At 65.4% G+C, this 44,438-nt stretch carries 38 protein-coding genes; 15 read left to right on the top strand and 23 right to left on the bottom strand.

Features of this window, described 5'->3' with window-relative positions; all coding sequences use genetic code 11:
- On the bottom strand, positions 1–1,305 hold a 1,305-nt coding region (locus NN5_RS14595), incomplete at its 3' end, for a flotillin family protein (protein ID WP_067734828.1).
- Positions 1,306–1,948: 643 nt separating this feature from the next.
- On the opposite strand from NN5_RS14595, the gene NN5_RS14590 reads away from it, so the two are divergent.
- A complete protein-coding gene (locus tag NN5_RS14590) occupies positions 1,949–2,188 on the top strand; it encodes a type II toxin-antitoxin system ParD family antitoxin (RefSeq protein ID WP_067734827.1) in 240 nt (79 codons plus the stop codon).
- On the top strand, positions 2,185–2,514 hold the full coding sequence (locus NN5_RS14585; protein WP_067734826.1) for a type II toxin-antitoxin system RelE/ParE family toxin: 330 nt from the start codon (positions 2,185–2,187) through the stop codon (positions 2,512–2,514). The genes NN5_RS14590 and NN5_RS14585 overlap by 4 nt, the downstream gene beginning before the upstream one ends.
- 332 nt (positions 2,515–2,846) lie before the next feature.
- On the opposite strand, the gene NN5_RS14575 is transcribed toward NN5_RS14585, so the two are convergent.
- From NN5_RS14575 to NN5_RS14565, 3 genes are all read right to left on the bottom strand, one after another.
- Positions 2,847–3,485, bottom strand: a complete 639-nt coding sequence (locus tag NN5_RS14575) for a YqiJ family protein (protein WP_067734824.1) — start codon at positions 3,483–3,485, stop codon at positions 2,847–2,849.
- Positions 3,478–4,188: a hypothetical protein gene (locus NN5_RS14570; protein ID WP_067734823.1), complete on the bottom strand. Its 711-nt coding sequence runs from the start codon at positions 4,186–4,188 to the stop codon at positions 3,478–3,480. The genes NN5_RS14575 and NN5_RS14570 overlap by 8 nt, the downstream gene beginning before the upstream one ends.
- A 179-nt stretch (positions 4,189–4,367) precedes the next feature.
- Positions 4,368–5,579, bottom strand: a complete 1,212-nt coding sequence (locus tag NN5_RS14565) for a toxic anion resistance protein (protein WP_067734822.1) — start codon at positions 5,577–5,579, stop codon at positions 4,368–4,370.
- A 273-nt stretch (positions 5,580–5,852) separates the two neighbouring features.
- On the opposite strand from NN5_RS14565, the gene NN5_RS14560 reads away from it, so the two are divergent.
- A complete protein-coding gene (locus NN5_RS14560) occupies positions 5,853–6,317 on the top strand; it encodes a cupin domain-containing protein (protein ID WP_245656504.1) in 465 nt (154 codons plus the stop codon).
- On the opposite strand, the gene fdhD is transcribed toward NN5_RS14560, so the two are convergent.
- Positions 6,318–7,040 carry a formate dehydrogenase accessory sulfurtransferase FdhD gene (fdhD, locus tag NN5_RS14555; RefSeq protein ID WP_217998659.1) on the bottom strand — a complete coding sequence of 241 codons (723 nt, stop codon included), beginning with the start codon at positions 7,038–7,040 and terminating at the stop codon, positions 6,318–6,320.
- A 551-nt stretch (positions 7,041–7,591) separates the two neighbouring features.
- On the opposite strand from fdhD, the gene accD reads away from it, so the two are divergent.
- From accD to NN5_RS14510, 9 genes are all read left to right on the top strand, one after another.
- The gene (accD, locus tag NN5_RS14550) at positions 7,592–8,440 is read left to right on the top strand and encodes an acetyl-CoA carboxylase, carboxyltransferase subunit beta (protein ID WP_067734820.1); all 849 of its coding nucleotides are present in this window, start codon (positions 7,592–7,594) and stop codon (positions 8,438–8,440) included.
- A complete protein-coding gene (gene accB / locus NN5_RS14545; RefSeq protein ID WP_067734819.1) occupies positions 8,437–8,904 on the top strand; it encodes an acetyl-CoA carboxylase biotin carboxyl carrier protein in 468 nt (155 codons plus the stop codon). Before accD ends, accB begins: the two co-directional genes overlap by 4 nt.
- A gap of 14 nt (positions 8,905–8,918) precedes the next feature.
- Positions 8,919–10,274 carry an acetyl-CoA carboxylase biotin carboxylase subunit gene (gene accC / locus NN5_RS14540; protein ID WP_067734818.1) on the top strand — a complete coding sequence of 452 codons (1,356 nt, stop codon included), beginning with the start codon at positions 8,919–8,921 and terminating at the stop codon, positions 10,272–10,274.
- Positions 10,275–10,425: 151 nt separating this feature from the next.
- On the top strand, positions 10,426–11,373 hold the full coding sequence (locus NN5_RS14535) for an acetyl-CoA carboxylase carboxyltransferase subunit alpha (RefSeq protein WP_067734817.1): 948 nt from the start codon (positions 10,426–10,428) through the stop codon (positions 11,371–11,373).
- Positions 11,374–11,723: 350 nt separating this feature from the next.
- Positions 11,724–14,366 carry a DUF1592 domain-containing protein gene (locus NN5_RS14530; RefSeq protein WP_084384950.1) on the top strand — a complete coding sequence of 881 codons (2,643 nt, stop codon included), beginning with the start codon at positions 11,724–11,726 and terminating at the stop codon, positions 14,364–14,366.
- Complete coding sequence (locus NN5_RS14525; RefSeq protein WP_067734816.1) at positions 14,363–15,703, top strand: DUF1552 domain-containing protein; 1,341 nt, start codon at positions 14,363–14,365, stop codon at positions 15,701–15,703. The genes NN5_RS14530 and NN5_RS14525 overlap by 4 nt, the downstream gene beginning before the upstream one ends.
- The gene (locus tag NN5_RS14520) at positions 15,696–17,021 is read left to right on the top strand and encodes an ankyrin repeat domain-containing protein (protein ID WP_245656502.1); all 1,326 of its coding nucleotides are present in this window, start codon (positions 15,696–15,698) and stop codon (positions 17,019–17,021) included. Before NN5_RS14525 ends, NN5_RS14520 begins: the two co-directional genes overlap by 8 nt.
- A 46-nt stretch (positions 17,022–17,067) precedes the next feature.
- Complete coding sequence (locus tag NN5_RS14515) at positions 17,068–17,541, top strand: c-type cytochrome (protein WP_067734815.1); 474 nt, start codon at positions 17,068–17,070, stop codon at positions 17,539–17,541.
- 14 nt (positions 17,542–17,555) lie between these two features.
- Positions 17,556–18,233, top strand: a complete 678-nt coding sequence (locus tag NN5_RS14510) for a cytochrome b/b6 domain-containing protein (protein WP_067734814.1) — start codon at positions 17,556–17,558, stop codon at positions 18,231–18,233.
- Between the two features lie 139 nt (positions 18,234–18,372).
- On the opposite strand, the gene NN5_RS14505 is transcribed toward NN5_RS14510, so the two are convergent.
- The 5 genes from NN5_RS14505 to NN5_RS14485 form a co-directional block, all read right to left on the bottom strand.
- Complete coding sequence (locus tag NN5_RS14505; RefSeq protein ID WP_067734813.1) at positions 18,373–19,740, bottom strand: uracil-xanthine permease family protein; 1,368 nt, start codon at positions 19,738–19,740, stop codon at positions 18,373–18,375.
- 181 nt (positions 19,741–19,921) lie between these two features.
- A complete protein-coding gene (locus tag NN5_RS14500) occupies positions 19,922–21,283 on the bottom strand; it encodes an 8-oxoguanine deaminase (protein WP_067734812.1) in 1,362 nt (453 codons plus the stop codon).
- Between the two features lie 168 nt (positions 21,284–21,451).
- Positions 21,452–22,561 carry a purine nucleoside permease gene (locus tag NN5_RS14495; protein ID WP_084384949.1) on the bottom strand — a complete coding sequence of 370 codons (1,110 nt, stop codon included), beginning with the start codon at positions 22,559–22,561 and terminating at the stop codon, positions 21,452–21,454.
- Positions 22,562–22,638: 77 nt separating this feature from the next.
- On the bottom strand, positions 22,639–25,134 hold the full coding sequence (locus tag NN5_RS14490) for a TonB-dependent siderophore receptor (protein WP_067734811.1): 2,496 nt from the start codon (positions 25,132–25,134) through the stop codon (positions 22,639–22,641).
- Positions 25,135–25,286: 152 nt separating this feature from the next.
- Positions 25,287–26,855 carry an adenosine deaminase family protein gene (locus NN5_RS14485; protein WP_067734810.1) on the bottom strand — a complete coding sequence of 523 codons (1,569 nt, stop codon included), beginning with the start codon at positions 26,853–26,855 and terminating at the stop codon, positions 25,287–25,289.
- 246 nt (positions 26,856–27,101) lie between these two features.
- Between NN5_RS14485 and NN5_RS14480 the strand changes: the two genes are divergently transcribed.
- The 3 genes from NN5_RS14480 (at position 27,102) to NN5_RS14470 (ending at position 29,433) form a co-directional block, all read left to right on the top strand.
- Positions 27,102–28,043, top strand: coding sequence for a LysR family transcriptional regulator (locus tag NN5_RS14480; protein WP_067734809.1), 942 nt, complete (start codon positions 27,102–27,104; stop codon positions 28,041–28,043).
- 85 nt (positions 28,044–28,128) lie between these two features.
- A complete protein-coding gene (locus NN5_RS14475; protein ID WP_067734808.1) occupies positions 28,129–28,662 on the top strand; it encodes a phosphoribosyltransferase in 534 nt (177 codons plus the stop codon).
- A gap of 192 nt (positions 28,663–28,854) precedes the next feature.
- A complete protein-coding gene (locus tag NN5_RS14470) occupies positions 28,855–29,433 on the top strand; it encodes an LOG family protein (RefSeq protein ID WP_067734807.1) in 579 nt (192 codons plus the stop codon).
- Between the two features lie 117 nt (positions 29,434–29,550).
- On the opposite strand, the gene NN5_RS14465 is transcribed toward NN5_RS14470, so the two are convergent.
- From NN5_RS14465 to NN5_RS14400, 13 genes are all read right to left on the bottom strand, one after another.
- On the bottom strand, positions 29,551–30,735 hold the full coding sequence (locus NN5_RS14465; protein ID WP_084384948.1) for a nucleoside hydrolase: 1,185 nt from the start codon (positions 30,733–30,735) through the stop codon (positions 29,551–29,553).
- Positions 30,735–31,751, bottom strand: a complete 1,017-nt coding sequence (locus NN5_RS14460; protein WP_067734831.1) for an adenosine deaminase — start codon at positions 31,749–31,751, stop codon at positions 30,735–30,737. Before NN5_RS14460 ends, NN5_RS14465 begins: the two co-directional genes overlap by 1 nt.
- 129 nt (positions 31,752–31,880) lie before the next feature.
- On the bottom strand, positions 31,881–33,161 hold the full coding sequence (gene guaD / locus NN5_RS14455; protein WP_067734806.1) for a guanine deaminase: 1,281 nt from the start codon (positions 33,159–33,161) through the stop codon (positions 31,881–31,883).
- Between the two features lie 151 nt (positions 33,162–33,312).
- Positions 33,313–34,230, bottom strand: coding sequence for a xanthine dehydrogenase accessory protein XdhC (xdhC, locus tag NN5_RS14450; protein ID WP_067734805.1), 918 nt, complete (start codon positions 34,228–34,230; stop codon positions 33,313–33,315).
- Complete coding sequence (gene xdhB / locus NN5_RS14445; RefSeq protein ID WP_067734804.1) at positions 34,227–36,536, bottom strand: xanthine dehydrogenase molybdopterin binding subunit; 2,310 nt, start codon at positions 36,534–36,536, stop codon at positions 34,227–34,229. The genes xdhC and xdhB overlap by 4 nt, the downstream gene beginning before the upstream one ends.
- The gene (gene xdhA / locus NN5_RS14440; RefSeq protein WP_067734803.1) at positions 36,529–38,067 is read right to left on the bottom strand and encodes a xanthine dehydrogenase small subunit; all 1,539 of its coding nucleotides are present in this window, start codon (positions 38,065–38,067) and stop codon (positions 36,529–36,531) included. Before xdhA ends, xdhB begins: the two co-directional genes overlap by 8 nt.
- Positions 38,067–38,399 (bottom strand): hydroxyisourate hydrolase, encoded by a 333-nt coding sequence (gene uraH, locus NN5_RS14435; protein WP_067734830.1) that lies wholly within the window; start codon positions 38,397–38,399, stop codon positions 38,067–38,069. Before uraH ends, xdhA begins: the two co-directional genes overlap by 1 nt.
- Entirely contained in the window at positions 38,396–39,829 is a 1,434-nt protein-coding gene (locus NN5_RS14430) for an FAD/NAD(P)-binding protein (RefSeq protein WP_067734802.1), read from the bottom strand. The genes uraH and NN5_RS14430 overlap by 4 nt, the downstream gene beginning before the upstream one ends.
- Positions 39,826–40,266: a 2-oxo-4-hydroxy-4-carboxy-5-ureidoimidazoline decarboxylase gene (gene uraD, locus NN5_RS14425; protein WP_067734801.1), complete on the bottom strand. Its 441-nt coding sequence runs from the start codon at positions 40,264–40,266 to the stop codon at positions 39,826–39,828. Before uraD ends, NN5_RS14430 begins: the two co-directional genes overlap by 4 nt.
- Positions 40,266–40,658 (bottom strand): oxalurate catabolism protein HpxZ, encoded by a 393-nt coding sequence (gene hpxZ / locus NN5_RS14420; RefSeq protein ID WP_067734800.1) that lies wholly within the window; start codon positions 40,656–40,658, stop codon positions 40,266–40,268. The genes uraD and hpxZ overlap by 1 nt, the downstream gene beginning before the upstream one ends.
- A 147-nt stretch (positions 40,659–40,805) precedes the next feature.
- Positions 40,806–41,702, bottom strand: a complete 897-nt coding sequence (puuE, locus tag NN5_RS14415; protein ID WP_067734829.1) for an allantoinase PuuE — start codon at positions 41,700–41,702, stop codon at positions 40,806–40,808.
- 337 nt (positions 41,703–42,039) lie between these two features.
- Positions 42,040–43,281, bottom strand: a complete 1,242-nt coding sequence (locus NN5_RS14405; RefSeq protein ID WP_067734798.1) for a pyridoxal-phosphate-dependent aminotransferase family protein — start codon at positions 43,279–43,281, stop codon at positions 42,040–42,042.
- A partial coding sequence (locus tag NN5_RS14400) for an allantoate amidohydrolase (RefSeq protein WP_067734797.1) occupies positions 43,271–44,438 on the bottom strand: 1,168 nt, incomplete at its 5' end. The genes NN5_RS14400 and NN5_RS14405, both read right to left, overlap by 11 nt.

The following is a 44,438-nucleotide window of genomic DNA, read 5'->3' as shown; positions in this document are numbered from 1 at the left end:
GATGGCCCGCTGGCCGGCAGCCTCGACCTCGAAGCGGACGCGCGCGGCTTCCGCACGCAGCTTCTCGGCCTCGGCCTCGCCTTCCGCCGCCAGCCTTGCAGCTTCGGCGCGGTTGGCAGCGGCTTCCTTTTCGGCCTCGGCTTCCACCTTGACCGAGATCGCCTGACGTTCGGCCTCCTTGGCCGCCTCGATCAGCTCGATCCTCTTGGCACGCTCGGCGACTTCGGTCTCGCGGCTGGTCGTGACCTGCTCCTCGGCGGCAACCGCCTTGGCGCGGGCTTCGTCAGCCTGGGACTTGGCCTGGCTTTCCTCGCGGCTCTTGTTCTGGATCGCGATCTGCTGTTCCTGACGGGCCAGCTCGACCGCCTGCGCCTGCGCAATGCGGGCTTCCTGGATCGTCTTGTCCGCCTCGATCTGCTTAGCATCCACCTGCTGCTTGGCCTGAATGCGGGCTTCTTCCGCCTCGCGGCCGCGCAGCGCCTGCTCGCGGGCGACTTCCGCCGCCTGCTCGGCCCGGCGCATTTCGACTTCGCGTTCCTGTTCAAGGCGCGCGAATTCATTGTCGCGCTGGATCTGCAGCGACTGCCGGTCGGCTTCGAGGTTCTTCGTCTCCATCTGCACGCGCGTGTCCTGCTCGATGTCGTTGCGCGTTTTCTTGCGCAGCTCGATCTGCTCGGTCAGCTTGGTAAGGCCTTCGGCGTCGAAGGCATTGTTCGCATTGAAGTGCTCGATCGAGGTCTGGTCAAGGCCGGTCAGCGAGACCGATTCCAGTTCCAGGCCATTCATCGCCAGGTCCGAAGAGGATACCTGCTGCACTTTCTGCACGAAGTCCGCGCGCTGCTCGTGAAGCTGATTCATCGACATGCCCGCCGCGACCGAGCGCAGCGCGTCCACGAATTTGCCTTCGACAAGGTCCTTCAGCGCCTCGGGGTGCATGGTGCGCGCGCCGAGCGTCTGCGCGGCCATGGCAATGGCCCCCGCATCGGGACGGACGCGAACGTAGAACTCCGCCTTCACGTCGATCCGCAACCGGTCGAGCGTGATGAGCGCGTCGCTGTTCTTGCGTTCCACCGCAAGGCGCACCGTGTTCATGTTGACGGGCATCGTCTCGTGGAAGATCGGCAGCACCAGCGCGCCACCGTTCATCACGACCTTTTCCCCGCCGATGCCCGTGCGCACGAACGCGATTTCCTTGCTCGCGCGCCGATAGAGCCGCGCCAGCATCACGCCGAACACGATCAGCAGGATCACGATGCCACCGGCGATCATGCCGATGCCCAACAGGCCACTGGAAAGGCCGTTCATTTTCACTTCTCCTTCAAGGGAATGCCGCGGCGCACTGTGCCCCGCTCTCGATTTCATCCCAACTCAAATGCGCGCACGCAGTTGAGCTCAAATGACTTCGATCTGCATTTCAGGAAGGCGCGTGGAAACAGGCCAGATTCAATCGAACACCGGCATCATCACGGGAAACACTCAATCCTTACGGATGAAATTTACATCACCTCAAGACCGCAACGGTCATGGCAATATAAAATAGGATCGCGGCCTGCACGAACCATGTTCGATACTGGCGCTCATCTTCCACTTCTCCGAACCAAGATGCTGCGGACGGCACTTCGCCCCGCTCTCGATTTCATCTTGTCTTGAGGCGATATAGCGAAAGGCGGAGGCCCCTCATAGCGAAACCGGATTATTGCGAGTCGATTGCATTTAGGATTGCAAGATTTTAACCTGCGATTGCGGTGACTTGCCTCCCCACGCACGTCCTCATTGCAAGCAGCCACAGGGGGCGCTGCAATCCAGTGCAGCGCAAACCACCCCTGGATTGCTTCATCTTCGGTTCGCAATGACGAGAATATAATAACGAGGGTATGGGGCCTGATCAGGTGTTCGGTGCAGCACCCAAGCGTTGGCAATCTTTGCCAAAGATGTTATTTTCCACTCCATGACGACGATGAACATCTCGCTTCCCGAAGCGCTCAAGGCGTTTGTCGACCAGCAGGTGGGCGCGCGCGGCTATGGCACGAGCAGCGAGTATGTGCGGGAATTGATCCGCAGAGATCAGGACACCCAGCGCCTTCGGGAAATGCTTCTCGACGGAGCCAGTTCGCCCGCCACAGCGCCTGTCGATACCGGTTATTTCCAGAACCTTCGTGACCGTGTGACGCAGCGCAAGGCATCGTGACGGCGAAACCCGTCGTACCGCGCGCCAAGGCGCGCGAGGATATCGATCATGCGATCGAGCATTACATCAACGAGGCTGGTACAGATGTGGCGATCGGCTTCATCGATGCGCTCGAACAGGCCCATGCCTACATTGGAGAGACGCCGGCGGCGGGCTCTCCACGATGGTCTCATGAGCTCAACCTGCCGGGCTTGAGATCCATTCGGCTCAAAGGGTTTCCGTGGCTGGTATTCTACCTTGAGTTCGAAACCCATGTGGATGCCTGGCGCGTGCTCCATGCCCGACGGGACATCCCAGCCTGGATGAGCGATGCCGAGGATAAGTGACGCGCGCGTTGCGAGCAAAGTTCGCTCAGAAGTCGCAAAGCGGGCACCAATAATAGGACCACACCAACAGACTGAATGCCACTGCGGGCACATAGAATATCAACATGAGGATCTTCGTTGATATTCGAAATCGCAGCGGGATAAATCCTGTGCACCCGATGAGCAGCGCAACGAACAAGTCGACTGGCATCCATGCGGAATAGGGATTCACACTAACCCCGCCATGATTCCAAGCCAGAAGAAACGGGTAGGAAAACGCTATCGGCCCGGCCGCAAGAACCACAAAGCCTGCGATCGACAGCCACGTGCGTGCAGCAACGCGCATTTGCGCCTCAATCCAGCCGCGGCAGATAGTGATCGCCGCGCGCGATGGCCTTGAACAGCTCTCCCTCGCGCCGCACCAGCAGCACCTTTTCGTTCTGGACGAAGCGCTGGTCCGCATTGTCGGGCTCCAGCATCACGTAGTGCACTTGCCCGAAATGGTCGGTGACTTTGGCACGGGCCGGATTGCCCGGCGTGGCGGTGCCGATCACCACTTCCGCCTCGCGCCCGATCAGCGCGGCCACATTGATGGCGGTGGTCTCGTCCTTGGGCAACATGCGGCCCAGCGGGCGGGAGACCGCACCCGTCGCCGGCAGCGCGACCAGCGCGGCACCGGCGCTCACCAGCCAGGCGGACCACGGCGCGCCCGTCAGCGCCTCCAGGAAATGCTGCCCGGCCAGCCCCACCACGCCGAACATCGACAGCAGGATCATCAGCCACATCATGAACGGCACCCGCCCCACGCCGATCAGCGAGAGCAGTCCGGCATCAACGGCCAGATCGTGATCGAGATCGACATGCACATCCGCATCCAGATCGTGGCCGAGCAGATCGCCCAGCCCCACGAGCTGGATAACCGCCAGCAGCAGCACCACGCCCAGCGCCACCGAGAACGGCAGGCTGGCCGGCTCGGTCAGCAGCTCAATCACGGTCCACGTACTTGGTTTCGAGGAAGCGGTTGCGCGTGGCCAGGGCGTCGATGTCATTGCGCGAAAGGTCGAGGCTCATCGCCTCGATCTGGTCGGAAATGACGCCAAGGCCATCGACGAGCTGTTCGGACGGACTGGTGCCGCCCGCGCCCCGCTGGTTGCGCAGCGCCGCCGGGATGCGGGTATAGCTGTCCACCAGCCCCGGCAGATGCTCGGACAGCAGCTTGCGCACTTCGCGCGCGGCGGGGCCGGTTTCCTCGATCGTGGCGAGCTGCGGGGCGATCTGTTCGAGGCGCACGCCGATCATGTCGATGGCATCGATCGCGGCACCCGGCAGCACCCGGCGCTTGCCTTCCAGCCACAGCTCGGCCGAACCGGCAAGTTCGGGCAGGCTGGCGCTTTCAAGGTCCCCGGCATGGGTGCGCGGAGCCGCGGGGTAGATCGAGAGCACCACGAAGACCGCGACCCCCAGCAGGACGGCGCTCATCGACACGCCGAACGACAAGCCGCCCAGCGCCAGCGCGGCCACCAGCGCGGCGATCCAGATGCCCGAGAGCGCGAGGAACGCGCGGCGGATGCGCCGCAGGCGAAAGCGCCAGCGCTCCTTGCGGGCGTTGTAGAGCCGGGCGGCACGCTGGCGGCGGGCGGCGCGGATGATCTCCTGCGAGACGCCGCGCGAGACGGGGACGGGAAGCTGGGGCATGTTACACCAATCCTCCCTGTTCCGCTTGCGGAATGGGGAGGTGGCAGCCCGCAGGGCTGACGGAGGGGCTTTTCCCCCTCCACCACCAGCTTTGCTGGCGGTCCCCCTCCCCATCGCTGCGCGACAGGGAGGATCTGAAAGATTGACGACAGGCCATCGCTTACTGGTCCCCCACCGCCCTAATTCAGCGCCTCCAGCAAGGACGGCGCTGCCTTGCCATCGGCGGTCACGCCTTCGGCCTGCCCCTGCGCGCGGGCAATATAGGCCTTGGACTTGTCGATCTCGCCTTCCAGCGACGTGACCGTCTGCTTCATCGAATCGAGCGCTTTCAGCTTGAACGTGTCGATCGAATCCATCGTGTCGTAGATGTTCTGGAACGCGCGGCTCAGCGTCTCCAGCGGGATCGTCGCGCTGGCCGCCTGTTCGTGGATGCGCGCAGTGTTGTCCTTGAGCATCTGGCCAGTGCCGTCGATGATCTTCGCAGTCGTGGTGTTGAGCGCGGTGATCTGGTCGAGCACCAGCTTCTGGTTCGCCATCGCCTGCGCCACCGTGACCGCGGTGCGCAGCGCGCCGACGGTGGTGGTGGAGGCGCGATCGACCCCCTTGATCAGTTCGACATTGTTCTTCTTCACCAGATCGAGCGCGAGATAGCCCTGCACCGACACGGCCATCTGCGTCAGCAGGTCCTGCGTGCGCTGGCGCACATAGAACAGCGCCGATTCGCGCACGGCCTTGGCCTTGGCGGGATCGGTGTGATCGAGATCGGCGGCCTTGTCCTCCAGGGCAGTGTCGAGCGCCTTGGACATGAACACCATCTGTTCGAGCTTGCCCATCGCCGCCCACAGGTTCTGCCGCTCCACGTCGATCGCGGCATTGTCCATCAGCAGCTCGTCCTTGCCGTTCTGCAAACGGGTGAGGATCGCGCTGATGTGGCCCTGTGCGCTCTGGTAGCTGTCGAAATAGCCCCGCAGCTTCGAGCCCATCGGGATGATCCCGAAGAGCTTGCGCTTGCTGAGCAGGTCGCCCTTGGTCGAGGGATCGAGATCCTCCACCGTGCGGCGCAACTCGGCCAGATCCGCCCCGACGCCCGCGTCCTTGTCCATCGCGCGGACCGGACGGTCGAGAAAGCGATTGGACTGGCCCGCCGCTTCCGAAATCTCCTTGCGGCCCATGCTGGTGATCTGATCGACGCGGCGGCCGAACTCGGGCGAGTTCGAATCCTGCGAGACCAGATCGTTCACGAACTCGTCGACCCGCACCTGCAGCTTCGTCTTCTGCTCGTCTCCCACCGGCACGAGACCGGCGGCGCGCTCGGGCTTTACGGCCGGCACGGGATCGGGCGGGGTCAGCTTCAGCTCACCCGCGGTATCCTGGTCGGTCATTACGGCCATGTTGGGAAATCCTTGTCTTTCAAACCCCGGAATAGCGGGAAACCTAGGATTACCACTCCCCGACTACAAGCAAAACCGGACCCGGGCGCCTGCGCTACTCGACGAACGCCAAATGGGGATCGACATCGGTTGCAAACCGGAGTTCCCCGCTCGTTTCCCGAACGGGGCTTCCCCCAACGCCCCTTTGTTCACTAGGCTACAGGCCGCAGTTCCATCAGATCGGGCCTGATGGATTTTCCAACGGAAGGGGCCGCAAGCATGAAACGGGCAAGTATGAAGCGGATCGTCGCAGCGGGAATTCTGGCCCTCACAGCCGCACAATCGATCAGCGCACAGGAAGGCAGTGGTGGAGACATGCAGACTCCGGCAGTGATCGATCAGAGCAATGCCGAACATTATGTCTGGGGCGGCGTCAACGACGGATGGCATCTCCTGAAACGGCCCGATCTCAGCATCATTCGTGAACGGATGGTCCCGGGCGGAGCGGAAGTGCCCCACAGCCACGCAAAGTCACGCCAATTTTTCCAGGTCCTTGCAGGCGTGCTTTCGATAAGAACGGAAGCGGCCATGCTGACAATCAAGGCTGGCCAAGGCGTCGAGATTGCGCCTAGCGTACTGCATCAGGCGATGAACCGCACGGCCGAACCCGTTGAATTCCTCGTCGTGTCGATGCCTCCAAGCCATGGCGACCGGATTGAAGGGGCGTTCGCTGCGCCTTTAGGCAGCAGCACGCCCTAGTCAGCACACCAGCAGCATCGAATCGTCGCGCGCCACCACCGCCAGCGAAAGCCCGGCGGCCCTGGCCCGGCGCACGGCCAGATCGGTGGGCGCGGAGATCGTCACCAGCAGCGGACAGCCCGCCCGCACCGTCTTCTCGACCAGTTCGTAGGAACAGCGCGAGGTCATGACGACGAAGCCGTCTGCCGGCGCCATCCCCTGCCGCGCCAGCGCGCCCATGAGCTTGTCGAGCGCATTGTGCCGCCCCACGTCCTCGCGCACCAGCAGCACGTCGCCTGCTTCGCTGCAGAACGCCGCCGCGTGGGTGGCGCGGGTGAGCCGGCCCAGCGGCTGGCGCTGGGCGAAGGCATCGAGCGCGCGGCGGATGGCCTCCGGAGCGGCCTCGCTGCGGCGGGGCAGCGGGGGAAGCGGACGCAGCGCCGCCTCCACGCCCTCGATCCCGCAGATCCCGCAGGAACTGTCGCCCACCCGGCGCCGCGCCCGTTCGAGAATCGGGCCGAGGCGGTCGGGCGGCAGATTGACGCGGGCAACATGCCCGGCGCCCCATTCGCCGTTCTCCACCCGGTGCAGCGCGACTTCTCCCACTTCGCCGGCCCCCGCCAGCCCTTCGGCCATGAGGAAGCCGGTCACGAAATCCTCCAGATCGAGCGGGGTCGCCATCATCACGGCATAAGCGATGCCATTGGTCTCGATCGCCACCGGCGCCTCGACCGGCACCTCCATCGGGCGCGGATCCTCTGCCGGAGCGCGGTATGCGCTGCGCTGTACTTGCACTTGCGCAGCCCCCGATGCGGCTTCCCGATGTTCCAGTTTCTCGCTCCTGCTTCAGCCCGGCCGCTACCGGAGCGGCCGCGGGCGCCGTCATAACCTGCCGTGGCGGCAAGGTCATGGGGCAGCGGGATGCGCATTCACAAGAGAGCCTGGCAGCAGAATTTTTCGCGGATCGCCATTAGAGGTGTTAATTTGCAATTATATCCAGCCATCACGACAAATTGAAACTTTCATGCTGAAAATGCGGATTTCATGCACAAATTAATGACATCTACCGCACAAGCGCTGCATCCCGGCGATGCGCCGTATCCCCAGTTGCCCACAGACGGCGCCAAATTGGCTTGCGGCAGGAGAGCGGTTTCCCCTAAACGGCCGCTTCTACGGTCCGGCAGCGCGCACCAGAACAGAGGGGCTTGCACGTCGTCGCGCGGATCGTTGTTCCGGAAGATGCGGCCTCACCGGCCGGTCTGACGCCCTGTTCAACGAGATCGGTACGCACCAAAATGAGTTGGCTCAGCAAGGTCCGCAATTCGCTTTCCAGTCTGGCGAAACGCGACACGCCCGACAATCTCTGGATGAAATGCCCGAGCTGCGGCGAAATGCTGTTCGCGAAGGATTTCGAAGCCAACCTGTCGGTCTGCCCGCATTGCCAGCACCATGGCCGTATCGCCACGCAGGCGCGCTTCGACCTGCTGCTCGATCCCGGCTATGCCATCCTGGCGACGCCGAGAGTGCCGGAAAACCCCCTCAATTTCCGCGACACCAAGAAATATCCGGACCGCCTGAAGGCTGCCCGCGCCGCCAATCCCTATCCTGATGCGCTGACCAATGCCTTCGGCACGGTCGATGGCTGCAAGGCCGTGCTCGGCGTGCAGGACTTCAGGTTCATGGGCGGTTCGATGGGCATGGCCGTGGGCGAGGCTTTCGTGGCCGGCGTCGAACGCGCGATTGCCGAAAGCTGCGCTTATGTCATCTGCACGGCTGCGGGCGGCGCCCGTATGCAGGAAGGCATCCTCTCGCTGATGCAGATGCCCAAGACCACTGTGGCCACCCGGCGCCTTGCCGCGGCTGGCCTGCCCTACATTGTTGTCCTGACCGATCCCACCACCGGCGGCGTCACGGCGAGCTATGCCATGCTCGGCGACGTGCAGATCGCCGAGCCGGGCGCGCTCATCGGCTTTGCCGGCCAGCGCGTGATCCAGGACACCATCCGTGAAAAACTCCCCGACGGCTTCCAGCGCGCCGAGTACCTCCATGCCCACGGCATGGTGGACATGGTGGTCCACCGCAAGGACCTGAAGACCACGCTGGCAACGCTGCTCGGGTATCTGGAACGAAAGGAAGTCGCGTGAATATCGATAGCGCTCTGGTCCGCGAGCTGGCCGAACTGCTGGCGGAAACCGGCCTCTCGGAAATCGAGGTGGAAGACGGCGACCGCAAGATCCGTGTCAGCCGCCAGATGATCCAGCAGATGACGGCCGCCGCCTATCCCGCCGGTATGCCCGCCATGCCGATGGCATCTGCGCCTGTAGCCGCACCCGCCGCAGCCCCGGCGGCCGAGGCTGCACCGGCCGCCGCGCCGGTCGATGCCGTGAAGTCGCCGATGGTCGGCACCGTCTATCTCGCTCCCGAACCTGGCGCGGCGGACTTCATTTCGGTCGGCAAGACGGTGAAGGCGGGCGATGTGCTGCTGATCGTCGAGGCGATGAAAGTGATGAACCAGATCACCGCGCCCAAGTCCGGCACCGTGACCGCCATTCTCGTCGACAACCAGCAGCCGGTCGAATACGATCAGCCGCTGGTGGTGATCGGCTGAGAACGGGGCGCTTCATGGCCATCAAACGTCTTCTGATTGCCAACCGCGGCGAGATTGCGCTGCGCATCCACCGCGCCGCGCGCGAGATGGGCATCGAAACCGTCGCGGTGCACTCCACTGCCGATGCCGACGCGATGCATGTGCGGCTGGCCGACCATGCCGTGTGCATCGGCCCGGCGTCCGCCGCGAACAGCTATCTCAACGTCGCCGCGATCATCTCGGCCGCCGAGATCACCGATGCCGACGCGATCCACCCCGGCTACGGCTTCCTCTCCGAAAACGCGCGCTTTGCCGAAATCGTCGAGAGCCACGGCATTGCCTGGGTCGGCCCCAAGCCCGAGCATATCCGCACGATGGGCGACAAGGTCGAAGCCAAGCGTACCGCCGGTGCGCTCGGCCTGCCGCTGGTGCCCGGCTCGGACGGCGCGATCGAGGACTTCGACGAGGCGCGCGCGCTGGCCGAGAAGATCGGCTACCCGGTCATCATCAAGGCGGCTTCGGGCGGCGGTGGGCGCGGCATGAAGGTCGTGAATTCGGCCGAGGAACTCGAAAGCCAGATGGGCCAGGCCCGCTCGGAAGCCAAGGCGGCTTTCGGCGATGCCACGGTCTACATGGAAAAGTACCTCGGCAATCCGCGGCACATCGAATTCCAGGTCTTCGGTGACGGCAACGGCAATGCCGTGCATCTGGGCGAGCGCGACTGCTCGCTGCAGCGCCGCCACCAGAAAGTGCTGGAAGAAGCCCCCTCCCCGGTCATCACCGCCGAAGAGCGCGAGCGCATGGGCGGCATTGTCGCCAAGGCCATGGCCGACATGGGCTATCGCGGCGCGGGCACGATCGAGTTCCTGTGGGAAAACGGCGAGTTCTACTTCATCGAGATGAACACCCGCCTGCAGGTGGAACATCCCGTCACCGAAGCGATCACCGGCGTCGATCTGGTGCGCGAGCAGATCCGCATCGCCGACGGCAAGCCGCTGTCGTTCACGCAGGACGAGCTGGAGTTCAAGGGCCACGCCATCGAGTGCCGCATCAATGCGGAAGACCCGTGGAACTTCACGCCCTCGCCCGGTCTGGTGGACAGCTACCACGCAGCGGGCGGCATGAACGTGCGTGTCGATTCCGGGCTCTACGCCGGATACCGCATTCCGCCCTACTACGATTCCATGATCGGCAAGCTGATCGTCTCGGGCCGCACCCGCAAGGGCGCGATCATGCGTCTGAAGCGCGCGCTGGAGGAAATGGTGATCGGCGGCGTCAAGACCTCGATCCCGCTGCACCAGGCGCTGCTGGAAGACCCCGAGTTCAACAGCGGCGAGTACACGATCAAGTGGCTCGAAGAGTGGCTGGCGAAACGAAACGGGACGGCATAGGAGCGATGGGTTCCTCTCCCCTTGACCTCGTCATTGCGAGGGGCGAAGCCCCGCGGCAATCCAGAGTCGGCGCCGGCCGCCCTGGATTGCTTCGCCTTCGGCTCGCAATGACGGAGACAGCGGGCAGCCAACACAATATGACTAGGTTAGTATGATTTCGTTCCTGGACTTCGAAAAGCCGATCGCCGAGCTGGAAGCGCGCATCGTTGAGCTGCGCGCCACGGCCGATGGCAGCGACCTCGATATCGAAGCGGAAATCCAGAAGCTGGAGAAGAAGAGCGCCGGCATGTTGGCCGCGACCTATGCCAGGCTGTCGCCCTGGCAGAAGACGCAGGTCGCCCGCCATCCGCAGCGCCCGCACTTCGTCGACTACATCCGGCTGGCCTTTACCGACTTCGTGCCGCTCGGCGGCGACCGTCTCTATGGCGAGGATGCCGCGATCATCGGCGGGCTGGCGAAGCTGGACGGCCGCAAGGTCATGGTGATCGGCCACGAAAAGGGCCACGACACCGCCAGCCGCATCAAGCACAATTTCGGCATGGCCAAGCCCGAAGGCTATCGCAAGGCGATCCGCCTGATGGAAATGGCCAGCAAATTCGGCCTGCCGGTAGTGACGCTGGTGGACACAGCCGGCGCCTTCCCCGGCGTCGAGGCCGAGGAACGCGGCCAGGCCGAAGCCATCGCCCGCTCGACCGAAGCCTGCCTGGCCCTCAAGGTGCCGATGGTCGCCGCGATCGTCGGCGAAGGCGGCTCGGGCGGCGCGGTCGCGATTGCCAGCGCCAACAAAGTGCTGATGCTGGAACACGCGGTCTATTCGGTGATTTCGCCCGAAGGCGCTTCCTCGATCCTGTGGCGCACGCCCGACAAGGCCGCCGATGCCGCTACCGCCATGAAAGTGACGGCGCAGGACCTGCTCGACCTTGCCGTCATCGACGGGATCGTGCCGGAACCCACCGGCGGCGCGCACCGCGATCCGGCCCGCACCGCGCGTGCCCTCGCCGATGCGCTGGGCCGCGAGCTGGCGGGGCTGGAAGGCGTGGCTCCGGCCGATATCCTGCGCCAGCGTGAAGAGCGGTTCCTGGCAATCGGCGCGCTGTAAGCCCGCCCGGAACGAAGCAACAAACGAACCTTGGTCATCCCCGCGAAAGCGGGAACCCATCTCCTGAGGCGGATCAATACGATAAGGCCGGAGATGGATCCCCGCCTTCGCGGGGATGACGAGAAGAGGGATATACGCCGGGGCCCGCCTCCGGTGGCTGATCGAAAAATCTCCAGCCCATTCCGCAGGGCGTGCGAATTATGCGCACTCTGTGTCCGGTTAATGGCAATGGACGCTGCCACTCCCAACCGATAGTCCAAAAGCCCGACAGCAGCCCTGCCACGGCGGAAACAGGCGGGCGGGCGCCGCTACAACGGCGGCAGGTCATGCAAACAGGGTCGGACATCACAATGAGCCTGATAAGGCGACTTCCTATCGGCAGCAGCGCGCTGGCGCTCAGCGCCCTTGCCACGGCGGCCGCCGTTTACGCCGCCTCGCAAGGGAACGCGCCCGAAACCCTCCCCGCAACCGCATCCGAAGCACAGGCCGCAATGATCGAGCCGATGCTCGATAAATACTGCTCGCGCTGCCACAACGATTTCGACATGGCCGCCAACCTGTCGGTCGATGACCTCAAGGCCAGCGATCTGCGCACCGGCAAACATGCCGAGCAGTGGGAAAAGATCCTGCGCCGCGTCGCCGCCGGGGAAATGCCGCCCCATTCCAAGCCCCAGCCCGATCCGGCAAAGCGCGCCGCTTTCGTGCAGTGGCTCGGCCAGTCGCGCGCCAGCTTTGCCGCAGCCAATCCCGATCCGGGCCAGGCCACGCTGCGCCGCCTCAACCGCTACGAATACGCCAACGCGATCCGCGACCTGCTTTCGCTCGATGTCGATTTCAGCCGCGAGCTGCCGCAGGACAATTCGGGCTTCGGGTTCGACAACATCGCCGATGTGCTGACCGTCTCGCCCACCCTGATGGAGCGCTACATCGCGGTGGCGGGCAAAGTCGGGCGGCTGGCGACGGGCCTGACCTCGCGCCCCGAATTCGTGACGACCTACCAGGTCCCCAAGGACGGGTCGGTGAAGAACTCGGGCGTGCCGGCCTACAATGAGCGGGCGAGCGCGGACCTGCCGCTGGCCTCGCGCGGCGGCGGGGCCTTCGAATACTTCGCCCGCTACGACGGCACTTACGAAATCGCCGCCTGGCTCAATTCGAACACCAACAACGAAACCGACCGGCTGACCGAGGACCGTTACAGCGTGCGCGTGCCGATCAAGGCTGGCGCACACCGGGTCGGCCTCTCGTTCCGCCGCCAGTTCTGGCCGGACGAGACCGTGCAGACGCTGCACAACAGCACCGACGCCGTACCGCTGCCGCTCGATCCGCCGAAAATGCTGCCGCTCGACGTCTGGGTGGACGGCCAGCGGGTCTCCACACTGGAAGTGCCGTCCTACCGGATGCACCAGCGCTATTCGCAGCAGAACTTCCCGCGCGACGTGCTGCAGATCGACGTGGCCGGTCCCTATGACGCCGTCGGCGTGCCCGACACGCCGAGCCGCCGCGCGGTGTTCCTGTGCCATCCGAAGAAGGCCTCTCAGGAAGAGGCCTGCGCGCGCAGGATCGTGTCCACCCTCGCCCGCCGCGCCTGGCGCCGCCCGGTCGGCGAATTCGACATCGCGCCGCTGATGCGGATCTATGCGCAGGAGCGCGCGGCATCGGATTTCGAGCACGGCGTGGAAGCGGCGCTGGAGGCGATCCTCGTCTCGCCCGAATTCCTCTTCGTGGTCGAGCACGATCCGGCCGGCAGCCTGCCGGGCAGCGTCCACACGGTCTCCGATCTGGAACTGGCCACTCGTCTTTCGCTGTTCCTGTGGAGCAGCATTCCCGACGAGCGCCTGCTTTCGCTGGCCGAGAAGAACAAGCTGCGCGCGCCGGGCGTGCTCGATGGCGAGATCACCCGGATGCTGGCCGATCCCAGGGCCGGGGCGCTGACCGACAATTTCGCCGGCCAGTGGCTCTACTTGCGCAATCTCGACCAGCAGAAGCCGGACATCGACGTCTTCCCCAAGTTCGACACCCGCCTCAAGCAGGCGATGGCGACCGAGACCGAGATGTTCTTCGCCAGCGTGCTGTCCGGCAACCGCCCGGTGACGGACTTCATCGAGGCCGACTACACTTTCCTCAACCAGCGCCTTGCCGAGCACTACGGCATCCCCGGCGTGACCGGTACCGCCTTCCGCAAGGTCATGCTCAAGCCCGAGTGGCATCGCGGCGGCCTGCTGGGACAGGCAAGCATCCTGACCGTCACGTCCTACAACAACCACACCTCTGTGGTGAAACGCGGCAAGTGGATCCTCGACAACATCCTCGCCTCGCCGCCGCCCCCGCCGCCGCCCAACGTGCCCGCGCTCAAGACCGAGCATGACGGGCGCCTGCTGAGCGCGCGCGAGCAGCTCGAACTGCACCGTGCCGATCCGTCCTGCGCCGCCTGCCATGTGAAGATGGACCCGCTCGGCTTCGCGCTGGAGAACTTCAACGCCGTTGGCGGCTGGCGCACGGTGGATGCCGGCCAGCCCATCGACAGCGGCGCGGTGCTGCCCGACGGCACGAAATTCGCCGGGATCGGCGGCCTCCAGACAATCCTGATGGACCGCAAGGACGAGTTCGCGCAGGCCTTTGCCGAGCGGCTGATGATCTACGCCCTCGCCCGCGGCCTCGGTCCGCAGGACATGCCCGAAGTGCGCGAGATCGCCAGCGATGCCGCGGCGGACGGCTACCGCGTGCGCACGATCATCAAGGGCATCGCCGCCAGCCCGGCCTTCACCATGCGCAAGACGCCGGAACCGTTCAAAGCGGCCTATGCGTCCGTACAATCCTCCCTGTCGCGCAGCGATGGGGAGGGGGACCGCCCGCGCAGCGGGTGGTGGAGGGGGAAAAACCCCTCCGTCATTCGCTCCGCGAATGCCACCTCCCCATCCCCTGCGGGGACAGGGAGGATTGAGGCACGCGTTACACCCAAGACGATCCCCCATGCAGGGAGCCCCGTGAAATGAGGATCACCCGCAAGCCCCTCTCCCGCCGCACCGTGCTGCGCGGCAGTGCCACGGCCATGGCGCTGCCGTTCCTCGAAGCGATGATGCCCAGCGCCCGCGCGGCGGACATCGGCGCGCGGCCCAAGCGGCTGCAGGTGTTCTATTCGCCCAACGGCATGACCATGCCCGAATACCGCCCCACCGGCGAAGGCGCGGACTTCACGCTGCCTTCCACGCTGGAGCCGCTGGAGGCGCACAAGGACAGCATCGCGGTGTTCACCGGGCTCGGCCACCCGCAGGCAGCGGCGATGGGCGATGCGGCGGCCGGGCACGGCCGTTCCTGCCCGGCTTTCCTCACCGGCACCCACGTCAAGCAGACCGAAGGGCCAGACATCCGCGCGGGCACGTCGATGGATCAGGTCTTCGCCGCGCATCTGGGCGATGCCACGCAGATTCCCTCGATGGAGCTGAGCATCGACTTGCCGAGCATGGCGGGAAGCTGCGACATCAATTATTCCTGCGCCTATACCAACGGCATTTCCTGGCTGACGCCGACCGTGCCGCTGCCGGTCGAGGCCAATCCGCGCGCGGTGTTCGAGCGCTTGTTCGGCGATGGCGAGGCGCTCGACGAGAAGAGCCGCCTCGCCCGGCTGCGCAAGCAGGCCTCGATCCTCGACTTCGTGATGGAGGATACCGCCCGCCTCTCCGGCAAGCTGGGCATGGAGGACCGCCACAAGCTCGACGAATATCTCGACGCCACCCGCGCCATCGAAAAGCGCATCCAGCGCGCGGAAAGCTCTCCCCCGCCCGCGCAGGCCGCCTCGATGACGCAGCCCGCCGGTATTCCCGACGACTTCGCCGAGCATGTGAAGCTGATGATCGACCTGCAGATCCTGGCCATGCAGGCGGACATGACGCGGGTGGGCACGTTCATGATCGGCCGCGAGCTGTCGAACCGCACCTATCCCGAAATCGGCGTGCCGGATTCGCACCACATGCTGAGCCACCACGGGAACAATCCCGAAAAGATGAAGCAGCTCGCCAAGATCAACCGCTATCACATGACCTTCTTCGCCTATGCCCTGCAGCGCATGAAGGACACCAAGGATGGCGAAGGCTCGCTGTTCGACCGCACGCTGGTGATCCGCGGATCGGCCTTCGGCGATTCCAACCAGCACGATTTCATGGACTTGCCCATCGTCGTCTCGGGCGGGCTGGTGAAAGGCGGGCGCCATGTGAAAGTCGAGCACGGCACCACCATGTCGAACCTGCTGCTGGCGGGGCTCAACCTGCTGGACGTGCCGGCGACGTCGTTCGGAGACAGCACCGGGCCGCTCAAGGAACTCCTCAGTGCGTAATAACCTGGCGCCTCTCGGTTCCGCGCTTGCCATGGCGCTGGCTGCGGCTGCCCCCGCGCAGGCGCGCCCCACGGGCGACACACAGGCCCTCGCCCGCGCGATCGGGGCTGACGATGCCGCAGGCACGGCGGCCGCTCTCGCAGCGGGATCCAGCGCCAATGCCGCGCTGGCCTATGGCGAAAGCCCGCTGGCCCGCGCGATCGAGACGCAGGACCCAGCGCTCGTGACCACATTGCTGCGCCACGGCGCCAAGCCCGACACCGCCGACACCGAAGGCCTGACGCCGCTTGGCCTTGCCTGCGAGCGCGGCAATGGCGCCATCGTCGATGCCCTGCTCGATGCGCGCGCCGATGTCGGCAAGAGCGGGCGCGGCGGCACCAGCCCGCTCGCCATCTGCGCCCGCTTCGCACCGGCCGGCACGGTCACGCGGATGCTGGCGATGGGCGCCAAGCCCGACAGCGCCGATGCGCGCGGCCAGACGCCGCTGATGTGGGCGGCCTCGTCCGGCAATCTGGAAGCGATGGCCGCGCTGCTGAAAGCCGGGGCGCAAGTCAACCGGGTGACGCCGGGCCAGTTCACGCCGCTGGCCTTCGCGATCAAGAGCGGGGTTCCCGAAGCCACGAAGCTGCTGCTCGATGCCGGTGCGGACATTTCGTGGCGCGGCCCCGAGAACACCAGCCCGGCGCAGCTTGCCATCTACCAGAAGAACTGGGGCGCCGCCGCGCTGCTGGTCGAGCGCGGCGCCGACCTTGCCGCGCATGACCGCAATGGCAACCAGCTTCTCCATGCCGCAGCAGCCGGGGGCGATAAGGCGCTGGTCGCGCTGCTGCTGGCAAAAGGCGCCGATCCCAACGGGCTGACCGGCCCTTCGCGGATCAAATGGGTGACGGAGGCCAACTTCGGTATGCCGCCCCCTCCCGTCCCGCCCACGCCGCCGCTGCTCATCGCCGCGCAGAGCGGCCAGACGGAAGTGATGAAGCAACTCGTCGCGGCGGGTGCGAATACCGCTTTCGTTGCCGAAAACGGCACCAATGTCGTGCTGGCCGCCGCGCATGGCCAGAGCGCCGCGACGCTCGCCTATGCGCTCAGCCTGGCGCCCGGCGTCAATGTGGCCGACGGCAATGGCATGACGCCGCTGCACCTTGTCCTGAACGGCGGCTGGCATCCGGAGCTGGAAGCCATGCTGCGCGTGCTCGCCGATCATGGCGCGCGCACCGACCTTCCCAACACTTATGGCAAGACTGCCGTTCAGGCCGCAGAAAGCGGGCTGACGACAGTGCGTGATGTTTATAATCATGTCTTTGCAGCCAACCCTTAGGTTGTTAGGCCGTAACACCCTGCCCCCCTTCATTCAGGAAGAGACCATGACACGATCCAAAATCGCTGCCCTTACTGCTCTTGGCCTCGCCGCCGCTGCCATGGCCGGCGGCGCCACGCTTGCCGTCGCTGCGCCTTCCGCCAGCACCACGATCGCAACGCGCAAGGCCAACTTCAAGAAGATGGGCGCAGCGATGAAGGCCCTGAAGGGTGAGCTTTCGGGCACGCCGGACAAGGCCAAGGTCCTCGAAGCCGCCAAGACCATCGCTGCCACGGGCCGCGTTCAGGGGCAGCTGTTCCCGGCCGGAACCGGTCCTTCGTCGGGTGTCGAGACGGACGCCCTCCCCGCGATCTGGACCAACCGCGCAGCCTTTGATGCCGACATGACCAAGCTTGTGACCGAAGCCGACAAGCTGGTCGCCGCCGCGAACACCGGCAATGCTGCCGCGATGCAGGCCCAGTTCAAGGCCGTGGGCGGAACCTGCGGTTCGTGCCACAAGCAGTTCCGCGCCGACGACTGAACGGACGAGAGGCCATGAGCGAAGCCGCAACCGCCAGCACGCGGATCTGGGATCCGGCGATCCGCCTGTTTCACTGGCTGCTTGTCGGCTTCGTGGGCTTTTCATGGTGGACCGGCGAGCAGCATGACATGGAGTGGCACCGCTACTCCGGCTACGCGATCCTCGCGCTGCTGGTGTTCCGCCTGTTCTGGGGCTTCACCGGCCCGCGGACAGCGCGCTTCGGCCAGTTCGTGAAAGGGCCGGGCGCCGTTTCCGCTTATGCGAAGACGCTCGGCAGCAAGAGTGCCCATGCCGCCGACGGGCACAACCCGCTCGGCGGCTGGAGCGTCATCGCGATGCTCGGCGCGCTGCTCGTGATGGTTGTCGCCGGTCTCTTCGCCATCGATGTCGATGGTTTCGACGGCGGGCCGCTGTCGGACTACATCACGTTCGATCAGGGCCGCGCTTTCGCCGAGTTTCACGAAACCGTGTTCAACGTGATCCTCACCCTCGTCGCGCTGCATATCGTGGCGATCGCCTTCTACGCAGTGTGGAAACGCCAGCGCCTCGTGCCCGCGATGATCACCGGCAAGCGCAAGCTGGAAGCCGGTGAAACCGCACAGGACCTGCGCTGGTCGCCGGTGCTGGCGCTGATCGGCCTCGCCATCGGCGTAGCGATCGCCTGGGCCGCCTCGACCGGCTTCCGGTTTTAGACAAATTCCGCAATAATGCTCTCTCCCCTTCAGGGGAGAGATACGAAGGCTTGGCGGCCTAGCCGAAGTAGAGAGGGGGCCCGCCATACGCACTCCCCCCTCTCCCAACCCGCCCCCCTGAAGGGGAGAGGGCCATAAGTCAGACACCTTGCATCTTGCGCACGTCGGTTCGCCCCGGCACCAGCAGATTGAGCATGACCGCCGTCACCGCTGCGGGGAGCACGCCCGAGCCGAGCAGGATGCGCAAAGTCTCGGGCAAGTGCTGCAAGGCCTCCGGCTCCAGCTGAAGCCCCAGCGCCAGCGACAGCGACACGCCGAAGATCAGCATGTTGCGCTGCGTCCATTCCACGCCTGCCAGCATCGAGGTCGCGGCCGAGGCGACCATGCCGAACATCACGATCACGCCGCCGCCCAGCACTTCGATGGGGATGGTGGTAATCACCGCCCCGACCTTGGGCAGCAGTCCGCAGGCGATCAGGAACAGCGCGCCCAGCGTCACCACATGGCGGCTCATCATCCCGGTAATCGCGATCAGGCCGACGTTCTGGCTGAACGTGGTATTGGGCATGGCGCCGAACACCGCGGCAAGCGCCGTGCCGACACCATCCGCGCAGACCGCGCCCTGTAGCTCGTGATCGGTGGCGGGGCGTCCCGCATTTCCCTCGCAGATCGCATCGACATCGCCGATCGATTCGATCGAGGAGACGAAGCCGGTCAGACAGAAGCCCAGAATCGCCGAGGCCGAGAGCGCGAAGCCGAAGTGGAACGGCATCGGCAGCATGACCAGCCCGGCCGAAGCGACCGGCGCAAAGTCGACGCGTCCCATGGCCAGCGCCGCCACATAGCCCGCGATCAGGCCCAGCAGCACGGCCGCCGTCGACCAGATGCCCCGGCCGAAGAAATTGAGCGCGAGTGTCGTCACGACCACCACGCCTGCCAGCAGCCAGGATTGCCAGGCGCCGAAAGCCGGCGTCCCTATCGCCGGAACGCCACCAGCCGCATACTGCACGCCGATCCGCATCAGCGAGAGGCCGATCATCAGCACCACCAGCCCGGTAATCATCGGCGGCAGCGCGAAGCGGATCTTGCCGACGAAGAAGCTCAGTCCCGCATGCAGAAGCCCGCCGAACAAGGCGGCGGTGGTAAGCGCCGCCATCGCCTCCACGCCCTTGCCCGCGACAATCGGGATCATGATCGGGATGAAAGCGAAGCTGGTTCCCTGCACCAGCGGCAACCGCGCGCCGACCGGGCCGAAGCCGATCGTCTGGAGCAGCGTCGCGATCCCGGCGAAGAGCATCGCCATCTGGATCATGTAGATCATCTCGGACGTATCGCCCGAGCCGTATCCGAACCCGGCCGCCCCCGCGACGATGATCGCCGGGGTCATGTTGCTGACGAACATCGCCAGCACGTGCTGGATGCCCAGCGGTATGGCGGTTGCGAGGCCCGGGAAATAATCCGGATCACGCGCCTGCTCCGGCGTCATTTTCGTGGCTGAAGCCGTCATCCGCACCCTTTCCTGTTAACGCACTCCCCCTCCTCTTCAGATGAGGGGGCCGGGGGGTGGTGGCGTGCCGCAAACGCCGGGCTTTCCCGCAGACACCACCCCGCTGCGACTAAGGCCTCCCTTGCAGGCCCAAGTCTCGCTGCCCCTCCTCTGAAGAGGAGGGGGAATGGCGCGCGCCTGCTCATGCCGCGTCCATCAGTCTTTCGAGCGAGCGCGTGGCAGCTGCCAGCACCTCTTCGCGTTTCACCGTCACCAGATCGCCGCTGCGAACCACGGCGCGCCCCTCGACGAAGACGTCGCGCGCGGCGAGCGGCGGGGCGAGGACCAGACCGGCCACTTTGTCCCACGCTCCGGCCGAGGCCATGTCGCCCATGTCCCACACGGCGAAATCGGCGCGCTTGCCCGGTTCGAGAAAGCCGCAATCCCCGCGCCCGAGCACTTGCGCGCCGCCGCGCGTCGCCAGCCACAGAGACTCCCGCGGATCGAAACGGTCCGCGCCCAAGTGCACCCGCTGCAGCAGCATCGACTGGCGCGCCTCGTTCAGCAGGTGGCCGCTGTCGTTGGAAGCCGAACCGTCCACGCCCAGCCCCACCGGCACCCCGGCATCCAGCATCGCGCGCACCGGCGCGATGCCCGAGCCGAGACGGCAGTTCGAACAGGGGCAATGCGCCACGCCCGTGCGCGTGCGCGCAAACAGACCGATCTCAGCGGCATCGAGCTGCACGCAGTGAGCGTGCCACACGTCCGGTCCGGTCCAGCCCAGATCCTCTGCATACTGGCCGGGCCGGCAACCGAAGCGTTCCAGCGAGAAGGCCACATCGTCGGCATCCTCGGCCAGATGGGTGTGCATCATCACGCCCTTGTCGCGGGCGAGCAGCGCGGACTGGCGCATCAGGTCGGTGCTCACCGAAAAAGGCGAGCAGGGCGCCACCGCCACGCGCAGCATCGCGCCGTCGGCGGGATCGTGGAACATATCGATCAGCCGGATCGTATCGGCGAGGATCGCCTCTTCCTCTTCCACCACGCTGTCGGGCGGCAGGCCGCCCTTGCTCTCGCCCACGCTCATCGAGCCGCGGGTAGCGTGGAAGCGCAGGCCCATTTCCTGCGCGGCATGGATCGAATCGTCGAGCCGCACGCCTTCGGGAAACAGGTAGTGATGGTCCGAACTCATCGTGCAGCCGGACAGCGCCAGTTCGGCAAGGCCAAGCTGGGTCGCCGCGAAGACGTCTTCGGGCCGGTACTGCGCCCAGATCGGATAGAGCCGCTTGAGCCATCCGAACAGCGAGACATTGATGGCGCCGGGCAGCGCGCGGGTCAGCGTCTGGAACAAGTGGTGGTGGGTGTTGACGAGGCCCGGAGTGATCACGCAGCCGCGCGCCTCGATCACCTCGTCCGCCTCATCGGCCAGCGGGGCCAGCTCCGTGCTGGTCCCCACCGCCACGATCACGCCATCGCGAAAGGCCATGGCCCCATCGGCAATCTCGCGGCGGGCATCGTCCATGGTGACGAGACTGTCGGCATGGCGGACGAGCGTGAGGGTCATGCAGCGGCTCTGCCTGTTATTCGCTCAAAACATCCTTCGTCATTGCGAGGAGGCGAAGCCGACGAAGCAATCCAGGGCGGCGTAAACCGCCCCTGGATTGCCGCGCGGCCTCCGGCCGCTCGCAATGACGAGAGAACGGCTCCGTTCACTGGACTGTAGAACGGACTATCAAGGCGTCGCGTCCTCGTACTTGTCCCAATGGCCCAGCAGTTCGTCGACCACCACGGAGCCGACGGTATAGAGGTTCTCGACGGCCGCTTCGAGCCCAGCATAGCCTTCGTTCTCGCGCAGCAGGTAAGTCGCGGCATCGACGCCCGGCGGGGGCATCGTGTAGTTGGAGCCCGCACGCATCACCAGCACGCGGTCGCGATCGGCCCGGCCGATCTTGTCGAGATAAGTCAGCGAAGTGAGCACGCCGGTATCTTCCATCGCCGAGGTGACGAAATCGCCCCTGCCGCTCGTCCAGTAGCGGACCCAGGAATTGGCCCAGTCGGTCATCAGCTTGCCGTGCCAGAAGGTCATCGCCGAAAGCTGCTCGCCCTCCAGCACGAACGGCGGCTCCTGCGCAGGCGGCGTTTCGGTGAACTTGGCGCGTTCCTGGGCGATCTCCTCGGAATCGGGAAGCTCGATCCCCTTGGTGAGATCAAAGGCCCACTTTTCGAGGCTGGGATTGATCTGGAACATCTCCCCGCCCGAGGGATCGGGCTTGCCGGACATGTCGTTCGGCCCCTTGGTCTGGCGGGGGAAATAGCCGAACTTCCAGTCGGCCGGAATTTCGCGCGCATCGATTTCGTGCGCCAGATCGCCATCGACCACATAGCGCGCCCAGGCAACCGAACCGATCGAGGCGTCCTCGGGATCGATCCCGGCAATGCCGGCCACCAGCCAGTAGGCCTTGGACAGATCGAAACGCGGATCGAGCCCCAGCGCCATCGTCGCGGCGGTCGAGCGGGCCGTGCCGATACCGGTCACCATGCCCAGCACCTGCGTTTCGGGATTGTAGTAGAGATCGTGGAACGACTGCGGGAACGGGATGCGCATGGTCAGCCCCCGGCGCTCCTTCCACAGCTGGAATTCGCCCGCGGTATCGCCCTCGTCCTTGCCGATCTCGAACAGCGAGACGACCACCACCTTGACCGGCAGCGGCGTGGCACAGGGGGCGCCCGGATCACAGGCGGAGATGTCCGGCACGGGCGCTTCGGCAAGCGCCGCCCCGCCCGACAGGCACAGGGCAAGGCAAGCCCCGGCGATGACTGCGGCGCGGTTCAGAAAATGCATCGGATACCTCATAAAAACACACATAAACGCGCAAGGGACGCCGGGTTTCCCCGGCGCCCCCCCGCGGTGGTTGGCTCTTAGAACTTGTACGAGATCGTACCCTGGAAGCTGCGCGGCTTCTCGGGCAGGACGATCGTCGAACCGAAGATTTCCGTGAAGTTCGCACGGAAGTACTTCTCGTTCGTCGCATTCTTGACGACGAGACGGAACAGCCACGGACCGGTCTCGTAGGATGCGCTGAGGTCGACCAGGGTATAGGCCGGCAGCTTCACAACCTGCGACTGACCGGAATAGACCGAGGGCACCTTCACGACGCTGCCCGAGAGCGCGAGGCCGTTGTCGAAGGCATAAGTCGCCGTCGCCGAGTAAAGGTTGGTCGGGATACCCGCGCGACGCGAGGCGTTCTTGTCGGGGATCGCCACCAGGCCGATCGGCTGGCCACCGAAGTACAGCGACGGATCGGTGACGTTGACGAGGTCCTCGGCACCGAAGAAGCTGAACAGCGTACCGCCTTCCAGCGCCGTCAGGTTGTAAACCTTGGTACGGGTATAGGCACCGGTGAGCAGCAGGTGGTCATCAACCGACCAGCGCACTTCGGCTTCGAGACCCTTGGTCTTGACCGCCTGGTTCACCGTGATCGACTGGCGATTGTAGTCGGTGCGCTCCTGCTGATAGACCGACAGCGCGGCATAGAGGCGGTTGTCCAGGAACGAGCCCTTGATACCCGCTTCCTTCAGCTTCGAGGCGGACATGAAGGTGCCGCTGGCGATATCTTCGGCGTAGAGTTCCGCACCCTGCCCGGCGATCAGCGTCGTCTGGCGGGCGAGCGTCACGTAGGGAATCAGGCCGAAGGGCAGCTTGTACGAAGCACTGGCCGTCCACGACCAGCCGCCATCACTGCCGCTTGCCGACGGAACATCCGGCTGCGTTTCGTCCAGCATGTACTGGGTCAGGTAACGCGAGGTTGCCTTGACGCGGTCGTAGCGGGCACCTGCCGTGATATCGAGACCGAAGTTGAAGTCGAGGTCCACGAGACCGGCCATCGCCAGGTCGGTGTAGTGCCCCGTCACGTAGTTGGTGAAGCCGCAATCAGACGCCGTGTAGCCCGCCTGATCGGTAAAGGGGCACTCAAGCGCCAGCAGGCGGTCGGACAGGGCATTGTAGCCGACCGTCAGGTCAACACGATTGAAGTACTCGTAAGTGTAGTCGTCACCGTGCTTGAAGTGCGTGTAGCGGATCGACGGCGAAGCCTGGATCGAGAACTTGCCCGCGCTGTTCTCGATATCGAGCTGGGCGACAATCTTGTCCTCGAACACCCACGAATCATGGAACTGCGAGAAGCCGTAGGAATTCTCGTTGTAGTTCTCATAGCTGTCGTAGAACATCTGGTTCTTGATCGAGAACGGACCGTCGCCCTTGTAGATAAGGTCGGCGTAGAACGTGGTCGAACGGTTATCGAGACGATCGTTCTTGCCCGTCAGCGTGTCCTTGCGGCTCAGCTTGGCGGTGCCGGCGTCGGTCAGAGCAAGCTGGGGGTAGTAGTCGGTCAGACAGGCATCGGTGAAGGCCGTTGCAAACGAACTGTAGTTGCCGCAGCCGTAGCCACCGAAGACCGACAGGCTGCCATATTGGGAATGGACTTCACTGGCCGAGATCTGACCGTCGCCATTGAGATCCAGCGGCTGCGCCGCGCCGGTGATGTAGGTGCCGTTATCGACAAGGTCCTGCGTCACGCGGTTCCAGCCGCCGTTCTGCTGACCCTTGTAGTTCTGGTACATACCGCCGAATTCCAGCCGCAGGCCGGGGGCCAGGTCGGTATCGAACGAGCCCTGCAGAATGGTCTGCTTGGTCGACATGTTGCGGTAGTAGCTGCCCGAATCCTCAACCTCGGCATAGAGGCTGTAACCGAACTCCTGCGTGCCCAGCTTGCCCGGACCGCGAATTTCGGCCGAGAGATCGGCCTTTTCCCAGCTGCCGCCGGTAAACGTCACCTTGCCTTCGGGCTCCGACAGATAGGAACCGCCCTTCACGCGCGCGGTCTTCGGAACGAAGTTCATGTAGCCGCCGGTCTTGGACGGGCCGTAGATCGGCGAGGCCGGGCCGCGCACGATGTCGATACGGTCGGAGGCGGCGATCGGCGTCGGGTAGTTGCCCGGGTTGTCGAGGCGGCGCATGCCACGGAAGTAGGTTTCGCCCGGAGTACCACGGATATCGAGCGCACCGCCGACACCGAAGAACGAGTTGGTGAAGGCACCCGGCGACTGCGCGACGAGGTCATAGATGTCGGTGATGCCGAAGCGCTCCATCTGCTCCGAGCTGATCGTCGAAGCCGAGCGCGGCGTTTCCACCAGTGTCTTTTCGAAACCGAAGACCGAACCGACGTCGGTAACGGGCAAAGCGTCAAGCGAGCCGGTAACGACGATCTCGCCGTCGGCCGGTTCGTCGGCAGCATCGTCGGCGAAGGCCGGCGTTGTCAGTGCAGTACAGCAAAAAAGACCCGTCGCGATTGCGAGGAACGGCTTGCGCCGCGCTGCAATGCCAAACGGTGTATCAACGGAATGGTGCTTAGCCATCGTGTCTAACCCCCTGATTGCGGCAGATACGGAAATTCCGCTCTTCCCGCCGCTTGTGTGATTGTGACCCACCTCTCCCTGCAATCGTTATCTTGTGCGGTGCATCAATACATGGAATGTCGAATGGACGAATACGTAAAGCTGGCGACCTCCTAGGAACCTTGTGGATAGTTGAAGCGGCCGAGGCCGTGCTCAAACCGGTCGAAACGGCCTTCCAGATCGGCCTGAAGGCGGGCCTTTTCGCTCGATGCGAGGAACGATTGACAGCGCTTGCCGGTCAGCGAGGCGGCGCAGGCCGCCACTGCGACACCCGGCTTTCCCTCGCGCCACAGGCTGGCGCCCGGCACGAAGGCATATTCCAGGCTCGCGCGCGCCAGATCCTTGAGATCGGTGTAGCCCAATCCCTGATCCGTCACCGCGCGGCGGTATTCGTTGGTCATGTCCGAACGCAGCACGCCCTCGTCGTCGGTGGAAAGCGTTACCGGCACGCCCATGCTGCGATACAATGCGATCGGATGCTCCCCGCCCTTCACGCCGAGGATCACCGCATTGCTGGTGAGATTGACTTCGACGGCAATGCCTTCGCGGGCCATGCGGGCCAGCGTTTCGGGCGCCTTGTCTTCATAGGCGATATCGGTGCCATGGCCGATCCGCCGCGCGCCCGAGGCGACGGCGCTGGCAATATGACCCGCAAGGTCGGCCGGAGGCACCAGCCCCAGTGCCAGTTCGCCGGCGTGCATCGTCACATTGACGTCCGGATACTTCGCTTCGAGAAAGCGGAACATCGCCATGTGCAGGGCGTAATCGCGCAAGGCGACGGGATCGTCCTCGGGCATGACGATGTTCACACCGACGAAGCGCGGATCACGATGCGCCAGGGCGAAGCTCGCCAGCAGCGTGCGGAACACCACCTTCGGCGGGAACCCGCGCAAGGCATAAGTCAGGTAATGCACCGCGACACCGCAGGCCGGATCGGCCTGTGCCTTGCCGCAGGACAGCTGCGTGTTCGCCTCGCTCTCGATGCCGTCGACTTCCCGGACGAAACCCTCAAGCAACGGCGCGAGTTCAGCGCTGTCTTTGGCATAAAGCGCGGCAATTCCGGCCTCGTCGACCGGCCCGCTCCCGGCCCCGCGCATGAAAGCGGCGAGCCCCGGCGGATCGAGCATCAGCTCAAGATAGCTGACCCCGTTGCGCTCTGCGCTCTGCCGGGCCAGCGCCAGCCAGCGCCCGTTCTCGCCGGCAGAGGCGGCCCCGAACCGGTCGAAACTGCGGAAGAACTGGGTGTGCCCCGAAACCTCGTCAGCCCCCACGCCGCGCTGATAGCCGCGCGTGGAAAGCGCATCGACCAGCCGGGCATAGACGAACGGCCGCTCTGCCGCCATCTTCGCGATCTGGAGATCATCGCCGCAGGGGCCGGGCACGATGCGAGTGATATCGGCGTCCGCACACATGCCCTTCTGCGCGGCGACGCCGAGAAAGTCCTCGGCATAGACACTGCCGCCCAGATGATTGTGCAGGTCTCCGCCCTTGGGCATCGCCTGCAGGAACATCCGCAGCCGCGCGGCATTGCCGGAAACCTGATCGAGCATCGCGGAAGCCGCCGCCTCGCTGGCGGCATCGGCACTGGCCACGGCCGGAACGAGCGACAGCGCTGCCCCGGCCGCACAGGCCAGCGCACGCAGACGTAACCCCGAAGGGCGCTCGCTTAGACTCGTCAACATTCCCCAGACCCCGTGACAGGAGACGCAACCGGACCAGCCAAAAGACTTGATGTGGATTCGCGCCCCCACCCCGAACGTGCGACAAATGGCCGGCATCCGTCACCGGGGAGGAATCGGACAACGGATGCCGGACCTGACGCACCTTTCGGTATTGTCATCGGTCGTAGGCACTTGACTTGGTGCGAGCAAACGCAATGAATCCCACAGTGCGTTGCAAAAATTAGAGCAGGCCAGAAAGACCCCCCAATGCCCGCGTTTTCCCGTTTCCTTCGCTACTTCATGGCAGTCGGCCGCCTCGGCTCGATCCGCAAGGCGGCCGACGAGCTCAATGTCTCGGCCTCCGCGATCGCCCGCCAGATCCTCAATGTCGAAGCGGAAATCGGCACGCCGCTGTTCGAGCGGCTGCCCAGCGGCCTCAGGCTCACGGCGGCGGGCGAGATCATGATGGCGGCCGGCAACCGCTGGAACAAGAACATGGTCGACGTGCGTGCGCAGATCGAGGACTTGCGCGGACTGAAGCGCGGCCATGTCGACATGGCGATCATCGACGCGCTGGCCAAAGGCCACATTCCCGCCGCGATCCGATCGATCCAGGCCCGCTATCCCGGCATCACCGTGGGCGTGAAAGTCCTTGAGAACGACGAGGTCCGCAAGGCCGTGACCAGCGGCGAAGTGGACTTCGGCATCCTGTTCGAGCCGCAATCCTACCGCGACTTGTCCGTGCGTGCCTTCGTCGAAGTGGTGCTCGGCTTCGTTACGCTGCCCGGCCATCCCCTGGCGCAGCTGCGCGAAACGCGTTTCTCCGCCTGCACCGGCTCGCCGCTGATCGTCCCGGCCGAGCCGCTGGCGGTATGCCAGCAGGTCGCGGTCCTGGAAGGCGCGACCGGCCTGGAGCTGGACCGCATGGCCAGTTCCGACAATATCCAGATGATCACCTCGCTGGTGCTCGAAGGCAGCGGCATCGGCATCCTGACCTCGCTCGACGTGATCACCGAAGTGCAGGCGGGCCTGCTGTCCTTCACGCGCATATCGGATGCCCTGCTGCGCCCGATGACGCTAGCGCTGTGCACCAACTCGGCGCGCACGCCTTCCTATGCGGCAGGGCTCGTGCTCAGCGAAATCGAGAACGGGTTCGCCGAACTCAGCTATTCCGCCTCGATGAAGCGAGCCGAGGAAAACCGCCCGTAAATCGCATGAGCGCGATTGCACGCGTGGCGGGAACGCAATAGCGTAACCGGTTCTCCCAACATTCAGCGCACAGGATTCGCGACGTATGGACCCGACCGCCGAGCCCGAGCTCCACTACCTTGAATATTACGAAGACTTCCTTGCCAAGGTCCGTGTCCTGTCCCGCAAGGTGCGTGAAGACGGCTGGGTGCCCGACTTCGTGATCGGCATAGGACGCGGCGGCCTGGCGCCGGGCGTCTATATTTCCCACCAGCTCGAACTGCCGATGCTTTCGATCGACCATTCCTCGAAAGTTCCGGGCTTTGCCGACGAACTGCTGGCCAAGGTCGCCGGCATGAGCGCGGAGGGCAAGCGGATGCTCTTCGTCGACGACATCAACGACAGCGGCGGCACGATCCAGTACTTGCGCGGCAAGTTCGTGGAAGCGGGCGGCGATACCGCCAACATGCGCTTTGCCGTCGTCATCAACAACCAGAGCTCCAGCTCCGAAGTCGATTTCTGGGCCGACATGATCGACCGCGCCGAGGACAAGCGCTGGTTCGTCTTCCCCTGGGAAGCCGTCGGCACCAAGGACAGCATTGTCGAAGAGGCCCTGTCGGTCCCCGAACGCCTCTCCTGACCCGCGCTTTATTGATGGGAACTCATACCCCCTTGCTTCGTCATTGCGAGCCCGAAGGGCGAAGCAATCCAGGGCGGTTCGCGCCAGCCCTGGATTGCTTCGTCGGCTTCGCCTCCTCGCAATGACGAAAGGGGAGAAGATCACCGTCAGCAAGCTTTGGTATGGTACTCCAAACGAAAGAAGCCCCCACTCATGCGCATCTGCGTCTATCTCGGCTCCTCACCGGGCCGCAGCCCTCTCTATCGTGACGCCGCCGAACAGTTCGGCACGCTGCTGGCCCAGCGCGGTATCGGCCTTGTCTATGGCGGCGGCGAAGTCGGCCTGATGGGCGTGATCGCCGATGCCGTCTGCGCGGCGGGCGGCGAAGTGATCGGCGTCATCCCCGAGGCGCTGCGCGCGCGCGAAAAGGACCACCACGGCATCACCGAACTGCACGTGGTGAAGACCATGCACGAACGCAAGGCGATGATGGCCAACCTCGCGGACGGCTTCGTCACCCTGCCGGGCGGCATCGGCACCTTCGAGGAAATGTTCGAGGCCTGGTGCTGGGCGCAGCTTGGCTATCACAAGAAGCCGGTCGGCCTGCTCAACGTGGGCGATTTCTACGACGGCCTGACCCAGTTCATCGACAAGATCGTCGAGGAAGGCTTCCTCCAGGAACGTCACCGCGCGATGCTGATGATCGAGCGCGAACCCGAAGCCCTGCTGGACCGGATGATGCATTACATGGCGCCGGAAACCGAGCACTGGCTGGGCGAACAGGACCTCTGATCCCGGCTTATACCAAACCCCGATGAGCTGGACTCACCGGGGTTTGGTATAAGCGCGCGCCGCGCCTCAGCATTTCAGGATACGGATGCACCGTCATCCCTGCATCCTGGCATTATGTCATTCCCGCACAGGCGTGTGGGAATGACGCAAGGGGAGCGAACTCGCGGCCCGCCCGGCCGGCACGACCGCGCCCGCATGTGCCCCTTCCGCCATGGCTTCCACCATCAGCGCTTCCAGCCGCTTCGGATCGATCGCACGCACCACATGGGCCTTCCGCTCGCCGAGGCCGGGCTGGTAGTGTTCGCGCCAGCTCACAGTGTCCCCATAGTCAGGGCCGAACTGGGTGTTGTAATCAACGTAGAGGTCTTCCGCCTCGGTCGCGATGCCGGGATCGAGCACATAGCCCGCAGCGATCTCGTCCCACAGCGGAAAGCCCGGCTCCATCGAGGCGATGAACTTTCCGACGTCGGGCGACGCGGCCTTGACCAGCCGCGCGATCAGTTCCGGGGTGAGCTGCGTCGCCGTGGACGGATCGGCCGGAATGACCGTCAGCTTGCGCCAGGGGCTGTGCGAAACGATGCTCGCCGCTTCCGGATCGAAGCGCGCATTGAATTCGCGCCGCGGGGAATTGGCATATTCCCGCGCGAACTCGGCAGCCGATACGTTATCCAGCACCTGCTGCGGATTGAAGCTGCCGCCCATATAGACCAGTTCGCCCGCCAGCGAAGCGAACTGTGGGTCCAGCCGCTGCGCCAGCGCCAGATTGGTCAGCGGCCCGCAGGCGACGATGGTGATCTGTCCGGGATACTGGTGCACCATGCGGATCAGGAAATTCGCGGCGACTTCCGGCGAAGGCTTGAGCTTCGGATTGCCGCCGGGCAGGTTCACCGGATCGTTCGGCCCGTAATAGACAGGCGCGCTCTGCACGCTGGACTCCACCCATTGCTTCATCCACGCGCCTTTCCAGGTGAGCTTGCCGTAGAGCGCTTCCCAGCGTTCGGTCAGCGCCTCGGAATTGAGCAGCGGATAGGTCGCGCCCTGCACCACCGGGATATCCGGCCGGTGCGCGATTTCAAGGCCGCGCAGAGCCATCGCCGTCGCCCGGTTCGCCCAGGTATTGCCGGAAACGGTGGTGATGCCGATGACATCCACCTCGCTGCTTTCCAGCAGCATCAGGTGCATCAGGGCGAAGCCTTCGTCATCGATGATGACCTTGCGCTTCGCCGCATCGGCATGGGCCGTCCCCAGCGAAAGAACCGCCGCGAGCCAGACCGTGGCGAGAAATCCGATAATTTTCTGCATTATGCGTAAGTTGCCACGTAAGTTTCGAGTGTCTGAAGGTGCGCCGCGATGGCGGCGGGCGGGAGGAACGAACCCGTGAAGCTGTTGCGTGCCAGCGTCACGATCTCCTCGCGATCGAGCCCGCGCGCCTGCGCCACTGCCCGGAAATTGTCGCCGATATAGCCGCCGAAATAGGCCGGATCGTCCGAGTTGATCGTCGCCTTGAGGCCCAGCGCCAGCATCCGGTCGATCGGATGGTTGCCGAGATCATCGACCACGCAGAGCTTGAGGTTGGACAGCGGGCAGACCGTCAGCGTCATGCCCATGTCCGCCAGCCGGTCGGTCAGCACCGGGTCCTCCAGCGAGCGGTTGCCGTGATCGATGCGATCGACATGCAGCACATCCAGCGCCTGATAGACATATTCGGGCGGCCCTTCCTCACCCGCATGGGCCGTCAGCTTGAGCCCCTTGGCCCGCGCGGCCTCGAAGACTTGCGCGAACTTGACCGGCGGATGCCCCAGTTCGGAGCTGTCGAGCCCCACCGCCTCGATCCGGTCGAGCCAGGGTTCGGCCATCGCCAGCACCTCGAACGCGGCCTCTTCGGACAAGTGGCGCAGGAACGAGAGGATCAGCTTCGAGGTCATGCCGAACTTCGCCTCGGCCTCGGCCATGGCGGAGAGCAGGCCCTCGATCACATCGGCAAAGGGAATGCCCCGGTCGGTATGGGTCTGCGGATCGAACATGATCTCGGCATGGACCACCCCGTCCGCCGCCGCGCGCGCGAAATAGGCGGCGGCCAGATCGTGGAAATCCGCCCGTGTGCGCAGCACGTTGGCGCCCGCGTAGTAGATGTCCAGAAAGTCCTGCAGGTTCGAAAAGGCATAGGCCGCGCGCACCTCCTCGACCGTGGCGAAGGGAATTTCCACGCCGTTGCGTTTGGCCAGCTCGAACATCAGTTCGGGTTCGAGGCTACCCTCGATGTGAAGGTGGAGTTCGGCCTTGGGCAGGCCGGTGATGAAGCTGTCGAGGTCAGTCATGGTCATGCTTTCGGCAATTTTGTCCCTGGCCCTTCGTCATTGCGAGCCGGAGGCGAAGCAATCCAGGGCGATTTACGCTCGCTCTGGATTGCCGCGGCCCTTTGGGCCTCGCAATGACGAAGGTAGAAGTCATGGTCTCTGCCAGGCGCATTGGCCCAGCACATAAGTGCGCGCAACCGCGCGGTCGTCGCCGAGGATTTGCAGTGCAAACAGCCGTTCGGCAAGGTCCGCCTCGCGGGTGCGGCGCGCCATGAGCGGCGTGGCGGCAGGGTCGAGCACGGCAAAGTCGGCCTCCTGCCCCACTTCCAGCGCGCCTACCTTGTCGCCGATGTGTAGCAACGCGGCGCTGCCCGCCGTCGCCAGCCAGAGCGCGCGGAACGGATCGAGCCGCTCCTCGCGCGCCAGCGCGGCCTGATAGGCAAGGCCCGCGGTGTAGAGCATCGAGAACGATGTCCCCGCGCCGACATCGGTGCCGAGCCCCAGCCGCAGCTTGTGCTTGTCCGCCTGCCCGAAGTTGAAGAAGCCCGAGCCCAGAAACAGGTTCGAACTCGGGCACACCGCGATCCCCGCACCGCTCTCGTGCAACCGCGAACAAGCGCGCTCCGACAAGTGGATGCCATGGGCAAAGACCGAACGCGGGGTGACAAGGCCGAAACGGTCATAGGCGTCGAGATAGTCCGCCGCTTCGGGGAAACGCGCTGCCACCGCCGCGCATTCGTGGACGTTCTCGGCCAGATGGGTGTGCATCAGCACATCGGGATGCTCGGCCAGCAAGGCCCCGGCGTCGGCCAGTTGCGTATCGCTGGACGCCAGCGCGAAACGCGGCGTCACCGCATAGCCCAGCCGCCCGCGCCCCCGCCAGCGGCGGATCAGCGCTTCGGTTTCGGCGCGCCCCGAAGCGACAGTGTCCTTCAGCCCCTCCGGCCCCATGTCCATCAGCACTTTGCCCGAGACAATCCGCATCCGGCGTTCGAGCGCGGCTTCGAACAGGGCGTCGACCGACTGTTCATGCACGGTCGGGAACACGAGCGCGCTGGTCGTGCCGTTGCGCAGCAGTTCGTCCAAGAAGAAGGCCGCCACCACATCGGCATGGGCCTTGTCCACGAAGGCCTTCTCCGCCGGGAAGATGTGCCGGTCCAGCCAGTCGAGCAATTGCTCTCCGTGCGAGGCGATGCGGTCTGTCTGCGGGTAGTGGACATGCGCATCGATAAAGCCGGGCACGACAAGGCCGGGGAGCGTTTCGACGGGAATGTCCGCGTAGCGCTTCGCCAGATCGGCATAGGCCCCGCGCGCGATGACCACGCCATCCTCGATCACCAGCAGGCCGTCCGCCTCATGGCGCACCGCGCCCGGCGCATCGCGCGGGTCCTGCGCGACGGAGAGCAGTTCGCCGCGATAGGCGTGGATCATACCCAATCCTCCCTGTCGCGCAGCGATGGGGAGGGGGACCGCCCGCGCAGCGGGTGGTGGAGGGGGAAAAACCCCTCCGTCAGCCCTGACGGGCTGCCACCTCCCCATTCCCTACGGGAACAGGGAGGATTTTGGAGACAGGACGAACCCATCACTGCCCCCTCAACTGCAGCAATTGCGCCAGCACGGCGATGGCGATCACATCCGGCTCCTTGCCGCGCACGCCCGGCACGCCGATCGGCGCGGTGAGGCGGGACAGGCCCTCTTCGGAAATGCCATCGGCCCTGAGCCGCGAACGGAACCGCGCGAGCTTGGTGGAGGACCCGATCAGCCCCACGAAGGCCACCGGATCGCGCCCCAGCGCCGCCAGCGTCAGATGATAGTCGAGCGGATGATCGTGGGTAAGGATCACGATCGCGGCATCGGCTGGGGCTTCCGCTATGCAGTGGGCGATCTCCTCTTCGGGCATCACCGTGACGCCATCGATCGCCGCCTGCTCGGGTCGGGTATCGAACCACGCGAGTTGGAGCGGCAGCCCGGTCATGTGCCGGGCAATCGCCTGCCCGACATGGCCCGCGCCGAACAGATAGACCGGACGCGGGCGCTCGCCCACTGGCTCGATCATGCGCGTGCCCGTGCCGGGACGTTCGCCGCGTGCGGACTGGCGCGTGGCGGTCTCGCGCTCGAACACACGGCGGGCGACGCGGCCTTCCTCCAGCACGGTTTCCAGCATTCGTCCCGGTTCGGCATCGTGCAGCCAGTCCAGCGCCTGCGGATCGACGTGCTCGATCAGCAGCCGCACCCGTCCGCCGCAGCACTGCCCCAGCAGCGGCCCCAGCGGATAGTCCTGCACCCGCCACGTCCCCTTGGGATGATCGAGGATTACGCGCGCCTGCTCCACCGCGCGAAATTCGAGTTGCCCGCCGCCGATAGTGCCTTGCTGCCCCTCTGCCGTGACCAGCATTCGCGTGCCCGCGCCGCGCGGTGCCGAGCCTTCGGTCGCCAGCACCGAAACGAGCGCGCACGGCTCCTGAGGAAGCCGCCGCAGCCAGCCGACCCACTGCGTCATGACAGTTTATGCCCCGCAATGGCTTTCAGGATGCGCTCGGGCGTGGCCGGGGCATCGAGCGGCGGCAGGTCGCGCTTGTCCGGCGCGGTGGCGGCAATCGCGCGGCCCAGCGCCGAGAACACCGAGTTCGCCAGCATGAACGGCGGCTCGCCCACCGCCTTGGAGCGGTTGATCGTCGGTTCCACATTCTCGCCGTCCCACAAAGCCACGGTGAAATGCTTCGGACGATCGGAGGCGGTCGGGATCTTGTAAGTCGCCGGGCTGTGCGTGAGCAGGCGCCCCTTGCCGTCCCACACCAGTTCCTCGGTCGTGAGCCAGCCCTGCCCCTGCACGAAGCCGCCCTCGATCTGCCCCCTGTCGATCACCGGGTTCAGCGAACGGCCGACATCGTGGAGAATGTCCACCGCCAGCACCTTGTGTTCGCCGGTCAGGGTGTCGATCGCCACTTCGCTGACCGAAGCGCCATAGGCGAAGTAATAGAACGGGCGGCCCTTGTGGGCATCGCGATCGTACTCGATGCCCGGTGTGGCGTAGAAGCCTGTCGAGGACATCGAAACGCGCCCGATATAGGCCTTGTGCGTCACCTCGGCGAAGCTGAGCGTCTCGCCGCCCGCCAGGACCCCGCCGGGGGTGAAATGCACCGCGTCCTCGCCGCAGCCATAAGTGCGGGCCAGGAAATTGGTCAGCCGGTCGCGGATCGCCATGGCCGCGTTGTGGGCCGCCATGCCGTTGAGATCCGCGCCTGAACTGGCGGCCGTAGCTGACGTGTTGGGCACTTTGTCGGTGCGCGTAGCAGTGATACGCACCGTGCCGAGCGGCACGGCGAAGACGTCCGCCACGACTTGCGCCACTTTCACATAGACGCCCTGCCCCATCTCGGTGCCGCCGTGGTTGATCTGGATCGACCCGTCGGCATAGACATGCACCAGCGCGCCCGCCTGATTGAGGTGGGTGGTGGTGAAGCTGATGCCGAATTTCACCGGGGTGAGCGCAATGCCCTTCTTGATCACCGGGCTCTTCGCATTGAACGCCTCAACCGCCTTCACCCGCTCGTCATAGCGCGCGCTTTCGCACAGGCGGGCGATCAGTTCGGGAGCGATGTTGTCGGCCACGGTCATGCCGTACTGCGTCTCTTCGCGGCCCGGGCGGTAGAGATTGGCGAGGCGCACCGCGAGCGGGTCCTTGCCCAGCACGGCGGCGACGTGATCGACGATCCGCTCGATCGCCAGCATCCCCTGCGGCCCGCCGAACCCCCGGAAGGCGGTGGCGGAAACCGTGTTGGTCTTCAGCCGCTCGGACACGATCTCGACATCGGGGAGGTAATAGCAGTTGTCCGCATGGAACATCGCGCGGTCGTTGATCGCGGGCGACAAGTCCACCGTGGCGCCGCAGTTGGACGAGAGGAACAGCTTGAGCGCCAGCAGATGCCCCTCGTCGTCGAAGCCCGCTTCATAGGCAACTTCGAAAGGGTGGCGCTTGCCGGTCATGACCATGTCGTCATCGCGGTCGCAGCGGAACTTGGCGGGATGCCCGGTCTTCGAGGCTACCAGCGCGGCGGCGGCGGCGAAGAGCGCGGCCTGCGTTTCCTTGCCGCCGAAAGCCCCGCCCATGCGGCGCACTTCCACCGTCACATCGGCGGTAGAGCGGTGCAGCATGTGCGCCACGAGATGCTGCACTTCGCTGGGGTGCTGGGTGGAACTGAGGACATGGATCTGCCCGTCCTCACCCGGCGTCGCCACCGCGACTTGCCCTTCGAGGTAGAAGTGATCCTGCCCGCCCATTTCGAAGCGGCCCGAAACGCGCCGCGGCGCCCCCTCCAGCGCGGCAGCGGCATCACCGCGCGCCATGCGCTGGGTGGGTTCGATCAGCGATTGCCGCGCGCGCGCCTCTGCCATGGTGGTGACGGCGGGCAACGGTTCGTATTCCACCTTGCCCAGCCGCGCCGCCTTGCGCGCCGCGCGCTGGCTGGTGGCGGCGACAAGGAACACCGGCTGGCCGTGACTCGTCACCTCGCCGTCCGCCAGCAGCCGGTCATCGCCCGCAAAGGGGCTGACATCGTTGGCGCCGGGAATATCGGCAGCGGTATAGACTGCCACCACGCCCTCTGCCGCCAGCACGTCCGACAAGTCGATCGAGACGATCCGCGCATGGGCCTCGCTGCTCTGGCCGAACGCGAGGTGCAACATGCCCTCGGGCTCGGCCAGATCATCGGCATAGCGCGCCTCGCCTGCGACATGCAGACGCGCGCTGTCGTGCGGGTGCGAGGGCTTTTCCAGCACTTTCCAGGCGGGATCGCGTTCAGCCATCGAGCGCCTCCAACACCGAAATCACCGTGCCCTGTTCGCGCAGCCACAGGCGGCGCAGCAGATTGGCGGCAGCCTCAAGGCGATAGGCGGAGGAACCGCGCACATCGTCGAGCGGCGTGTAATCGGCCTTGAGCGCTTCGGCCGCCGCCTCGATGGTGGCTTCGCTGAAAGGCTGGCCCACTAGCGCGGCTTCGCAGCCCGCCGCGCGTCTGGGCGTGGCCGCCATGCCGCCGAAGGCCACGCGCGCAGCCGTGATCGTGCCCTGCTCGACGGTCAGGTTGAACGCGCCGCAGACGGCCGAGATATCGCTGTCGAACCGGCGCGAGAGCTTGGCGATGTGGATCACGGCTTGGGGGCCGGGACGGGGGATGCGGATCGATTCCACGAATTCGCCGGGCTGGCGGTCCTGCTTGCCGTAGTCGAGGAAATAGTCCTTCAGCGGCATTGTCCGCCGCCCGGAAGCACTGCGCAGCGTCAGCTCCGCACCGAGCGCGATCAGCGCGGGAGGGCCATCCCCGATCGGCGAGCCATTGGCCACGTTGCCGCCCACGGTCCCGGCATTGCGCACCTGCAAGCCGCCGATCCGGCGCACCAGTTCGCCGAGATCGGGATGGAGCCGGGCAAAATGCGGATGGGCATCGGCATAGCGCACGCCCGCGCCGATGGTGAGCGCCTCGTCCGTCTCCTCGATGCCGGACAGGTCCGCCACATCGCCCAGGAAAATCACTGCACCGAGGCTGCGCAGCCCCTTCGTCACCCACAGGCCGACATCGGTGGCGCCGGCGACCAGACGGGCATCGGGATAGTCTGCCAGCAGCGCGGCCAGTTCCCCGCAGCTCTTCGGGGCGAACCAGCGCTGGCCCTGCCATTCGCCCGAGGCGCTTTCGCCCGCAATGGCGGCCAGTTGCGCGGCGAGCGCGGCATCGTCACGCCTGAGGCTGTCCACCGCCTCGCCCGCTGCCAGAATCGGGCCATAGCCGGTGCAGCGGCACAAGTTGCCCGCGAGCACGTCCGCCACCGGCATGTCCGCCCCACTCGCCCCGATCGCGCGGCCATAGAGCGACATCACGAAGCCTGGCGTGCAGAACCCGCATTGCGAGGCGCCGTTTTCGGCCATGACGGATTGCAGGGGATTGAGGGCGCTTTCTCCCCTCCCCTTCACGGGAGGGGCCGGGGGTGGGGCCTTGCCGCAAGCACTGCCTTCGGACGAAAGGCCCCACCCCAACCCCTCCCCTGAAGGGGAGGGGCTAGAGGCGCAAGTCAAACTCTCCACCGTCAGCAGCGCCTTGCCGTGCAGCATCGGCAGGAACTGGATGCACGCATTGACCGCGCGCCATTGCACCGCGCCGCCGCCCCCAGAGTGATCGGGCGAACCCACCAGCACTGTGCAGGCCCCGCAATCGCCTTCCGCGCAGCCTTCCTTGGTGCCGGTGCGGCGCATCCGGTAGCGCAAGTGGTCGAGCACGGTCGCGGTGGGGTCCACGTCCGCCAGTTCGATCACTTCGCCATCGAGGATGAACTTAACCGCCATCAGCTTCCCCGGTACGTCGAATAGCCAAAAGGTGAGACCAGCAGCGGCACGTGATAGTGCCCGGCCGGATCGGCAATGCCGAAATCGATGCGCACCACATCGAGAAACGGCGGCTCGGGCAGGCTCACGCCCTGCCCCCGGAAATAGTCCGCTACGGCAAAAGTGAGGCGATAAGTGCCCGGTGCGAGTTCCGGCACGCCGGGGCAGCGCCCGTCGGCATTGGTCACGCCTTCGAACAGCGTGGCGCCCGCCCCGTCCGCCAGCGTCAAGGCAACGCCTGCGGCCGGGCAGCCGTGAGCGGTGTCGAGCACATGGGTGGACAGCGTGCTCATGCCGCCTGCTCCGGCACCGGCCATTCGCCAAGGAACTCGGGATCGTCGTAAGCGAGGAAGGCCTCGACCAGTTCCTCCTGATCGTCGAGGAAAAGCTGGTCGGCCACGCCCTTGATCAGGCGCGGCAGGGCATTGTGCAGGCCCGAGAGTGCCGAGGCGGACAGGCCCAGGCTGATGAGGGCCGAATAATTGAACGCGAAAATCCCATGCAGCGGCGCACCGTCCACGCCGTCCCTGGGCAGGAACTCGAAAGCGGAACCCAGATAGGGATGCGCATCGATCAGGGCATTGCGCCTGCTGGCAGGCGTGACCTTGTCCCCCCAGCGCGCGATCAGATCCGCCACATCGCACAGTTCGGGACGCAGGCCGGGATCGCTCAGCAGGCCGGTGGAGATCACCACGAAATCGAATTCGTGGAAGCCCTGCGGCGTCGTCACGCGCACCATGCCGTTGTGCTCGGTCACGTCCAGCCAGGGCGCGCCGAGGTGCAGGTGAAAGCCCGGCCACGAGGCGGCGCGTTCGAAGGTGTCGTTGGTCGGCGGCTGGTTGTGGCCGAGGAAGCAATCCATCGCGGCATATTTGGTCTGATCGTCGAGCGCCGGATAGCGTGCGGCGAAGCCGACCTTTTCCATGAAGCGGATCGGGTTGACGCGCGGCAATTCCTTGCGGCGCATGAACACTTCGGCCCCGGCAACGCCGCACGAAAGCGCATAGTTAGCATTGTCGAACGCGGAAGCCCCGCCGCCGAGAATGCCGATGCGCTTGCCGTGCAAGGCATCGAAATCGATCGGCTCGCTGGTGTGCGCCCAGAGGCTCTTGGGCAGATTGTCGCGCACCATCGCGGGCGTATGCCACTCGCCGCCGCCCTGAATGCCGGTTGCGAGCACGACCTTGCGTGCGAGTTCCACCGCGCCATCGGCGAAGTGCAGGCGGTGCAGATCCTCGCCCGGAACCGGCTCGATGCGAACCAGCTTCGCCTCGTTCTGCACCGGCAGATCCAGCACATGGCGATACCAGCGCAAGTATTCCATCCAGTCGCCGCGCAGGATCTTGTCGACCGCGTCCCAGCCCGCCGCGCCGTGCTGCGCTTCCCACCAGGCCTGATAGGTCAGCGAAGGCAGGCCAAAATCGATCGGCGTCAGCGTCTTGGGTGTGCGCAGCGTCACCATGCGCGCGTAGGTTTCCCAAGGCCCTTCATAACCTGCCGGGCTGTCATCGAAGATCATGACATTAGTCACGCCTTCGCGGCGCAGGCCCATCGCGGTGGCAAGGCCGCACTGCCCGCCGCCGATTACCGCGACATCGAGTACCGTTTCCCCTTCGAACGTGCGCGGACGCACCCATTCGGGCCTGGCAAAGCCGGTCAGCGCCAGTTCGCGATCGAGACGCGTTTCCAGGGCCGCAAGGCCGATGGCGTCAGGTTGAGTCATGACAGGTCCTCAAGACGTAAGCGGACGATTTCGCCGATCTGCGCGATGGCTGCCGCTATTTCCGCTTCGCTGTCGTTGGCGAGGCGGGCTTGCATGGCGGCGAGAATACCAGCCTTGTCGGTCAGGCGCACGCAGATGATGAAAGGAAAGCCGAACTTCTCGCGATAGGCGGCGTTCAGCGCATGGAACTGTTCGAACTCTTCGGGCGTCAGACGGTCGAGCCCGGCGCTCGCCTGCTCGGCGGCGCTGGCCTCGGTCAGCGTCTTGTCGATCGCCGCCTTGCCCGCCAGCTCCGGGTGGGCGCGGATCAGGGCGAGCTGTTCTTCCGGCGTGGCGTCATGCACCACCGCCATCAGATCGGTATGCCGGTTGCCCGACGAAGGCCGCGCATCGGCGCGCTGCTCCACCCAGGGGCTGTGTTCGAACAGCGCCGTCATCAGTGGGTATTCCCCTCCAGGCTGACGTGCGCGGAGACGACTTTCCAGCCCCCGAACGGACCCTCGTCGAACTTCACCCAGGCCTGCGTCTGGCGGCCGCGCCGGTCGGAGCCTTCGCGGAAGAATTCGGCGTCGGCAGTGGCGAACTTGTCGCCATAGACCGTGATCGAAACCTTGCCGAGCTTGCGCTGCGGCGAACCGCCGCGTCCCTTGCGGAACTCGCGGATTTCCTCGATGCCGTAGAGCACTTCGCCCACGCCGAAGCGATTGGTGGTGGGGGCATCGTGGAACAGCGTGTCCATCGCCTCCACATCGTCTTCCATCAGCGCACGTTCGTATTCGTAGAACGCCTCGGTCATCTCGGCGTGGAGGACGGGGTCGTCAATTTTCATGCCATCACTCCCTGGCAACAGACATCTAAAAACACATCGTCACCCCCGCGCAGGCGGGGGTCCCGCTTGTTGTGCGCAAACGCGGCGCTGGAGAAGAAAAGCGGGATCCCCGCCTGCGCGGGGATGACGAGAATGGGGCTGACCACGTTACGAACCGGCATGGGGGTGCACCTCCATCCAGTGGCGGGCGATATCGATGCGGCGGGCCACCCAGGCATCGCCGCTGGCGAGAACGTGATCGAGGAAGCGCGCCAGCCAGCGGGCGCGGCCGGGCTTGCCGGCGATGCGGCCGTGCAGGCCCACCGACATCATGCGGCCGCCTTCCTCGCGCAGCTGGTCGAAGGTGTCGCGCATGTGGCGGAAGAACTGCTCGCCCTCGGTAAAGCCATTGAGCGCGACGATCTTCATGTCGTTCACATCGAGCGTGTAGGGCACGATCAGCTGGGGTTTGCCGTACTTCGTGTCCCAATAGGGCAAGTCGTCGGCATAACTGTCCGCGTCATAAACGAACCCGCCCTCTTCGGCCACGAGCCGCGCGGTCTGGGGCGAAGTGCGCCCCTGATACCAGCCGAGCGGACGCGATCCGGTGAGCTTTTCGTGGAGCGCGATCGCCTCGGCGATGTGGGCGCGTTCCACCTCTTCGGGCTGGTACTGGTAGTCGATCCAGCGGTAGCCGTGGCTGGCCACTTCCCAATCGGCCTTGAGCATGGCCTCGACCGCCTCGGGATTCATTTCCATGGCCCTGGCAACGCCGAAGACCGTGAGCGGCACCCCCCGCTCGGTAAAGATCCGGTGCAGCCGCCAGAACCCGGCGCGGCTGCCGTATTCGTAAAGCGATTCCATCGCCATCGCGCGGTCCGGGTGGCTGGCGGCGCCCACCATTTCGGACAGAAACGCCTCGGAGCCCTTGTCTCCATTGAGGACAGAGTTTTCGGCACCTTCCTCGTAATTGATGACGAACTGCACCGCCACGCGCGCACCGTTCGGCCAGCGCGGATCGGGCGGGGTCTGGCCATAGCCGACGAGATCGCGGGGGAGCGTCACCACTGGTCCTCAAACGTTGCGCCAGCGTCCTTCGACAAGCTCAGGACGAGCGGGGTTTGGGTAAAAAGGAGCGGCAAATCCCGCTCAGGCTGAGCCTGTCGAAGCCCCCGCCGGGCACGCGATTCTAGCCAAGCGCTTTCCCCTTCCCCCTCGATGGGGGAAGGATAGCGAAGCTTGCGCCCGCAGGGTGCTAGCGCAGCTTGGATGGGGGTGAGCGCCCGGCGCAGCGTAGTGTTGGGACGAGAGCGCACCCCCATCCAACTCCGGCTAGGCGTCTGCGACGCCAAGCCTGCGTATCCTTCCCCCATCAAGGGGGAAGGGAAAGGCGTCGCGCCCATCATGCCTCCCAGGCCTCCATCGCCGCGGGCACCGCCTCGCCCAGCGGCAAGGCGAAGCCCTGCATCCGCAGGCACGATTCCAGCGCCGCCAGCGTCAGCAGCACTTTGTGCTTCATGGCGTTGTAGCCCATCGCACCCAGGCGCCAGATCTTGCCTTGCAGCGGACCAAAGGCGGTGCCGATCTCGATCTCGAACAGCTCGCGCATGGCCCTGCGCACAGCCTCGCCATCGACGCTTTCGGGAATGTACACGCCGGTGACATTGGTCATGCGGTGAGCATCATCGCCGAAGACCGTCAGGCCCATCGCGCGCAGGCCCGCCGTCATGGCCCGGCCCGCGCTGGCATGGCGGGCATAGCGCGCCGCCAGCCCCTCGCCCAGCGCGATGCGGGCGCATTCGCGGGCAGCGTAAAGCATGGAGGTTGCCTCGGTGTGGTGGTTGAGGCGTTTTTCGGACCAGTAGTCCATGATCATGGCGAGATCGAAATAGTTGGAGCCGATGCGCGGCCCCTGCCCGTCGGAGAGGCCATCCATGCGGATGCCCGCCTCGACATGGCGGCGGGAGAAGATGTGCTCCGCCGCGCGGTCCGAAATCGTGATCGGCGCGGAGCCCGAGGGGCCGCCCATGCATTTCTGCAAGCCGCCCGTCACCACATCGACGCCCCAGCGGTCCGCCGCCAGTTCCATGCCGCCGATCGTCGCGGTGGCATCGACGTAGCTGAGCGCCCCCGCCGCCTTGCACAGATCGCCGAAGCCTTCGAGCGGCTGGGCCATGGTAGTCGAAGTATCGCCGTGGATCGTCGCGACGAGATGCGGCGAAGTGCGGTGGATCGCCGCGGCGATCGCCTCCATCGGCACGACCTCACCCCAGGGCGCATCCACCGTCTCGATACGCGCACCGATGCGGGCGAGGATTTCCGTCAGCAGCAGGCCGAAGCGGCCGAAGTTGACCACCAGCACGGTATCGCCCGGCGCGACCATCGATACCAGCGCCGCCTCGATGCCGGCGCGCGCGGTGCCGTCGACCAGCATGGTCCACGGGTTTGCCGTGCCGAAAATCGGGCGGTAGAGCGCCATGACCTGGTTCATGAACCCGGTCATCTCGGGATCGAACTGGCCCAGCAGGTCCGCGCTCATGGCGCGCAGCACGCGCGGGTGCGCGTTGATCGGGCCGGGGCCCATCAGGAGGCGCTGGGGCGGATCGATCTCGCCAAAGAGCATGGGGTCTAGTTCAGGCGGCATTGCAGTCTCCGGCGCGCTCTCCCAGGCGCTCGATAAAGCCGAGCATGACCCGAAGCGCGATCTCCGCGTCTTCCGGCTCGACATGCTCGGCGGGATTGTGGCTGACGCCGCCCTTGCAGCGGATGAACAGCATCGCGGTGGGGCAGAGCGCGGCCATGTTCATGGCATCGTGCCCCGCCCCCGAAACGAGCCGCCGCACCGGCTGCCCGGCGGCGGCGAGGGCCTCGTCCATCAGGACCATCAGCCCGGCATCGCAAGGGCTGGCGGGCAGATCGTGAATGCGTTCGACGGCGAGGTCCAGATCGCGGGCGCCGGCGATCTCCGCAAGGCGTTCCAGAATGGCTTCGGCCACCCTGTTGCGCCGTTCCTCCACGCCCGAGCGCACATCGATGGTGAAATGCACTTCGCCGGGGATGACATTGGCCGCGCCGGGCCGTGCCTCGATCGTACCCACGGTGGCGACCACATCGGAATTGTCCCCGCGCGCGACCTGCTCGACCGCGAGCACCATCGCCGCCGCTCCAGCCAGCGGATCGCGGCGCAGGCGCATCGCGGTGGTGCCCGCGTGCCCGGCCATGCCCTTCACCGTCACCGCATAGCGCAACTGCGCGGCAATGCCGGTGACGGTGCCGACGGCAAGGCCATCGGCTTCCAGCACCGGGCCCTGCTCGATATGGGCTTCGAGGTAAGCAAGAAATTCGGACGGCTTGCGGGCGGCGGTGAGGTACGCCGCAACGTCCACGCCCGCATCTGCCAGCGCCACGCCATCCCCATCCGCCATATCGAGCGCGGTGGCATCAAGCGTGCCCGCCACCGCACGGCTGGTCAGCATCGCGGCGGGGAAGCGCGAGCCTTCCTCGTCACCGAACGCATAGATCTCGATGGCGAACGGCATGCGCCGCCCCTGCGCATGAAGCGCGGCCACGCATTCGATGCCGAGCATGATGCCGAGCGGCCCGTCATAGCGCCCGCCGTCGCGCACGCTGTCGAGATGGCTGCCGATCATCAGTGCCGGCGCGCCCGGCACATCGCCTTCATAGCGGCCGACAAGGTTGGCGGCGGCATCGCGGCGCGCGGCCATGCCTGCCGCTTCCATCCAACCCGCGACGGCCTGCTGCGCGGCGGCATAGGCGGGTGTCAGGTAGGCCCGGTAGAGG

The organism is Novosphingobium naphthalenivorans NBRC 102051 (genome assembly GCF_001590985.1).
Taxonomy (GTDB): Bacteria; Pseudomonadota; Alphaproteobacteria; order Sphingomonadales; family Sphingomonadaceae; genus Novosphingobium; species Novosphingobium naphthalenivorans.
The sequence above is the reverse complement of the archived record's forward strand: the minus strand, read 5'-3'. Positions and strand labels throughout refer to the sequence as shown.

Bases quoted from the DNA above. Each gene is read 5' to 3' on its own strand.
- NN5_RS14570 (WP_067734823.1), bottom strand. From the start codon at position 4,188: ATGCCCCAGCTTCCCGTCCCCGTCTCGCGCGGCGTCTCGCAGGAGATC.
- uraD (WP_067734801.1), bottom strand. From the start codon at position 40,266: ATGACGGCGCTGTTCGAACACAGCCCCTGGGTGGAGCAGCGCGCCGAT.
- NN5_RS14590 (WP_067734827.1), top strand. From the start codon at position 1,949: ATGACGACGATGAACATCTCGCTTCCCGAAGCGCTCAAGGCGTTTGTC.
- NN5_RS14560 (WP_245656504.1), top strand. From the start codon at position 5,853: ATGAAGCGGATCGTCGCAGCGGGAATTCTGGCCCTCACAGCCGCACAA.
- NN5_RS14485 (WP_067734810.1), bottom strand. From the start codon at position 26,855: ATGTTGACGAGTCTAAGCGAGCGCCCTTCGGGGTTACGTCTGCGTGCG.
- NN5_RS14430 (WP_067734802.1), bottom strand. From the start codon at position 39,829: ATGACTCAACCTGACGCCATCGGCCTTGCGGCCCTGGAAACGCGTCTC.
- NN5_RS14470 (WP_067734807.1), top strand. From the start codon at position 28,855: ATGCGCATCTGCGTCTATCTCGGCTCCTCACCGGGCCGCAGCCCTCTC.
- NN5_RS14465 (WP_084384948.1), bottom strand. From the start codon at position 30,735: ATGCAGAAAATTATCGGATTTCTCGCCACGGTCTGGCTCGCGGCGGTT.
- NN5_RS14500 (WP_067734812.1), bottom strand. From the start codon at position 21,283: ATGACCCTCACGCTCGTCCGCCATGCCGACAGTCTCGTCACCATGGAC.
- NN5_RS14515 (WP_067734815.1), top strand. From the start codon at position 17,068: ATGACACGATCCAAAATCGCTGCCCTTACTGCTCTTGGCCTCGCCGCC.
- NN5_RS14535 (WP_067734817.1), top strand. From the start codon at position 10,426: ATGATTTCGTTCCTGGACTTCGAAAAGCCGATCGCCGAGCTGGAAGCG.
- accD (WP_067734820.1), top strand. From the start codon at position 7,592: ATGAGTTGGCTCAGCAAGGTCCGCAATTCGCTTTCCAGTCTGGCGAAA.
- NN5_RS14490 (WP_067734811.1), bottom strand. From the start codon at position 25,134: ATGGCTAAGCACCATTCCGTTGATACACCGTTTGGCATTGCAGCGCGG.
- NN5_RS14565 (WP_067734822.1), bottom strand. From the start codon at position 5,579: ATGGCCGTAATGACCGACCAGGATACCGCGGGTGAGCTGAAGCTGACC.
- hpxZ (WP_067734800.1), bottom strand. From the start codon at position 40,658: ATGAAAATTGACGACCCCGTCCTCCACGCCGAGATGACCGAGGCGTTC.
- NN5_RS14480 (WP_067734809.1), top strand. From the start codon at position 27,102: ATGCCCGCGTTTTCCCGTTTCCTTCGCTACTTCATGGCAGTCGGCCGC.
- xdhB (WP_067734804.1), bottom strand. From the start codon at position 36,536: ATGGCTGAACGCGATCCCGCCTGGAAAGTGCTGGAAAAGCCCTCGCAC.
- NN5_RS14525 (WP_067734816.1), top strand. From the start codon at position 14,363: ATGAGGATCACCCGCAAGCCCCTCTCCCGCCGCACCGTGCTGCGCGGC.
- NN5_RS14475 (WP_067734808.1), top strand. From the start codon at position 28,129: ATGGACCCGACCGCCGAGCCCGAGCTCCACTACCTTGAATATTACGAA.
- uraH (WP_067734830.1), bottom strand. From the start codon at position 38,399: ATGAGCACGCTGTCCACCCATGTGCTCGACACCGCTCACGGCTGCCCG.
- xdhC (WP_067734805.1), bottom strand. From the start codon at position 34,230: ATGACGCAGTGGGTCGGCTGGCTGCGGCGGCTTCCTCAGGAGCCGTGC.
- NN5_RS14510 (WP_067734814.1), top strand. From the start codon at position 17,556: ATGAGCGAAGCCGCAACCGCCAGCACGCGGATCTGGGATCCGGCGATC.
- NN5_RS14405 (WP_067734798.1), bottom strand. From the start codon at position 43,281: ATGCCGCCTGAACTAGACCCCATGCTCTTTGGCGAGATCGATCCGCCC.
- NN5_RS14460 (WP_067734831.1), bottom strand. From the start codon at position 31,751: ATGACTGACCTCGACAGCTTCATCACCGGCCTGCCCAAGGCCGAACTC.
- guaD (WP_067734806.1), bottom strand. From the start codon at position 33,161: ATGATCCACGCCTATCGCGGCGAACTGCTCTCCGTCGCGCAGGACCCG.
- NN5_RS14495 (WP_084384949.1), bottom strand. From the start codon at position 22,561: ATGCATTTTCTGAACCGCGCCGCAGTCATCGCCGGGGCTTGCCTTGCC.
- accC (WP_067734818.1), top strand. From the start codon at position 8,919: ATGGCCATCAAACGTCTTCTGATTGCCAACCGCGGCGAGATTGCGCTG.
- NN5_RS14530 (WP_084384950.1), top strand. From the start codon at position 11,724: ATGAGCCTGATAAGGCGACTTCCTATCGGCAGCAGCGCGCTGGCGCTC.
- NN5_RS14505 (WP_067734813.1), bottom strand. From the start codon at position 19,740: ATGACGGCTTCAGCCACGAAAATGACGCCGGAGCAGGCGCGTGATCCG.
- fdhD (WP_217998659.1), bottom strand. From the start codon at position 7,040: ATGGAGGTGCCGGTCGAGGCGCCGGTGGCGATCGAGACCAATGGCATC.
- xdhA (WP_067734803.1), bottom strand. From the start codon at position 38,067: ATGGCGGTTAAGTTCATCCTCGATGGCGAAGTGATCGAACTGGCGGAC.